Source organism: Haloplanus salinarum, assembly GCF_024498175.1.
Taxonomy (GTDB): domain Archaea; phylum Halobacteriota; class Halobacteria; order Halobacteriales; family Haloferacaceae; genus Haloplanus; species Haloplanus salinarum.
The window spans coordinates 3297651-3352636 of sequence record NZ_CP101823.1; the positions used below are offsets into that span (position 1 = coordinate 3297651).

Below are 54986 nucleotides of genomic sequence, written 5' to 3' on the forward strand. Positions count from 1 at the left end.
CGTTACGCGGGCGACGGCACCGGATGTACTTCCCAGCAGTCCGGACACTCCGCGTGCGTCGGCCGTTCGTCCTCCGAGCTGACGATCCGACGACGTGGGATCTTCGTCCCGCAGTTCGGACACCGTGACATAGGGGGGTGGGGAGCGTGTGACACGGTCCCCACACGCGGGTACGGACTCCCTAGCGCATAGTTAATCGGTCCTTACCGGATTTCAGGCCGTGACCGAACGGGCCTCAGAGCAGCACCCCGCCGATGACGAGCAGGCCGACGCCCGCGACGGCCGCTGCGGTGAGAAACGGCGTCGCCGCCCGCGCCGGCTCCCGGACCTTCCGCTCGTCGAGTCCGTCGACGAGCCGTCCCGAGCCGACTTCGATCAGGCCGGTCATGACGAACCAGAGCACCACCATCGTGACGACGAGGTAGCCACGCGAGGTGCCGAGCAGGCTCTCGGCCGTGTACTGGGTCCCCGCGAGGTGGCCGCCGGTCAGAAAGAGCGCCAGCGACGAGACGCGCGACCACGTCCGGAACCGACCGATCAGCGACCGGAGCGGCGCCGCGTCGATGTCACCGTCCCGCGCCGCGGGCAACAGCCCCCGCGCGACGAAGAGCACGCTTCCAGCCCACAGTCCGGCGAACAAGAGGTGTGTCGCGTTTATCGCCGTGTCGATGGTCGCCATGCCCGTCGCTGGGAACGCGGCCGACTTGAATCCGGGGAATCCCGCGAGCCGCCGTCGGCGACGCCACGGACCGTCGGGATCGACCGCCCGCGGTGAATCGAAACCGATTAAACGCCCGCTCCCCCATCATCGGACGAGCCGAGGTAGCCTAGCCCGGCCAAGGCGGTTGCTTCGAGAGCAACTGTCCGTTCAGGACACATGAGTTCAAATCTCATCCTCGGCGCTTCTCTCGAACGTCCACTCGGTAGTCACGTCCGGCGACTCGACGAGCGTCCGGTAGACGACGCAGTACCGCTCGGTCGCGTCCCGAATCGACGCCGCCGTCTCCGGGTTCAGATCCCCCTGTAGCGTCACGTCCATCCGGATCGCCTGGAACCCCACGGGCACGTCGGCGACGCCCATCGTGCCCCGGAGGTCCAGGTCGCCGGCCACCTCGACCGACACGTCGGCCTCGACGCCGAAGTTCTCGATCACCGCCTGTGCGGTCAACTGCGAACAGGCCGCGAGCGCGCCGAGCAACAGGTCCCCCGAACACGCCGCCGTGCCCGATCCGCCCGCGCCCTCGTGGAGCTGTGCCTCGTAGACGGCCTCGCCCACCTCGACGCTACAGCTCGTCGCGTCCGCCCGTTCGCCCGTCGCCGTCAGCGTCACCTGCGCCGCCTCGGGGTCCGACTCGTAGGTTTCCTTCAACGGCTCCTGTGTCTCGCGGAGGTCCTCCGTCATACGTTGACGTGGGTCACGAGGCGTGAAAAGCGTTCCCGGCTACGGCGTTGCGGGCCCTCACGCCTCGTGGATGGCCTCCCCGCGGTCGAGGCGTTCCGCGATCCGGAAGGTCTGTTCGCCCTCCCGCCGCGTCGGCGTGTGGGCGGCGAGGTAGCGGGCCGTCGCGACGAGGTGGAGCCGTGCGGCCGCCGGGTCGTCGTCGACGACCGCGCCGTGGCGGGTAAACGCCGCCTCGACGTTCTGTCGGGGGTGGAAACCGGCGTCCTCGCGGAGCAGAACCTCCCCGAGCGCGCGTTTCAGCCGGGCGGCGTCGCCCCCCGACGCCAGGAACTCGGCGGTCAGGCGCCCGGCGCGGCCGACGGTGTCGTCGGCCTCGACCTCGAAGGTCTCCAGCAGGTCCGTCAGCGTCGCGTCCGGGTCACGGTCGCCGTCCGGATCCGGAAGCGGGACCGGCGGCGTGTTGAGAAAGCGGTCGAGGTAGACGCTCACGGCGCCGTCGAAGACGGCCCGGTACGTCTCGGGGGCGTCCGTCCGTGCCGCCAGCCCGCAGACCGCGTTGGCGTAGGTGTAGGTGTGGTGGACGGTGTTCCAGTCGCGGAACTCGTTGGCCGTGCCGAACTGCGCGACGCGGCGGGCGGCCGCGCGGGCGACCGTCCGCGCGAGTGCGTCGGCGCTCGCCCCCGCCGCGACGGCGTCGGTCAACGCCGACAGCGCCGCGTGCGGGTCGTCGTCGAGGAGTCGCTCGACGAAGTCCTCGGGTTCGGTCCAGGTCCGCCCCGCCCCGGCCGCGACCAGGTCCGGCAGGTCGGCGGCGGCGTCCGTGACGAGCCCCGCCACGTCGATCGGTTGGCGCCACGACGACCGCTCCTCGGCCCGGTCGGCGTCGGCCAGCGCCGGCACGAGCGTCGGGAGGACCCTGTCGGCGTGTTCCCAGCCGATTCGGTCCAGCAACTCGAAGGCCTTGTTCACGAAATCGAGGCGGTGTCCGGAGTCGAGATACCGGTGGTCGGTCGCCGCGGCGACGAACATCGCCGCGAGCGTCGACCGGTCGCACTCGGCGACGGCCGTCCGCACCACCCGCTCGGCCCCGTCGGCGTCGCGCAGGTCGATCGTCTCCCGGAACCACTCGATCAGGCGGTCGGGCGGGACCCGGTCGGTCGCCAGCCGGTCCTGCGCGAAGAACGGCGGTTCGTCCGCGCAGTCGTCCGCGACCGCCCCGAGGCCGACGTAGCGCGCCCGGCGACGGTCGGCGGGCCGCAGGTCCTCGGCCAGGTTCCCCATCGCGGCGAGGGTCGTCAGCCCGCTTCCCCATCCGTCCCGCCGGTAGTCGGCCCCGAAGGTCGTCCCGACCGTCAACGGGACGGTCGGCGGCACGTCCGCGCCGTCGAGGCCGAGGGTCGCCTTGGCGATCACGAGGTCCAGGGCCTCCCGGAGGCCATGTTCGAGGCGTTCCTTCCAGCGGTCGGCCGGCGGCGTCTCGGGATCCGGGTCCGGGTCGACGTACACCTCGCCGTCCCGCACCTCGACGGGGAAAGTGGGGACGTCGTCGGCGAAGGGGTCGAAGGTGTCGCCACAGGAGAGTTCGAACCGCGCGTGGTGCCACGGGCAGGTGAGGACGCCCGCGTCGACGGAGCCCTCGCTGAGCGGGAACCCCATGTGCGGACAGCGGTTGTCGACCGCGTGGAACGACCCCTCGTGGTGGAACAGGCCGACCGTCCGCCCGCCGACGCTGACGACCTGCGGACTCGACTCGCGGACCGCGTCGGCGGCCGCCACCCGCTCGAAACCGGTCATGGGCAGTGGTAACACACCGAGGGTCATAAGCCTCCGCTCCCGCTCACTCCCCTCATTTATGCCGTCCCCGCACCCACACGCCGGTATGACCCTCGGACGTGGCGTCGTCGTCCCGGACGGGCCGGTGTCCGACGCCCGCGAGTTCGCCGTTCGGTGTGAATCGCTCGGCTACGACGCCTGCTGGACCGGCGAACTCTGGGGACGGGACGCCTTCGTCACGCTCACGGCCGTCGCCGACGCCGTCGACGACCTCGTCCTCGGCACCGCCATCGTCAACGTCTTCTCCCGGTCGCCGGCGACGCTCGCGGCCGCCGCCGCCTCGCTCGCGTCCGTGGCGCCGGCGGGCGTCCGCCTCGGCCTCGGGCCCAGTACGCGGACGGCGGTCGAGGGTCTCCACGGCCGCGACTACGACCGCCCGGTACGGCGTCTCCACGAGACGGCCGAACTCGTCGCCGCCCTCGCCGGCGGCACGGGCCGTGTCGACTACGACGGCGAGACCGTCTCCGTCGCCGACGTGCCGGCGCTCGACGCCGACGTGCCGGTCTACACCGCGGCCCTCGGCCCCGCGGCCCGCCGGGCGACCGGCCGCGTCGCCGACGGCTGGCTCCCCCACAACGTCCCCTTCCCGGAACTGTCCGACGCCTTCGAGACGGTCGCCGCGACGGCCCGCGAGGCCGGCCGCGACCCCGACGCCGTCGCCGTCGCTCCCTACGTCCCCGCGGCGGTCGACGCGGACCCCGAGGCGGCCCGCGGCGCGATCCGCGACCACCTCGCCTACTACGTCGGGAGTGGCGAGGGGTACCGCCGCGCCGTGGCGACGGCGTTCCCCGACGAGGCCGAGCGGATCGCCGCGGCGTGGGGGGAGGGAGCGCGCGACGCCGCCCGGGCGGCCGTCACCGCCGAGATGGTCGACGCGCTAGGGGTCGCCGGTCGCCCCGAGACGGCGCGGGAGCGGTTCGAGGCGGTCGCTAACCTCGACGTGGTGGATCACCCCATCGTGGTCGTCCCGGACGGTGTCGACGACGCGACGGCCGAGCGCACCGTCGCGGCGCTTGCCCCCTAGGCGGGGTTCTTCCGCGAGAGGTCGCTCCCGCAGATCGGACAACGGTCGCGGTGCTCGTCGAACTCGCGCCCACAGCCCTGACACTGGAACCGCCACTCGCGCTGTTCGGAGATGCCCTCGCGGGCGATGACCTCGACGACGACGCCCAGGTGTTCCGCGACGTTCTGCATCGCGTAGTCGTCGGTGACGAGCGTGCCGTCGAGTTCGAAGGCGGCGGCGATCAGGCGCACGTCGGTGTCCGAGAGTTCCTCCGCGTCGCCCGTCTCGGCGGCCGCGCGCTCGATGGTCTCGACGGTGTTGTCCGCCGGGATGTGGATGTGCATCCCCGCGCCCTCCATCGCGTCGTAGCGGTAGGCGCTCTCGTCTTCGAGTTCCTCCTCGACGGCGGGGATCGAAGCCATCTCCTCGGCGGTGTGATACTCGTGGATGAACGCAGAAGAGTCGAGGACGTGCATCTACCGGTCGATGACGATGTAGTCTTTCACGGCCTGCACGCGTGAGACGGGGACGTGGAGCCGTCCCTCCTCGTCCTGCTGGAACCGGGAGTCCGCGGCCGGGAACTCCTCGTTCGGGGAGACGAGGAGGTCGTTCAGGGCTCCCGTCTTCAGGTTCATGGTGATGTTGTACAGCATACCGAGTTCCGTCCCGTCGGAGCCCATCACGGACTTCCCCGAGAGGTTTTCGGCGAGTACGTCGGACATGAAAGGGACATTCGCGGGGATGACCTTAAACGCCACGGGGTCGTCGGCCACCCACCGAACGCTGGACCTGCCGTCGGTATGTTGAAAGACTTAACTTCGGTCCACGGCTCTTCGGGGACAAGGAACGTTCTGCCGGGGGATATCATGTCAGATTCGGACACACGCGACCGACCCGACGCGCTTCGCACCCCCATTGTCGCCGTGCTCGGGCACGTCGACCACGGGAAGACCAGCCTGCTCGATAAGATTCGCGGCTCGGCCGTCAGCGAGGGGGAGGCCGGCGCGATCACCCAGCACATCGGTGCCACCGCGGTTCCGCTCGACACCATCTCTAGCATCGCCGGCAGCCTCGTCGACCCCGACGACTTCGACCTGCCCGGCCTGCTTTTCATCGACACGCCCGGTCACCACTCCTTCTCGACGCTTCGCTCACGGGGCGGCGCCCTCGCCGACATCGCCGTCCTCGTCGTCGACGTGAACGACGGCTTCCAGCCCCAGACCGAGGAGGCCATCGACATCCTCAAGCGAACGGGAACGCCCTTCGTCGTCGCCGCGAACAAGATCGACACCACGCCCGGCTGGAATCCACAGGAGGGCGAACCGATCCAGGTCTCCTACGAGGCCCAGAGCGACCGCGCCAGTTCCCGCCTCGACGAGAACCTCTACGAGATCATCGGTCAGCTCTCGGATTCCGGCTTCTCGGCCGACCTCTACTGGCGCGTCCAGGACTTCCAGGGCAACGTCGGCGTCGTCCCCGTCTCCGCCGTCACCGGCGAGGGGGTCCCCGACCTCCTGACCGTCCTCATGGGCCTCTCCCAGCGGTACATGAAAGATCAGATGGCCATCGACGTCGAGGGGCCCGGCGCGGGCACCGTCCTCGAAGTCAAGGAGGAGAAGGGCTTCGGGACCACCCTCGACGTCGTGATGTACGACGGGACGATCCGCGAGGGCGACGAGATCGTCGTCGGCGGGATGGGCGATCCGATCGTCACCGAGGTGCGGGCGCTGCTCCAACCGAAACCGCTCGCGGAGATCCGGACCGAGAAGCGGTTCGACCGGGTCGACTCCGTCGCCGCGGCGGCCGGGGTGAAGATCGCCGCGCCCGATCTGGACGACGCCATGGCCGGCGCCCCCGTCCGCGTCGTCCGTGACCGTGACCGCGAACTCGTCGTCGCCGACGTCGAGTCCGAACTCGCCGAGATCGAGGTCGAGACCGAGGAGGAGGGCGTCGTCGTGAAAGCCGACACCCTCGGCAGTCTGGAGGCGATGGCCAACGCCCTCGTCGAGGCCGAGGTCCCCATCCTCCGTGCCGAGGTCGGCGACGTGGCGCCCCGCGACGTTGCCGTCGCCAGCACCGCTGCCGAGGCCGAACACCAGGTCATCCTCGGGTTCAACGTCGACATCCTCTCGAACGCCGCGGACGAACTCGAGGAGAGCGACGTCCGCCTGTTCCACGACGACGTGATCTACCAGCTGGTCGAGGATTACGAGACGTTCGTCGAGGAGCGCCAGCGCGCCCAACAGGAGACCGTCCTCGACAAGATCATCCGCCCCGCGCGCTTCCGGATCCTCCCCGATCACGTCTTCCGGCAGAACGACCCCGCCGTCGTCGGCGTCGAGGTGCTGTCGGGGACGCTGAAGAACAACACCCACGTCGGCCGGTTCGACGGCAACGAGTTCGAGCGGCTCGGCCAACTCAGCGGCATCCAGAAGGAAGGCGAGGACGTCTCCGAGGCGCGGGCGGGCGAACGCGTCAGCGTCGCCATCGACGGCCCCACCGTCGGCCGGGGGATCGACGAGGGCGACGAACTCTGGGTCGACCTCCCCGAGAAACACGCCAAGATCCTGGAACAGGAACTCACCGACGAGATTCCCGCCGACGAACTGGAGGCCCTCCAGGGCTTCCTCGACAACCACCGCCGGCGGGACCCCTTCTGGGGCAAGTAACCCCCCACCCGGCGCCCTCGTTTCACCCCGCCGTCCATCGATATCGTATTCATATTATTTACAGAGGTTCCGACGTTGTTGGCTCAAGGTTCTCCAGTGGTTCTGCGGACGTTCGTTCGACTCTTTCGGTACACTCGGGGAAACTTTTTAGTCAGAAGAACGACGAGTACGAAACGAGGTGAGTACCGATGAGCGTTCGAACCACCCCGAGCGAGGGTACCGCCGTGACGACCACGCCGACGCGGTACGATCTGTTACTGGTACTGTTGCCGCTCCCCTTGCTCCTCGGGGCGGCGCTCTCGGCGGTCACGTCGGTACCGTTAGAACTGGGTATCGGCGTCGGGAGCCTGCCGTCGGCGCTGGTGTTCGGTTACGCCATCTGGGTCGCGGCGCCGACCCGTCCGGACCTCAACGGGCGGTCGGCGTGATGCCGTCGCCGACGGCATCCATCACCTGCAGGGCGGCGCTGGCGGCCAGCCCGCGGGCGACTTCGTCGCGTTCGTCGGTGCCGATTCCGGCTTCGAGGTCGTCGATGTCGGGCGTGAAGCCGGCGCTGACCGGGTGGCCGGCCGGCGGGCGGACGGCGACGGTCGCCGTCGGCCCGTTCGAGCCGTAGGACAGTTCCGAGCCCACGGTGTAACTGTTGGGCAGGTAGGAGCGGGTCTGCGAGACGATCCCCGCGACGGCCCGCTGGAGGGACTGCCGTTGGTCCTGTGTCAGTTCGACGTCCGTCGACGGCTTGCCGGCGTCGGCGACTCCGGGTGCGCCTCCGTACGGCGTGTTTCCGTTCATCCGAGTCGGTGAGGGTACGCGGAGCCCGTGTAAAAAGCCGTCGGAGCGTGTGATCCGGTGACAGGCGGCGTCAGTACTGGTAGTCGGTGAAGGCCATGACCGGTCCCGAGTCCTCGTTCTCCTCGATTTTCGCCTTGGCGTCGAGGAAGTCGGTCATCCGGACCTCGGTACGGTCGTCACGGATGGCGAACATCCCCGCCTCGGTGGCGAGCGAGGCGAGGTCGGCGCCGCTGTAGCCGTCGAGGTCGTCGGCCAGCTCCGCGAAGGCGACGTCGTCGGCGACGTTCATATCGCGGGTGTGGATGCGGAGGATCTGTGCCCGTCCCTCGGCGTTGGGCTTCGGCACCTCGATGAGGCGATCGAACCGGCCGGGCCGGAGGATGGCCTCGTCGAGCATGTCGAAGCGGTTCGTCGCGGCCATGATCCGGATCTCGCCCCGGTCGTCGAAGCCGTCCATCTCCGAGAGCAGTTGCATCATCGTCCGCTGGACCTCGGCGTCGCCGGAGGTCTTCGAGTCCGTCCGCTTGGCGGCGACGGCGTCGATCTCGTCGATGAAGATGACCGCCGGCTGGCGCTCCGCGGCGAGTTCGAACAGGTCGCGGACGAGCCGCGATCCCTCGCCGATGAACTTCCGGACCAGCTCCGAACCGGCCATCTTGATGAACGTCGCGTCGGTCTCGTTCGCGACGGCCTTCGCGAGCATCGTCTTCCCGGTGCCCGGCGGCCCGTGGAGCAGGACGCCCGAGGGCGGATCGACGCCGACCTCCTCGAACAGCTCCGGCGTCAACAGCGGGTCCTCGACGGCCTCGCGCACCTCGCGCACCTGGTCGTCGATGCCGCCGATGTCGTCGTAGGTGACCGTCGGCGACTCCTCGACCTCCATCGCCTGGGCGCGGGAGTCCGTCTCGTCGTCGAGGACCGTCTGGACGCTGAAGGAGTCGTTGACGGCGACGCGGTCGCCAGCCGCGAGTTCCTTGCGGATGCGCGGCGAGGGCTCCGTGAGCACCTCCTGGTTGTTGCCGTGCTGTTTGATGATCGTCCCCTCGTCGCTCACCTCCTCGACGGTGGCGACGTACAGCGAGGAGGTCTTCAGGACCTCGTTGCGCCGCTTGAGGTGGTCGACCTCCTCCATGAGTTCCTCGCGCCGGTCGTCGGTCTCGTCGAGTCGCTCCGAGAGTTCCTCGTTGACGCGGACCATGCGTTCGTAATGCTGGCGGATGGCGTCGAGACGCTCCGCGTCTGACATCTCCGGATCGAGGTCGAGCCGCGGCCGATCCGGCAGCGACGGACTCCGTGACATTGGTTGTGCCCCCTAAGAAGCGGGTGTAAATGTGCCTTTGGGTCGCGGGTCCTCCCGGACGTCCGCCCCTTCGGGCGGAACGCCCATCGCCGCCGCCGGATCCGCCCCGGCGTCAGCGCTCGTGGATCAGCCGCTCCATCTCGTCCAGCCGCTCGCCGTAAGTCGACAGCGCCGTCTCGATGTATGCGGCGTCGGTCGTGTCGACGCCGGCCCGTTCCAGCACCTCGGCCGGATACGCGGACCCACCCATCCGCAGGGCCTCGCGGTAGTCCGCCGCGGCGTCCTCGCCCTCGGTCCGGATCCGGTCGACGATGGCCGTCGCCGCGCTGATGCCCGTGCTGTACTGGTAGACGTAGTAACCGTAGTAGAAGTGGGGAATCCGCATCCACTCGCGGGCGATGCGGTCGTCGACGACCGCCGGCTCGTAGAAGTCCGCCTTCAGGTCGCGGTAGAGTTCGTCGAAGCGGTCGGGGGTGAGTGCCCCGCCCTCCTCGATCACCTCGTGGATGCGGAGTTCGAACTCCGCGAACATGGTCTGTCGGAACAGCGTCGACCGGAAGCGCTCCAGGTACTCGTCGAGGACGTGTCGGCGCACCCGTTCGTCGTCGACGGTCTCCAGCAGGTGGTGTGTCAGGAGCGTCTCGTTGACCGTACTCGCCACCTCGGCGACGAAGATATCGTAGTCGCTGTACTGCCAGGGCTGGCTTTCGTTCGTCAGCTCCGAGTGCATCGAGTGGCCGAGTTCGTGGGCCAGCGTGAACATCGAGGCCACGTCGTCCTGGTAGTTCATCAGGATGAACGGCTGGGTGTCGTAGGTCCCCGCCGAGAACGCACCCGAGCGTTTGCCCCGGTTCTCGTAGACGTCGACCCACCGCGAGTCGAGCCCCTCGGCCATCCGCTCCTGGTACGCGTCGCCGAGCGGCGCCACCGCGTCGACGACGTGGCCGACCGCCTCCTCGTAGGAAATCTCCGGGGGGTCGCCGGCGGCCATCGGCGCGTAGAGGTCCCACATCCGCAGGTCGTCGACGTCGAGCGCCTCGGCTTTCAGGTCCGCGTGCCGGTGGAGGTAGTCGAGGTTCGCCCGCACCGTCTCGACCAGGGTGTCGTACGCGTCGACGGGGACGTTCGGACCGTCGAGAGCCGCCTCGCGGGCCGTCTCGTAGTTGCGTGCGCGGGCGAGTTTCACGTCCTTGATCACGCTCTTTTTCAGCGCCGTCCCCACGCCGTTTCGCACCTCCGTCCACCGGTCGTAGAAGGCCTCGTGGACCTCGCGCCGGAACTCGCGGTTCGGCCGCTTCTGGAGTTTCGTGAAGTTGCCGAGCGATATCTCCACGTCCTCGCCGTCCGGGTCCTCGACCGTCGGGAACTCCATGTCGGCGTTCGAGAGCATGGAGTACACCTCGCTCGCCGCGTCGGTCACGTCCGAGAGGTCGGCGAGCAGCTCCTCCACCTCCTTCGACCGGGTGTGAGGTTTCCCCCGCAACACGTCGTCGAAGTAATGCTCGTACTCGGCCAGCGCGGGTTCGGCCTCGACGAACGCCTCGAGGTCGGACTCGTCGAGTTCCTGCAGTTCGGGTTCGACGAAGCTCGCGGCGCTCCGGGCGTCGGCCGCCAGCGACTCCGCGCGGGCCGACATGGCCTGATACTCGCTCTCGCGGGTGTCCTCGCTGCTCCGGAGGTTGGCGTAGGTCGACACCGTCGCAACGTCCCGGAGGAGGTCCTCGCGCAGTTCGAGCAGTTCGCGGAGCGTCTCGGGGCTCTCGGTGACCCGGCCCTCGTAGGCCGCGAGGTCGTCGATCCGGTCGCGGACGTCCTCGAAGGCCGCCTCCCAGTCCGCGTCGGTCGCGAAGATACTCTCCAGCGCCCACTTGTCCTTGGCGTCGATCTCGCCGCGTTCGGGAACCGAACTCATCGCCGCCCCGTACGGCGGCGCCCGCCGTAAGGGTTCGTACTCCGGCCGGGGTCGAGGTTCGGCGCGTGCCTCCGTGTACCCAACGTTTACTATACGGGGCGGAGTTCTCGGCATACGATGGTAGACCACGCCAGTCTCCGCGACCCGAACGCGGAGTATACGATGCGCGACCTCTCGGCGCCGACGATGGGTCTCACCGCGGACCGTGGCCCTCGCGACGTCGAGATCACCGACGTACAGACGACGATGGTCGACGGCAACTACCCGTGGATCCTCGTCCGCGTCTACACGGACGCGGGCGTCGTCGGCACCGGCGAGTCCTACTGGGGTGGCGGCGAGACGGAGATCATCGACCGGATGAAACCCTTCGTCGTCGGCGAGAACCCCCTCGACATCGACCGCCTCTACGAGCACCTCGTCCAGAAGATGAGCGGCGAGGGATCGATCGCCGGCAAGGTCATCTCGGCCATCTCCGGGATCGAAATCGCCCTCCACGACGTCGCCGGCAAGATCCTCGACGTACCGGCCTACCAGCTCGTCGGCGGCAAGTACCGCGACGAGGTCCGCGTCTACTGTGACTGTCACGCCGGCGACGAGTCCGAGCCCGCGTCGAACGCCGCCGAGGCCGAACGCGTCGTCTCGGAGCTCGGCTACGACGCTATCAAGTTCGACCTCGACGTCCCCTCGGGCCACGAGAAGGACCGCGCCAACCGCCACCTCCGCGGCCCGGAGGTCGAGCACAAGGTCGACATCGTCCGGGAGGTCTGTGAGACCGTCGGCGACCGCGCCGACGTCGCCTTCGACTGCCACTGGGCCTTCACCGCCAACTCCGCCCAGCGCCTCGCCGAGGCCATCGAACCCTACGACGTCTGGTGGCTCGAAGACCCCGTCCCCCCGGAGAACCACGAGGTTCAGGAGACGGTCACGAAGTCGACGTCGACGCCCATCGCCGTCGGGGAGAACGTCTACCGCAAGTTCGGCCAGCGGACCCTCATCGAACCGCAGGCCGTCGACATCGTCGCCCCCGACCTCCCCCGTGTCGGCGGGATGCGCGAGACCCGAAAGATCGCCGACCTGGCCGACATGTACTACGTGCCCGTCGCGATGCACAACGTCTCCTCGCCCATCGGCACCATGGCTTCGGCCCACGTCGCCGCCGCCATCCCCAACTCCCTCGCGCTGGAGTTCCACTCCTACCAGCTCGGCTGGTGGGAGGACCTCGTCGAGGAGGACGACCTCATCGAGGGCGGTCGCATGGCCGTCCCCGAGAAGCCCGGTCTCGGCCTGACGCTCGACCTCGACGCCGTGTCGGAACACATGGTCGAGGGCGAGACGCTGTTCGACGAAGCGTAGCGCCGTCGAGCAAGGGAATCTCCGATTGGCGTCGTTCGACGAAGCGTAGCGCCGTCGAGCAAGGGAATCTCCGATTGGCGTCGTTCGACGAAGCGTAGCGCCGTCGAGCAAGGGAATCTCCGATTGGCGTCGTTCGACGAAGCGTAGCGCCGTCGAGCAAGGGAACGGCGTTCCGATCCGCGTTGTCGACCGCCACCGGTGGGAAGCTTTTCCAGGCTCCCGCGCCCACGGACGAGTATGCCCTCGCTCGACGATCGGACGATCGCCCGACTGCGGGCGGTCGTCGTCGCCCTGTTGGTGTCGGGGATCGGCCTCGGTGTCGGCATCGGTCTCGTCCTCGCCCTCTCCCTGCTAACGGTCGGCCTCGGCGTGGAGCCCTCTCCTTTCGTCCTCCTCGTGATCTCGCTGATCTCGATCCAGGGGATCGCCTTCGGCGGCGTCGCCGTGGGCTATCTCCTCGTCCGTGGGTGGACCCCCGACGACCTCGGGGTTCGACTCCCCTCGGTTCGCGACCTCCTGTTCGTCGTCGGGGGGTACGTGACGGCACTCGTGGCCGCCATCTCCGGGGCCCTCCTCGTCAGCGTGACCGGCGCCCCTGCCGGTGAGAACCAGGTCACCGAGTTCGCCAGCGCCGATCCGAGCGTCCTCCTGTGGCTCGTCCCCGCCTCCTTCCTGCTCATCGGTCCCGGCGAGGAACTGCTCTTCCGGGGCATCGTCCAGGGCCGTCTCCGCGAGACGTTCGACCCGATTCCGGGTGTCGCCATCGCCAGCGCCCTCTTCGCCGCGATCCACTTCCTCGCCCTGACCGGCGGGACCGGCGGCCGTCTGGTGACGGTGACCATCCTGTTTTTCCCCGCGCTGGTCTTCGGGACCGTCTACGAACTCACCGACAACATCGTCGTGCCGGCGCTGGTCCACGGTGCCTACAACGCGACGCTGTTCTCGCTCGCGTACCTGGCCATCCGGCTCTCGGAGTCCGGGGGGCTCCAGGAGCCGGGGTCGGGAACGGGGACGGCGGCGGCCGTCCTCGTCGACGGCCTGACCGCGTTGCCGGTGTAGGCTGCCGGAACGGAACCCTTACCGCGCCGGCCCGAACAGTGGCGGTATGCGCGACTGCTTCGAGACCCGCGACGGCGACGCGCTCGGTCGGATCGGGGAGTTGACGGTCCCCCGCGCCGGCCGGACCGTCGAGACGCCGGCCCTGTTGCCCGTCATCAACCCCAACATCCGGACGGTGTCGCCGGCCCGCCTCGAAGCCGAGTTCGGTGCCGACGCCCTCATCACCAACGCCTACATCATCCGCGGGACCGACGACCTCCGCGAGCGAGCCCTCGATCGGGGGCTCCACGACATGCTCGAGTTCTCGGGCGCCATCGTCACCGACTCCGGCTCCTTCCAGCTGGCCGAGTACGGCGACATCGACGTGACGACCCGCGAGATACTGGAGTTTCAGCGGGAGATCGGTTCGGACGTCGCCACCCCGGTCGACGTGCCGACACCGCCCGACGCCGCCCGTGAGACCGCCGAGGCGGACCTGGAGACGACCGAGCGGGCACTCGCCGACGCCCAGGCCGTCGACACCGGCGAGATGCTGGTCAACGCCCCAGTCCAGGGATCGACCTACCTCGACCTCCGCGAGGCCGCCGCCCGCCACGCCGACGGCACCGACCTCGACGTGTTTCCCGTCGGCGCCGTCGTTCCCCTCATGAACGACTACCGGTACGCGGACGTGGTCGACGTGCTCGCGGCCGCCAAGCGCGGCCTCGGTGCCGACCGCCCCGTCCATCTCTTCGGCGCCGGCCACCCCATGATGTTCGCGCTCGCGGCCGCGATGGGCGCCGACCTCTTCGACTCCGCTGCCTACGCCATCTACGCCCGCGACGACCGCTATCTCACCGTCCGCGGCACGCGCCACCTCGACGACCTCACGTATCTCCCCTGCGAGTGTCCGATCTGTACCGCCCACACCCCGGACGACATCCGGGCCGCGGACGACGACGAGCGCGAACGGCTCCTCGCCGAACACAACCTCCACGTCTCCTTCGGCGAACTGCGCCGCATCAAGACGGCCATCCGCGAGGGGAACCTCCTCGAACTCGTCGAGACGCGCGCCCGCGCCCACCCCGCGATGCTCGACGGCTACCGCGCGCTGCTCGATCACGCCGCCCAACTGGAGCGCCACGACCCCGCCTCCAAGGGCTCTTTCTTCTACTGCTCGGCCGAGAGCGCCCGCCGCCCCGAGGTCGTCCGCCACCACGACCGCCTCGACCGACTCGACGCGCCCGACCGGCTACTGGTAACCGAGGGGAACGCGCCCTCTGGCGACCGATTCGACGCCGCCTGGCGACTCCTGCCGCCGTTCGGACCCGTCCCCCGGGCGCTCTCCGAGACCTACCCCTTCACGGCCGAACTCCCCGACCGGACCGACCGGACCGCCCAGGAGGCCGCGGCGCGCGGGGTCGCCCGCCTCGTCGACGCCAACCCCGAGACGGACGTGACGGTCGCCCACGACGACTGGGCGGACACGGCGCTCGACCGCCTCCCGGCGTCGGTCCGGGTCGAACTCCTCGGCGCGCGCCCGGATCGAAACGCCTGACCCCCGTTCGCGCCGCCCACACACGCACCGACGATTGATATGATAGCGGAACGTCAGTTACGCCCGACCGATGATCGATCAGCCGCGTTCCGACGGGGCGACCGACCGCGAGTCAGGCACACCCTCCGCCGACGGGGCGGCCGACGAACACCGACTCCCGTCGGGGGTCGCCGGGAGCCTCCGATCGCTCGCCGACCGGATCGACGGGTTCGCCGATGCGCTCCCGATCGGTCCCGCACGCCACCACGCCCGGCGGGCCGCCACGGCCGCCCGCACCGCCGCCGACGACGACGCCGACTTGGTCGCCCGGCGCGTCGCGCTCGGCGAACTCGTCACGGCACTCCGCCACGCCGCCGACGAGGCCGAAGCCAGCCGCTCCCAGTACCGGCTCCTCGAACTCCTGTACGAGGAGGCACTGCCCGTGACCCGCGAGGCGAGCGACGTCATCTACGGCTGATCCGTACGGTCACGGATCGAGCCGACGAAAGCCGCTCCGCAGGGGTCGCCCGGCGGCGGGTGACGCGCATCCGTCGGGCCCGCCGCGACCCCCCCCTACTCCGACGGGTCACCCGACGCCGCGTCGCGCATCCGGTCGGTGAAGTCCCACGAGTAGACGCGCTCGGGGTCGATCCGGATCGCCACCTCGTCGCGGTCCGGGTCGAGCAGCTGCCGGGCCAGCGCCGAGTCGGTGCCTCCGAGGTAGCGTTCGAGCAACCCCCGCAGCGTCGACTTGTCGTCGTCGGGGACGACGGTCGTCGAGCCACGGCCCCGGACCCCCCGATACGGCGGCTCGTTGGTCGACACCTCGAAGGCGACGCCGTCGTCGTGTCCGAGATACGCGACGACGTCCGCGTCCGCCGACGTGGCACAGACGAACCGGCCGGCGTCGGGGTCGAAGTCGTACCACAGCGAGAGCATCCAGAGGTCACCACCGGGCGTCCGGCAGGCCACCCGGATGGGCACCCGCGCGTCGGCCAGGAACGCCGCGACCGCCGCCCGGTCCCACTCGCCGGTGTACTCGGTCATGGCCCGCGTTGGAACGCGGGCGGCTAAAGGCCGTGGGTGGCCCGCCCGTTCCGGGCGGGAAACGACTTTGTCGCCCGGCGTTCGATACCCGGTCGTGTTCCCCGCACTCCAGTTCGGCGTTCCGGGTGGTCCGGAACTCCTGATCGTCCTGTTCATGCTGGTGTTCTCGTTCGCCGTCCCGCTCGTCGTCTCCGTGCTGATCTACCGGGACGCGAAGGGTCGGAACAGCCGCCACGCGCTCGCCTGGGCCCTCGGTGCCTTCTTCGGCAGCCTCGTGGTCTGGGTGCTCTACTACGTCGTCCGCGACGAGGTCGGTCCGTAGGCCCGCCGCGGACGCCCGCTGGCCGCGAGGACCCGCGCACCGAGCGGCGCCCGGGAACGAAACGTAGTTCCGCGCCCCCCTCCACCATCGCCCATGACCGAGTACTTCGAGGTCCACGCGCGGGACGGGGCCGCCCGTCTTGGCGAACTCCGCCTGCGCGACCCCGTGGCCACGCCCGCCCTCGCCGACGACGTCGTCGTCGACGGCGGGAGCCTCTGGGGGGCCGACCGTGACCATCCCGAGGGGAGCGAGGCCGAACTCACGGTCCTCCCACACCGGGCGTTCCCGGCCGGCACCGACCCGACCGTCCAGGACTCCTTCGCCGTCGACTACCCGGACGTGGACTACCCGAGCGTCGGCGTCGTCACCGCCGAGACGGCCGCCGACTACGGCTGTGACGCCTACGTGCTCTCGAACGCTCCGGGCGTCGTGGGCCACGGCGCCTCCTTCCGCGACGAACTGATCGCCGTTCGGGAGTCGATCCCCGCCGACACCGCGCTCTACCTCGCCGGCGTCGCCACGCCCCGCAACGTCGCGACGCTCGTCGCCGCGGGCGTCGACCTCGTCGACACCAAACTCGCCCGGGTGAAGGGTCGACAGGGTCGCTACCTCACCCCCGAGGGCGAGTACCACCTCGACGAACTCGACGAACTCCCCGGCGCCCACCCGAACGATCCGCCGCTCGCGGCGTTCACCCGCGAGGACTGTGTCGCCCACAACGTCGCCGCCCTCGAGGCCGAACTCCGCACGGTCCGCACCCGGATCCGACGGGGGCGGCTCCGCGACTACCTCGAGGGGCAGGCCCGCCACGAGAACTGGCTAACCGCCTCGTTCCGCGAGTTCGATCAGCAGTACCGCTACCTGGAGCGGCGGACGCCGGTGATCCGCGATACGGAACTCAGCGCGGCGAGCGAAGATACACTCAACCGTGTGGAGATCCAGCGGTTCGCCGACCGGGTGACGACCCGCTATCGCAACCGGTTTGCGAACCCGCTCGTGCTCGTGCCGTGTTCGGCGCGCAAGCCCTACAGCGACTCCCAGAGCCACGCCCAGTTCCACCGCGCCATCGGCTACCGCGGCCACGTCGCCTCGATGACCTCGCCCATCGGCGTCGTCCCCCAGGAACTGGAGTGTACGTATCCCGCCCAGCACTACGACGCGGTGGTCACCGGCGACTGGACCGACGGCGAGAAGGCCTTCGTCGCCGCGGTACTGGAGCGCTACCTGGAGCGCAACGACTACCCGCGGGTGATCGCCCACGTGCCCGGCGAGGGCTACCGCGACATCTGCGAGCGGGTGGCCGACCGGGTGGACGTCCCCTTCGAGTTCACCGTCGCGGACCACCCCACCACCTCCGAGTCGTTGTCGAACCTCGACGCGGCGCTCGCCGGCGAGCTCAAATACTCGAAGCGTGAGCGCCAGCACAACACGATCCGGGCCATCGCGGACTACCAGTTCGGCGCCGACGCGGGCGACGACCTCTTCCCGGACCTGCAAACGACGAGCCGGCACCCAAAACTCCAGGTACGCGACGGCGACGGCGTCCAGCTCGCGGCGCAGGTGCCCCAGTACGGCGTCCTCGCCTTCACCCTCGCGGGTGCCCGCCACTGGGTCGAGAGCGACGCGCCGACCAAACGGGTCGACATCGACGGCTTCGTCCCCCACGGGAGCGTCCTCGCGCCCGGCGTGACCGACGCCGACGCCGACGTCCGCGTCGGCGACGAGGTGGTCGTCGAGGGGCCGGCCGCCTTCGGTATCGGCCGCGCGACGATGCACGGCGACGAGATGCGGGAGAGCACCCGCGGCGTCGCCGTCGAGATGCGCCACGTCGAGGCGACCGAGGACAACGCTTAACACCGTCTCCCGACTACGTGTGGCGATGTCACCGCCCGTTCGACGCGACGTGTTGCGGGTCGACCTCTCCGCCGGGACCGTCTCCCGCGAACGGGTCCCCGACGGCTGGCGACGCGACTTCCTGGGCGGCAAGGGCCTCGGCGCCCGCTACCTCTACGACGAACTCGACGCCGGCACCGATCCGCTGGGGCCGGACAATCGGCTCTGTCTCCTCCTCGGCCCGCTCTCGGGCTACCTCCCCGGCGAGTCGCGCTACGCGGCGGTCACCAAGTCGCCCCTGACCGGCGCCTTCCTCGACTCCTACAGCGGCGGGTCCTTCGCCGACGCCCTCGCCGGCGCCCTCCCCGAGGCCTTCGGCCTGGTGATCGAGGGCGTCGCCGACGATCCGACGGTCCTCACCGTCCGTGACGGCGAGGCGAAACTGGCCGGCGCGGGCGACCTGTGGGGGGCCGACACCGTCGAGACGGACGCCGCCCTCGACGGCGCCGTGGCCTGTATCGGCCCGGCGGGCGAACGCCGGGTCGCCTACGCGACGGTCGCGTGTGACGCCGGCGACCACCACGCCGGCCGCGGCGGCGCCGGCGCCGTCATGGGCGCGAAACGGCTCAAGGCGGTCGCGGTCCACGGCGACCCGCCCGACCCGCCGCCGGCGCTCGCCAACCTCCGCGAGCGCTACGGCGCCGCCTACCGCGACGACGACACCGGCCGCTGGCAGGCCGCCGGCGAGACGGTCGAGAGCGTCGACTTCGCCAACGAGGTGGGCGTCCTCTCGACCCGGGGCTGGCAGGGCGGCCGCTTCGAGGACGCCGGCGATATCGGCATCGAGGCGGTCCGCGAGGCGGCCACCGGCCGCGAGAACGCGGACGACGCGGTGCCCGGCGGCTTCCGCGTCGACGTCGAGGACGGCCAATCCGTCCCCCGCGGCGGGGCGCTCATGTCCCTCGGCGCCGGCCTCGGGGTCGACGACTTCGACGCCGTGGCCCGCCTCGGCGCCGCCTGTGACCGTCTCGGGATGGACGCCATCAGCGCGGGCAACGCCGTCGCCTGGGCCACCCGCGCCGCCGACGACGGGGCCATCGACCCCGACGTCGACCCGGACCTCGCGTTCGGGGACGCCGACGCGGCCGAGCGACTGTTGTCGGCCATCGCCACCCGATCGACCGACTTGGGCGACACCCTCGCCGACGGCGTCCACGACGCCCGCGAGCGGTACGGGGCCGGCGCCGTGCCGACGGTGAAGTCGATGGCACTCCCGGCCTACGACCCACGGGGTGCCGCGGGGATGGCACTCGCCTACGCCACCAGCGACCGCGGCGGCTGTCACCGCCGTGCCCGCCCGGTCGAACGCGAGGCCTTCGCCCGCGACGCGTGGACGACCGCAGACCGCGTCAGGACCGTCGTCGGCGCCCAGAACGTCCGCTCGACGCTCTGGAGCCTCGTCGTCGACGACTTCGCGGGCGAGACCATGTGGGAGGACCTCGGCGCCGAGTGGCTGACGGCCGTCGGCCTCGAGTACGACCGCGACTCGCTGGCGCGGGTCGGCGAACGCGTCTGGACGCTCGTCCGCCTGTTCAACGTCCGCGAGGGCTTCGACCGCGAGGACGACACCCTACCCGCCCTGTTCGAGGACCCGCTTCCCGACGGGCCCGCGGCGGGCCGCACCGTCGACCGCGGGGCGTTCGAGGACATGCTCGACGCCTACTACGCGGCCCGCGGGTGGTCGGTCGACGGCCGCCCGACCGACGCGCTCGTCGACCGACTGGACCTCGCCGCCGTCGTCGACGCCGAGACGCCGCTCGGAAACGCCGCCGACGGGGCGGTCGTCGACGCCGGATCCGGGGACGGGGTCGGCGGACGCGACCGCCACCCCCGCAGTCGGGAGCCGTGACCGGGTCGAACCCAGCCCGGCCACACGACTGTCATCGCTGTGGCGAGACCATCGAACCGGGGGACATCTACGGTGCGCTCGACCTCCTCGACGCCGACGGCGAACTGCGGGTGTTGCTCTGTCGCTCCTGTTCGGCGGCGCTGCGCGACTTCCTCGAATGAGCGCCGACCCGGCCGGAGACGGCGACCCTGTCGAGCCGCTGTCGGGAGCCTTTTACCCCTCGCGGGCCACCCGACCGTATGGACGAATTCGACCTCGGCGTTCCCCGACAGATCCTCGACTCGCTTCCCGACGACGACGACGCGGCCCGAGAGGACATGCAGCGGGCCGTCGTCGGCCTCGAAGGCCGACTCAACGAGGCCGTCGAATCCGCCGACGACGAACGCGAGGCCGCACAGAACGTCGTCGGTGCCCTCGAACGCCTGGAGGAACAGCTCGAACAGTACGACGAGTTCGTCCCCGAACTCCGCGCGTGGGGGCAGTCGCCCATCTACGCCATCGCGTGGCGCAACCTGCAGGCGGACCTCATCATGCAGATTCAGGAGGTCGGCTGGGTCGCCGAGCGCATCGACCGTGAGCGCAACTACCGAACCGTCGAGGACGGCATCCGCCTGAGCGATCGGTAGGGCGCCGGCGGCACACCGTGTCACGTCACTTTTTACGACCGAGCCCCCAACGGATGACATGGATCTGGAACTGCGGTTTTTCGCCACGTTCCGCGAGGCAGTCGGTCAGAAGACTCTGGAACACGAGTTCGAGGACGGCGCCACCGTCGGCGAGGTTCTCCTGACTCTCGAATCGGCGTACGACGGCCTGGAAGGCAAGCTGATCGACGATCAGGGTGACCTCCAGCCGAACTTGAACATCCTGAAAAACGGTCGGGAGGTGCTACATATGGAGGGCACCGAGACGGTGATGGAGGACGGCGACACGCTGTCGGTGTTCCCGCCGGTGGCGGGCGGGGCATGAACGACGAGTGGGTTCGTCGGGAGCGCTCCTTCCGCGGCATCTCGAAGCGGCTGGCGATCCAGTATCTCGAAACCCTCGGCGCCGAGCAGGTGAGCGAGGGCCGCGTCGAGGCCGACGACTGGGCGGCCGACCTCTCGGCACAGACGGTCGGCGTCGGTCCGTCGGTGTCGCTGACACAGATCGACTTCGTCTTCGAGGGCGACCCGGACGTCCTCGACCCGCTCATCGAACGGTTCGCACAGAAGGCGATGCGCGCGGGTGGCTGACGTGTCCGGCCCGGAAGACTCCCCCGTCGACGGCCAGGTGTTCATGCTCGCGGCCGCCAAGGCGAGCGTCGGCCCCGGACGGCTGTCGGAGCTGCTGACATGCGTCCAGCGCGACCTCGACGACCGCTTCGACACCTACCGCCGCGAGTTCGAACGCGTCGTCGACGGCGAGGACCGCGAGGTGTTCCTCGTCCCCATGGACCACTGGGAGACGGTCGGCGACCGCCTCGGTCTCGACCGCCGGGAGATCGAAGCCGTCGCCCGCACCCACGCCGAACAGCTCCGGCGGATCGGCTCCGAGACCGACCGCCGCGAGGAGTTCGAGACGGCCCTCGAGATCCGCGAGGCGGTCGTCGTCGGTCGGTGATCGCCGTCCGGAACCGAAAGACGGTTGCCGAACCCGGGTCCACGGGCTGACATGCCCACCGTTCCCGACGGTTTCCTCGACGGCGTGCGGGCGACGCTCCCCCTCCTCCTCGGGTTGATCCCCTTCGGCCTCGTCGCCGGCGTCGCCGCGGTCGACGCCGGCCTCTCGCCCGCCCAGGCGGTCGGCCTGTCGGCGGTGGTCTTCGCCGGCGCCTCACAGCTCGCGACCGTCGACCTCCTCGCGCAGGACGCCTCCCTCGCGGTGGTCGTCCTCACCGCGGTCGTCATCAACCTCCGGATGAGCATGTACTCGGCATCGATCGCGCCCTACTTCGAGGCGCTCCGCCGGCGCTGGTCGGCGGCGTACGCCTTCCTCCTGACGGACATGTCCTACGCACTCGCCATCGCCGAGTTCACCGACGGGGACGGCGACGCCGACTCCACCACCGCCCCGAACGGCGGCTCCACGGGCGAGGACGGGGCGGTCCGCGACCGGTGGTACTACTTCGGCGCCGCGGCGTTCATGTGGCTCGTCTGGCAGCTCGCGACCGTCGTCGGCGTCGTCCTCGGGGCCAGCATCCCCGAGAGTTGGGGGGTCTCCTTCGCGGTGCCGCTGGTCTTCCTCTCCCTGCTCGTCCCCGAACTGTCGGACCGTCCACGGATCGTCGCGGCGCTGGTCGGCGGGAGCGTCGCCGTCGCCGGCGCCGGGTGGCCGCTGAACCTCGGACTGCTCGGCGGGGCGCTCGCCGGCGTCGTCGCGGGCGTCGTCGTCGAGGGGAGGGCCGCGGCGTGACGACCACGCACGGCCCGCTCGCCGTCTGGGCGGTCGTCCTCGTCGTCGGCGCGCTGACCTTCGCCATCCGGTACTCCTTCATCTACCTGCTGGGCCGCGTCTCGGGGGTGCCCCCGCGGCTCGAACGGGCGCTCCGCTACGTCCCCGCGGCAGTGCTCGCGGCGCTCGTCGCCCCGTCCTTCGTCGACCCCGGCCCGACCGTCGCCGCGACGTTCCTCGACGGCCGCCTGCTCGCCGGCGTCGTCGCCGCCGGCGTGGCCTGGACGACGGAAAACATGTTCGCGACGCTCGTGGCCGGGATGCTCACGCTCTGGACGGTGGGGTTCGTCCTGTGAGGCGGCGACCCCGACTCAGTCGTCGTTCGCCGACGGCTCGGGCGCCTCCCCGTCCCCGCTCGAGATGGGGTCGCTCTCCGTCTCGGTGAACCCCTCCGAGGATTCCATCCGGCGCTTGGCTTCGGGGTCGAACTGCGCCTCGATGTCCTGGTACTTGCTCACGAAGGAGAGTTCGTGGTGGCTCTCCGTGGGGTGACCCAGATAACGCTCCTCCAGGTCGAACTGCGCCGCCTCGTCCGCGTCGGCGAGGCGCTGGAAATCCTCGTAGACGGCGTGGGCGCCCGAGTGCAGGCCGAACAGGGTGATGAAGATGTACTTGTAGCCCAGATCGCCGAGTTCGGCGAACGTCAGCGGATCCGCCTCCTCGGACCACGCGAACGACGAGGAGTAGTTGAAGGCGAGGTCCAGGTCGGGGTGGGTCTCGTGGATCGTCTCCGCGTACTCGACGGCGTCCTCGCGGGAGGGGTCGGGCATCTCGGGCCAGACGAGGTCGACGCCGGCGTCGGCGTAGATCCGTCCGCGTTCGAGGTGTTCCTCCCAGTCGCCGTTCGCGGAGCCGTAGGCGTCGGTGCGGGCGATGATCACGGTGTCCTCGCACTGCTTGGCGTCGACGGCCGCCCGGAAGCGGGCCTCGGCGTCTTCGCGGGAGACGATCCGCTTGCCCGCGATGTGCCCACACCGCTTGGGCGTCGTCTGGTCCTCGATGTGAACCGCCGCGACGCCTGCCTTCTCGTACTCCCGGACCGCCCGGCGGACGTTGTGGATTCCGCCGTAGCCCGTATCGCAGTCGGCGATCACGGGGAGCGTCGTCGCCTCGGCGATCCGTTTCGCGTTCTCGACCATCTCGGTCATCGTCACCATCTCCAGGTCGGGGAAGCCGAACTGGCCGAGGACCGTCGAGTAGCCGCTCATGTAGACGGCGTCGTGGCCCGTCATCTCGGCCAGTCGGGCGTCGAGCGCGTGATAGAGTCCCGGTGCGAACACGAACTGCTGGTCGGCGAGTCGCTCGCGGAACTCCACGGCCGCCGGGTTGTCGATGTCCCGCGTGACGGTGTCGGTGTCGAGTTCCTCCGGCGTCATCGGCGGTCCTCCGTCGGCCGCCGGGTGGGTCGTCCCAGGTCGGGGACCAGCGGCGCCTCCTGAGCCAGTTCGTCGTCCGCCCGCCGCCGCGTGGCGTCGGTCCTGGGGGGCTGCCTCGTCGCCCGTCGCGTCGTCTCGCCGTCCGCCGTCCGACCGCCGTCCGTCCGGGTGTCGGCGTGGCCGATGTCGGGGACGAGCGGGGCGCGCTGTGCTAGCTCCTCGTCGGGTCGCTGGATCGTGGGGTCCATGTGTGTGGGGTGTCGGTCGTCGGTCCTCCGCCGATTCGCCTCGCGTCGGTGACGTGGTCGCGTACGTGCATCGCATCCGACCGGTGCACCGGCGGGCCAATAAACTTAATGATTGATAATGATAATATTCGTTAATGACTTTAATTGTCGGGTGGTACCAGTACCCACACCCACTTCACGGGGCTTAATTCCGTCCAGCGCGGTGGTTTCGGTAGATGGTAGCCGCCATAGAGATCGACGACCTCCGGAAGCGATACGGCGACGTGACGGCGCTGGACGGCGTCTCGCTGTCGGTGCCCGAGGGGAGCTTCTTCGGTCTCCTCGGGCCGAACGGCGCGGGCAAGACCACGTTCATCAACATTCTCGTCGGCCTCGTGCGGAAAAGCGGCGGCGAGGCGCGGGTCTTCGGGCACGACGTGGAGACGGAGTACCGCGAGGCACGGGACCGGATCGGCCTCGCGCCCCAGGAGTTCAACGTCGACCGCTTTTTCCCGATCCGCGAGGTACTGGAGCACAAGGCGGGCTACCACGGCATCCCCGCGGACGAGGCCCGCGAGCGGGCCGACGAGGCCCTGAAACAGGTCGGCATCTACGAGAAACGCGACACGCGCTTCGACTGGCTCTCCGGCGGGATGAAGCGGCGCTTTCTCATCGCGCGGGCGCTGGTCACCGATCCCGACCTGCTGATCCTCGACGAACCCACCGCCGGCGTCGACGTTCAACTCCGCCACGACCTCTGGGAGCTGATCACCGACCTGAACGAGGGCGGGACGACGATCCTGCTCACCACCCACTACATCGAGGAGGCCGAACGCCTCTGTGACGAGGTGGCGATCCTCGACCAGGGGCGGGTCGCCACGGTGAGCACGCCGGACGAACTCATGGACCGCGGCACCGACCGCATCACGGTCACCTTCCGGGAGCCGATTCGGTCGCCGCCCGACATCGCCACCAACGGGACGGTCGACAGCGTCGGCGTCGAGGACGGCCGTCTCGTCATCTCGGCGTCACGTGGCGGCCTCGTCGCGCCCGACCTCGTCCGCGAACTCGACGCCGCGGGCTACGAGATCGTCGACCTCGACGTCTCCCGGACTTCGCTGGAGGAGGTGTTCGTCGAGATGACACGGAACGGGTCGTCGGTCGCCGACGGAGGGGAAGCGTGAGCCGGAGCACCGTCCAGTTGAAGACGCTGGTCCAGCGGGAGATCCTCCGGTTCGTCCGACGGCCGTACAACACGTTCCTGCCGCCGATCATCACGAACACCCTGTATTTCGCGGTGTTCGGTGTGATCCTCGGGAGCCGGATCGGCGCCATCGCCGGCGTGAGCTACATCCAGTTCGTCCTCCCCGGGCTGGTCGTCCTCGGGGCCATCTCCGACGCCTTCGAGAACGCCTCCTTTTCGATCTTCCACGGCCGGTGGAACAACTACATCGACGCCGTCATCGTCACGCCCATGTCGAATTTCAATATGGTCGCGTCCTACGTGATCGCGAGCGCGACCCGGGGGATCCTCACCGCCGTCCTGATCGTGGCCGTCGGCCTGATCTTCACCGCGGTTCCGCTCTCGCACCCGCTGTATCTGATCGCCTTCGTCGTCGTTATCACCACGCTGTTCGGCGGGCTCGGCATCGTCGGCGGGCTGTGGGCCGACGACTTCGACTACCTCACCGTCATGAACCAGTTCATCCTCCGGCCGCTGGTCTTCTTCGGGGCGGTGTTTTACTCCCTCGAGGTCCTGCCCCCGCTCTGGCGGGACGTCTCCCTGCTGAACCCGATGGTGTACATGGTCAACGGCGTCCGGTACGGAATGATCGGCGTCACCGAGATCGATCCGAACGTCTCGCTGCTCGTCCTCACCGCCGCGACGCTTGCCGTCCTGCTCGTCGATTTCCTCCTGTTCAAGCGGGGCTACGGCCTGACCGAGTGACGATCTGCCAAGGTACAATCCGCGTTTTCGTCAAGCGAGCTTATTACCCGACGGAGTGGTCAGTGGGGAGTGCATCATGTCGAACAGTCCCGATGGCGGCTCACTGACCAAGGCCCAGTCGTACGCCTTGGTCGTGGTCGCCGCCGTCCTGTTGAGCGCGATCCTCGCGCCGGTCGCCTACGACCGGGCGACCCAACCCGACGGGACCGTCGCCGTCATCACTATCGAGGGGCCGATCACCTCGAACTCGGCGACGGCCGTCCAGGAGGACCTCCGCGAGGCCCGCGAGAACGAATCGATCGACGCGGTCGTACTGAACGTCGACAGCCCCGGCGGTGGCGCGGCCGCGAGCGAACAGCTCTACCTGTCTGTCCAGCGCACCGCGGCGGAGATGCCCGTGGTCGCGAGCGTCAAATCGACCGGCGCGTCCGGCGCCTACTACGCGATGCTCCCGACCAGCGATATCTACGTCACGCCCGCCTCCATCGTCGGCAGCGTCGGCGTCCGCGCCGCGTCCCCCGGACCCTCGCTCCCCGGCGAGGTCAAGAGCGGTCCGGACAAGGCCAGCGCGACCGCCGACCAACGACGCGCGCAGGTCGAGACGCTCCAGCGTGCGTTCGTCGGCAGCGTCATGAAACACCGGAGCGACGACCTCGAACTCTCCCGCACCGAGGTCGCCCATGCGAAGGTGTACACCGGCGCCCGCGCCGTCGACAACGGGATGGCCGACGAGATTGGCTCCACCCAGGACGCCATCCGTCAGGCCGCGAACGCGGCCGACCTCGACGACTACGAGGTGTACCGCAAGGAGCCGCCACAGACCGGCGGCCTCTTCCTGCTCAGCGCCGACGACGGCGGGGCGGTGGTCGTCGAGCGTAGCCCCGTCGGCTACGAAACCGTCGACACCCCGACGCTGTTGATGGTGTACGGAACCGTGCAGACCGAAAGCGAGGTGATCGGTAATGTCAGCGCCTAAGTCCAGACTCGTCGCCGTGTTCGTGATCGTCGTCGCCGTCCTCGTCGGCGCCGCGGCCGTCGCGCCGTACGCCCTCGGTACCGGCGGCGACGCCGGCGACGCGGCGTCCCCCGAGAACCAGCAGTTCCAGCCCGACACCGTCCTCCCCGACGAGGAACCCGAGGACGGCGAGATCAGCATGGCGAGCGCCGAGCGCGGCAAGACCGTCCTCGTGGACGTGGGACACAGCAACGACGTCTCGGAGACCGATCTCGAACCCTTGCTCTCGACGCTCGTCGAGAACGGACACGAGGTCCGGTTCTACCGCGGGCAGCGACAGGACCTCAACGAATCGCTCCGCTCGGCCGACGCCTTCGTCGTCGCCAACCCACGGGAGCGGTTCACGAACGACGAACTCGCGGGCGTCGAGGCCTTCACCGACGCCGGCGGGCGCATGCTCGTGATGGGAGGGCCGCCCTCCATTCAGGCCTCCGGCGGCCTGCTGTTCGGCCTCGGTGGGTTCGAACCCACGGCCTCCCGGACGACCGACCTCGCCTCGACCTACGGCATCGCCTACGGATCGGGCTACCTCTACAACATGGAGGAGAACGACAACAACTACAAGAGCATCTACGCCGAACCGGCGTCGAGCGGCGGCCTCGCCGACGGCGTCGAGCGCGTCGTGGTCCGGGACGCGGTGCCGATCCGGACCGACGGCGGCACACAGGTCCTCGTCGGGACCGAGGGCACCACCCTGTCGACGACCCGCGACACCGGCGAGTACGCCGTCCTCGCGCGGAGCCAGGGCGGGAACGTCACCGCGGTCGGTGACACCTCCTTCCTCTCCCGCGAGAACGCGTACGACGCCGACAACGAGGTGCTGATCGGCAACCTCGCCGACTTCCTCGTGACCGGCGACAAGGCAGAGGGCGCCCCCAAACCACCCGGCGCCGACGCGCCGAACGGTGGCACCGGTCCCGCCCCCGGTTCCGGCCCGACGGAGCCGCCGCGGGAACCCACGCCCGCCCCCGCCTGACCGACCGGCTGCGACGGTACCGACCGGTCGTCCGGCGTCCCGCTGACCGTAGCCTATTTCCTCGTCGCCCGTCGGTGATACAGTATGCTACCGGCCACCACATCGCGCCGCCGACTGCTCCGTCTGGTCGGGGCCACGGGTGTCGCCGGTGTCGCCGGCTGTGCGGGCGGGTCCGGCGGGTCGAGCGGCCCGGAACTCGTCGCCACTCTCGGCGCCGACGTGAAGAACTACGATCCGACGCTGGCGAACGACACCACCTCACGGAAGCTCATCGGCCTCGTCTACGAACCGCTCCTCTCCGTCGACTTCGAGGGGCAGGTCCGGCCGAGGCTCGCCACCGACGCCGAACGGCTCGACGATCGAACCTGGCGACTCTCGCTTCGCGAGGGTGTCACCTTCCACGACGGGAGCGACTTTACCGCCGCCGACGTGGTCGCCACCTTCGACCGCTACGAGGGGACGCCCCGCGAGTCCGACGTGTTCCTCTGGTACGACGACGCGACGGTCGTCGACGAGCACACCCTCGACGTGAGCCTCAGCGATCAGTATGCCCCCTTCGAGACGTCGCTCGGGGGCGTCCCCATCGTCCCGGAGGCGGCCGCAGCGGGCGACATCGACCTCTCGGAGCGACCGGTCGGGACCGGCCCCTATGCCTTCGAGACGCACGAACCCGACCGCCTCTTCCGACTCACCCGCTCCGACGACCACTGGTACGACGGGTCGGGCGAGGCACCCGCCACCCCACCAATCGAGACGCTCACCTTCCGTATCATCGTCGAGGGATCGTCGCAGGTTGCCGCCCTCCGGGCGGGCGACGTCGACCTCGCGAACAACCCCCCGGCGGACTCGATCTCCGACCTCCGGGACGACGACGAGATCACCGTCACCGAGCGCCTCGCCGGCGGTTTCGAGATGCTCGTCTTCCCCCTCGACTCGGACCCGTTCTCGAACCGCGAGGTGCGACGAGGGATCGCCCGGCTGATCCCCCGCGAGGAGATCCTCGATTCGGTGTTTGCGGGGGTCGGCCGCCCCGCGTACGCCCCCATCTCGCCGCTCCTCGACGACTACTCCTCCGAGTCGTTCCAGGCGGAGATGCGCGAGAAGTACCAGGGCTACGATCCGGAGCGGGCCCGCGAACTGCTCGCCGACGGTTTCGACGCCCTCGGCATCTCGCCGCCCTACGAGACGAGCATCGTCACCAACGAGACGCCGGAGCGGGTGCGGTGGGCCCAGCTCGTCCGCGACGAACTCGACGCCACCGACTTCTTCGACGTCACCCTCGACCAGTTCGAGTGGAACACCTACACCTCCCGGGTACTCGCCGGCGACTCCCACCGCTCGGACTCGATGATGGCACTCGGCTGGACCGGCGGCTGGGACCCCGACACCTTCCTGCGCAACCTCTTTTACAGCGGGCAGGCCACGCCCGCCTGCTGTAACGCCGCCCACTACGCGGACGACGACGTCGACCGCCTGCTCGACGAGGCGCTCGCCACCTACGACGCCGCCGAGCGACGCGCGCTCTACGAGGACGCCCAGCGACGGATCGCCGCGGACGCCCCCGTCGCGTTCGTCCGGTTCAGCAAGCGCCTCGACGCCCACCGGTCCGAGCGGGTCGAGGGCTTTCGCACCTACCCGCTCGACACCGGCGAGTTCACCGCCATCTACGCCCCCTGGGCCGACGCCTACACCACCGTCGGGGGTGGGTGATCGACCGGCCGATGTCGCTCCGACGGTACGTCGTTCGGCGGGCACTGCTCACGCTCCCCGTGCTCTTCGGCGTCTCCGTGCTCACCTTCGCCCTCGTGAAGCTCCTGCCCGGCACGCCCGTCGACTACGTCCTCCAGTTTCAGGAGGCGACGCCCGAACTCCGGGCGTCGCTTCGCGCCCAGTATCACCTCGACGAGCCCCTCCACCGGCAGTACGCACTTTGGCTGTGGGACGTCCTCCACCTCGATTTCGGCGAGCGGGTCGTCTCCGACCGGAGCGTCCGCGCCGCCATCGCGGCCCGCCTGCCCGAGACGCTCGCCCTCGGCGTCGCCGCCCTCCTCGTTGCCCTCCTCGTCGGCGTGCCGACCGGCGTCCTCGCCGCGGTGAACCGGGGCGGACCGATCGACGAGGGCAGTCGGGTCGTCGCGCTCGCCGGCATCGCCACCCCGAACTTCTGGCTCGGCCTCCTCCTGATCCTCCTGTTCGGCGTCCACCTGAACCTCGTGCCCGTGATCCCCCCCGTCGCGCCGCTTCTCGCCCCCGAATCGCTCGCCTTCCTCGCCCTGCCGGCGATCACCCTGGGCACCGCCTCCGCCGCCCTGTTCACCCGCCTCACCCGCTCGGCCGTCGGCGAAGAACTCCGGAAGGAGTACGTCCGCACCGCCCGCGCGAAGGGACTCGACGAGCGGACCGTCATCGTCAAACACGTCCTGCGCAACTCCCTGATATCGGTCGTCACCGTCGCCGCCGTCCAGGTTGCCGTCCTCCTCGACGGCGCCGTCGTCATCGAGCGGGTGTTCTCCTGGCCCGGCCTCGGTCGCCTGCTCGTCCGCGCCATCCTCCAGCGGGACTTCCCCGTCGTGCAGGCCGTCGTGTTGCTGGTCGCCGTCGCCGTCGTCCTCGCCAACCTGCTCGCGGACGTGGTGTACGCCTGGCTCGATCCGCGGATTCGCTACTGACTATGCCTGGACACACACCCCTCTCCGACCCGTCCACCCCGGACACCCGACGTACGCGAGGTGTCCGCCCGTGAGCGGCCCGCTCGACGACCGCGGCCGACTGCGCGTTCGGGGCTTCGACCCGACGGACGCGGCCGCCGCCCGCGACACCGAGGGCGACGGCGACACCGAGACCACGCCCGCCACCTCGACCGACCGCTGGCGACGCGCCTGGGACCGGTTCCGCCGCGACCGGGTCGCCGTCGCCGGCCTCGCCGTCATCGGCGTCCTGGCGCTCCTGGCCGTCCTCGCTCGCCCAGTCGAGGTCGGCGGCGTCGTCGTCCAGCCCGTCGCGCTGGCGCCCTACGACCCCGCCGCGTCCGGGGTCGCCGAGTCCTACCTCCCGCCCTCCCCGACCCACCCCTTCGGTACCGACTGGGCCGGGCGCGACGTGTTCTCCCGCGTCCTCTACGGCGGCCGGTACAGCCTCTCCATCGGCGGCATCGCCGTCGCCCTCGCGCTCGCCGTCGGCGTGCCCCTCGGGGCGCTCGCCGGCTACGTCGGCGGCTGGGTCGACGAGGCGATCATGCGGCTGGTCGACGTGCTCTATGCCTTCCCCTTTCTCGTCCTCGCCATCGCCTTGGTCGCGACCTTCGGCCAAGGATTCTGGAAGCTCGTCGGGGCGCTCGTCGCCGTCGGCTGGATCGGCTACGCCCGCCTGCTCCGGGGCGAGGTGCTGAGCGTCGTCGAACGCGAGTACGTCCTCGCGGCGCGGGCGCTCGGCGTCACCGACCGTCGGATCCTCGTCCGCCACGTCGTGCCCAACGCCGTCGCGCCGGTCGTCGTCCAGGCGACGCTCAACGTCGGGACCGTCGTCCTCTCGGCCGCGGCGCTCGGCTTCCTCGGTCTCGGCCTCCCGCCCGGCACCGCCGAGTGGGGGAGCATGCTCTCGGCCGGCCGCGACACCCTCGTCGGCGGCGAGTGGTGGGTCACCGTCTTCCCCGGCCTCGCCATCTTCCTGTTCGTGCTCTCGATCAACCTCGTCGGCGACGGCGTCCGGCTGGCGCTCGATCCCGACGCCGGCGCCGACACCTACCGCGGGCGCGGCGGCGCCCGTCGCGACGACCGGGAGGCCGAACGCTGATGGCGCTGCTCGAAGTCGAGGATCTCGCCGTCCGCTTCTACACCGAGGCCGGCGTCGTCCGGGCCGTCGACGGCCTCTCGTACACCCTCGACCGCGGCGAGCGATTGGGCGTCGTCGGCGAGAGCGGCGCCGGCAAGACCGTCGCCGCACTCGCCGTCCTCGGCCTGCTCGACGACCCGGCGCGGGTCGAGGGCGACGTTCGGTTCGACGGCGAGTCGCTCCGGGCGGCCGACGACGACCGACTGCGGGCGATCCGGGGCGGTCGGATCGGCATGGTGTTCCAGGATCCCGAAGCGGCGCTCAACCCCGTCTACACCGTCGGCGAACAGGTTGCCGAGGCGGTGCGTGCCCACACCGACCGCGACGGCGCGGCCGCGCGCGACCGCGCCGTTGCCCTCCTCGATCGGGTCGGCATCCCCGATCCGGCGACGCGGGCCGACCAGTATCCCCACGAGTTCTCCGGCGGCATGGCCCAGCGCGCCCTCGTGGCGATGGCGCTCGCGGGCGAGCCCGACCTGCTGATCGCCGACGAGCCGACGACGGGCCTCGACGTGACCGTCCAGGCCCAGCTGCTCGAACTGCTCGACGACCTCGCGACCGACGACCTCGCGGTCCAGCTCGTCTCCCACGACCTCGGCGTCGTCGCCGAGTTCTGTGACCGCGTGCTGGTGATGTACGCCGGCGAGGCCGTCGAACGCGCGACCGTGGACGACCTCTTCTACGAGCCGAAACACCCCTACACCGCGGGGCTGCTGTCCGCCGTCCCCCGGATCGGCGCCGACCGCGACCGCCTCTCGTCGCTGTCGGGGACGACGCCAGACCTCTCCGCCCCGCCCCCGGGCTGTCGCTTCCACCCCCGCTGTCCCTACGCCGAGGACGTCTGCACGAAACGCGACCCGCCGCTCGTTTCGACCGACGACGGCGACGGCGAGCCCCACCACGCCGCCTGCTTCGCCTACACCGGCGACCTGGACGGCGACCTGTCGTTCTCGGTCGACGTGGTGGACGACACGGACGACGGAGGTGCCGACCGGTGACCGACCCCCTGCTCCGCGCCGAGGGGCTCGTCAAGGAGTATCCCACCTCCGAGCGCTTCCTCGACCGCCTGCTCGGGAACCGTCGGTGGGTGCAGGCGCTCCAGGGCGTCGACCTGACCGTCCGCGCCGGCGAGACGCTGGCGCTCGTCGGCGAGTCCGGCTGTGGCAAGAGTACGCTCGGCCGCACCCTCGTCCACCTCGAGGAACCGACCGCCGGGACGGTCACCCACCGCGGCGACGACCTCGGATCCCTGTCGGCCTCGGCGCTCCGGGCGCGGCGCCGCGACCTCCAGTACGTCTTCCAGAACCCCACCGCCAGCCTCGATCCCCGCCTCACCGTCGGCGACGCGGTCGGGGAGGCGCTCGACGCCCACGACCTCGTTCCGGACGACCGCACTCGTGCCCGGCGGATCGCCGAACTGCTGGAGACGGTCGGCCTCCGCCCCGCGCACGCCACGCGCTACCCCCGGGAACTCTCCGGCGGCCAGCGCCAGCGGGTCGGCATCGCCCGCGCGCTCGCCGTCGACCCCGAGTTCGTCGTCTGCGACGAACCCGTCAGCGCCCTCGACGTCTCGGTGCAAGCCGGGATCCTCGACCTGCTCGCCGACTTACAGGCCGAACGTGACATCGCCTTCCTCCTCGTCGCCCACGACCTCTCGGTGGTCGAACACCTCGCCGACCGGGTGGCGGTGATGTACCTCGGCCACGTCGTCGAACGCGGCACCGTCGACGAGGTGTTCTCGCCGCCGTATCACCCCTACACCTACTCGCTCCTCTCTGCGATCCCGGAACCCGATCCGCGGTGGGACGGCGACCGGGTCGTCCTCGACGGGACCGTCCCCTCCGCGACCGACCCACCGGACGGCTGTGCGTTCCACACCCGCTGTCCGATCGCACAGTCGGACTGCGGGGCGTGGGACGCCCACCCCGACCTCGAACCGGTCGACGGCGACGGCGGCCACGAGATCGCCTGCCCCTATCACGACCTGCTGGAGGAATACGAATGACCCGCCCGCCCCGTCGCGTCGAACGGACCGACGCGCTCCGGCGTGACGACGACCCCTCGTCGCCCGCTCCCGCCCCGAAGGCGACCCGCTCCATCGACGCCGCCAGCGCGAGTCACGCCCTCCTCCCGCGGGCGCTTCGCCGTCGCGCTCTCACCGTCGCGTGCGCGACCGACCGCGAGCGCTACGCCCCCGACGACCCCGTCGACCTCCGCGTCACCGTCCGCAACCGGTTGCCGATCCCCCTCAGACTGCGGACGACCGCGCCGACCCCGTGGACCTGGGCCGTCGACGGCGTGGACCGCGCGTCGACCGCCGACGACCTGCCCCGGGAGACCGGCGCCGTCGCGTTCGCCGCTCGCGAGCGGAAGACGTTCCACACGCGGTGGTACCAGCGGTTTCGCGTCGCCGACGACGAGTGGGTCGCCGCCGACCCCGGCGACCACACCCTGACCGCGCGCCTCCTCGTCGACGACCCCCGACTCGCCGCGTCGACGACCGTCCGGATCGAATGAGTAGAGCCAAGACGGTCGGTCCCCCACGCCCGCCATGCGCCAGTTCGTCGTCGTGGGACACGACGCCCCCACGACCCCCGAGTTCGCACTCGACGACCTCGCCGGCGCGGCCGGTCGCCTCGACGTCCTCTGTCGGTGTGTCACGTCCGCCTTCTTCCTCTCGCATGCCATCCGCGAGGACGTCCGCGTCCACCTCGTCCTCGACGACACGTTCACCGTCACCTTCGAGGGGGACGACCTCCGCCGGCTCAACCCCGACGAGCGGAGCACGGCCGCGCTGATCCGGGGCGCCCTGGAGCGCCGCGAGGACGCCATCGGCCACCAGCCCGTCGAGTCGAGCCCCGGCGTCGCCATCCGCCGCCGCGGCTTCGCGGCGACCCTCGACGCCGCCGTCGACGAGCGCCGCGCCGGGGACGCCACGCTCGTCCAGCTCCACGAGGCCGGGACCCCCGTCGTCGACTACGACCCGCCGGCAGACCCCGTGTTCGTCCTCTCCGACCACCACGATTTCACCGGTGCCGAGGCGGACCTGCTGGCCGAGCGCGCGGACGCCCGCGTCCGCCTCGGACCGCGAGCGCTCCACGCCGACCACGCCGTCACCGTCGCGCACAACTTCCTCGACACCGATGGCTTTCGATCGTACTGACGCCGGGAATCACAACTGTTAAACTCGCCGCCGGCGTTCGTCCGACCGCGGGCCGGTGGGGTAGCTTGGTATCCTTCGGCCTTCGGGTGGCCGTAACCGCGATTCGAATTCGCGCCGGCCCACTTCTCCCGCGTTCTCACACACCTAGCAACGGCCTTCGGGTGGCCGTAACCGCGTTCTCGTGAGCGAAGCGAACGAGAGCGAGCGAGACGAGCGGAGCGAGTCTCGCGTGATTCGAATTCGCGCCGGTCCACTTCTCCCGCGTTCTCACACACCTAGCAACGGCCTTCGGGTGGCCGTAACCGCGTTCTCGTGAGCGAAGCGAACGAGAGCGAGCGAGACGAGCGGAGCGAGTCTCGCGTGATTCGAATTCGCGCCGGCCCACTTCTCCCGCGTTCTCACGCTCGGAGCGACGGCCGTCGCGCGCCCACGACCGACGCCCGCGTTCCAAGGTGATTTATCCGTCCGTTCCCCTACCCCGAACGTGGACGCTCCGTTCGAGGTTCTGGGGGTCGATCCGGACGCCGACGAGTCGGAGATAGACCGCGCGTACCGCCGGCGCGTGATGGAGACGCATCCGGACCAGGGGGGCTCCGCCCGCGCGTTCCAACGCGTCAAGGCGGCCTACGAGGCGATCATGGAGGGCCGGCTCCACGACGGCGACGGCGACGGCGACGGCGACCGCCGCGAGCCGTCGCGACCGGAGGGCTCCCGGGTCGAGTATCTCAACTACGCGGTGATCGAGGACCACGGGTGGAGCCTCGACGACGACGACCTGTTCGAGAAGGCGGCCGCGGCCGACCTCGATCCGACGGACTACGGCGAGTTCCTGGCCGAGCCGAGCGAGACGCTCCTGCAGGCCGCCGAGAACCGCGGGTTCGCGTGGCCCTACGCCTGCCGGGGCGGCGCGTGTGCGAACTGCGCCGTCGCCGTCGTCGAGGGCGAGATGACGGTGCCCATCGATCACGTCCTCTCGACTGAGATGCTCGAACGCGGCATTCAGCTCTCCTGTATCGGCGCCCCGACGACGGCCGAGTTGAAGGTCGTCTACAACGTCAAGCAGATGCCCGACCTCGACGACCTCATCCTCCCGCCCTACCGGTTCGAGCGGACCCAGTCGGTCGACTGATCCCCGGACGGCCGGTCAGCGCCGAACGAGGCCGACGGCGAGCAGCGCGAGCAGGGCCGCGACCGGGCCGAACCCGTCGCCGGCGGCGGGCGTCGTGGGCGTGGCGGTGGGCGTGGCCGTCGGCGTGGCGGTGGGCGTGGCCGTCGGGGTCGGCGCCGCGGTGGGTGTCGGCGCCGCGGTGGGTGTCGGCGTCGCGGTGGGTGTCGGGGTCGACGTGGCGGTGGCGGTGGGCGTGGCCGTCGGCGTCGCGGTGGGCGTCGGCGTCGCGCCGGCGACCCGGATCGTCGCCGTCCGGTTGCCGTCCGTGAGTTCGCTGCCCGCGACGGTGACGGTGTATCTCCCCGGCGTGGGCTCCCCGAGTTCGACTGTCGTCCGCTCGCCGCTGGTCGCGATGGAGCCGTTCCCGACCTCGTTCCCGGCCGGTCCCACGACCGAGACGTCCAGTCGGTCGGCGTCGTCGAAGTTGAACCTCGCCCGGACGTACACCCGTCGGAGGTCCTCGGGGTCGACCGGGTCGTCGGTGACGGCCTGTTGATCCTCGCCGCGGAGTTCGAGCCGTTCGATCCGGGGCCGGACGACCTGTAGGTCGGCCCGAATATCGGTGTCGTTTCTGGCGTAGTAGGCGCCGACCGGGACCCCGGTGAAGTTCGCGTCCGTCGGATCGACGGTGAACGAGGGGCCGCCGCCGACGGCGACGAAGGTCGTTTCGTTGGTGCCGACCGTTCCGTCGCCGGTGAGCCCCGCCGACGAGATGTCGAGCGTCTCGCCCGCGTACACCCGAACCGGCGGGCGCGTGTCCGCGGGTTCGTCCCGTGGCTCGCTCAGGGCGACGGCCGTTGGCGCCGTCGCGACGACGAGCACCGCGAGCGCGACAGCGACGGCCGTGAACCGTCCGACGTCGCGGGTCATCGTTCGGGTGTTGGGAAACCGAACGGATAAACCTATACCCGGGTGACCGCCCCTCAGCGACCCTGGACACCGGGGGGGAGGCTGGGGGAAGGCTAAATACGTGGGGCGGAAACCCGATTGTATGGACTGTCCGCAGTGTGACGGGACGCTCGCCACGTACGCCCTGGGCGGACAGGAGGCGTCCGTCTGCGAGGACTGCGGCTACGTCGGTATCCCCGCCGAACACCGTGGCGAACCCCGCCGGATCGAATCGTGGGACGACGCACTCCGCCGGTTCTACCGTGCCCAGGGCGCCGACGCGGAACCCGGCGTCGAACTCCGACCGCCGCTCTCCCGTCCCTCCGAGGGGTCGAGCGACGAATCGTGGGACGACGCCCTCCGCCGGTTCCACGAGCGACGGACGAGCGACGACGAGAGCGACGCGACCGGTTCGGAGGAGGGAGTCGACGAAGGCGAGAGCGACGCGACCGGTTCGGAGGAGGGAGTCGACGAAGGCGAGAGCGACGCGACCGGTTCGGAGGAGGGAGTCGACGAAGGCGAGAGCGACGCGACCGGTTCGGACGATTCGGACCGCGCCGGCGACGCGTCGGCGGAGACGTCGGCTGCGGGGACCGACGGGGACGGCGACGGCGCGGCGACGCGGACTCAGTCCTCGGCGGGCGACTCCTGAGCCTGCCGTTCGTCGCCGTCCTCCTGTTCCTCGTCGGAGCGCGCGGCGACGAGCGCGCCGCGGGCGACGCTGTAGAGCGGTTCGTCGACGCTCTGGACCTCGCTGATCGAGAACGGGATCGAGGCGTCACGCAGGTGATCCTCGAACAGCTTCTCGAAGCCGCGGGGACTGGACGTGCCGCCGGTGACGACGACCGGGACGTCCAAGTCCTCCTCGACGTCCTCCTCGTCCACCTCGCGGGCGATGTTCTCGATGACGTAGTCGAGCAGGTTCTCGTAGTAGATGGCGAGCGCGCCCTCGACGCCGCCCACGTCGGTGCGGAAGTCGAGTTCGAAGTCGTCCTCCTTGATGGAGGTGACCTTGTCGACGGGCGTGCCCGTCGCCTGAGCGGCCTGCTCGTCGATCCAGTCGCCCCCGCGGGCGATGGAGAACTTCATGACCGGGACGGCGTAGTAGGACAGACAGACGTTGGTCATGCCGGCGCCGAAGGAGACGCCGAGGCCGGTGAAGTTGTGGTTGGCGAGTTCGGAGTAGATGACTGCCATCCCCTCGTTGATCGGTTCGGTCTCGTAACCCATGTCGCCGAGCATCGACTCCAGGGTCTTCTCGTGATAGAGGGTCGAGAGGTCGGAGTCGATGGGGTCCGCGGGCGAGGAGAAGTAGAGACGCTCGCCGGGGTGGTTGGGCTGGCCGACCACCTGCTCGGTGATGAGCTTGATCATCGGAATCGCCGACGACTCCTCGGAGGAGAGGATGCCGTGTTGCATCGGGCGGCGGGTCTCCTCGTTGAAGATGTTCGCGAAGTTGAGGGCGTCGTCGCCGACGACGTACACCTTGTCGTCCTTCCGGATGTGGAGGACGTCGCTCCGCGAGAGCATCTGCTCTGCCATGTCGGAGTACTCGATTTCGACGAAGGAGTTCCGCTGCTGGACGAAGACCGTCTCCGTCCCCTCCTGCTGTGCCGAGATGAGATTCATGGTGCCGACGTCTAGGCCTTTAGCCATACGCGTGTGATACCCCGTCGCCATCATAAACGTTCGCCCAAGTGTCCGACCGCTTACCTAGGTCTGACGGGCGTCAGACGGCCGAAATCGTCACGTTGGTGGCGATCCGCCTCCCCCGAACGCCGGACGGGCCGACGGTCGGACGACCTACCGCGAGAACAGCCCCTTCGCCCGGTCGACGATACTCCCCTCGTCCTCGGTCGCTACCTCCTCGGCCTGCTGTTGCTGTTTGAGTTCGGTCAGCGCGGCCGTCTGGTCGTCGACGCCCGTCGAGGAGTCCGTCTTCTGCTCGCGACCCTGGAGCTTTCGCAGGTTCGAGAGCGCGTCGTCGACGCCGTCCCCCGAGGACCGCACCGTCGTCGCCTCGGCGTTCTCGAACGCCTCGCGGTCGACCTCCACGTCGGTGTCGGTGTCGAACTCCAGGCGCTTGGTCTCCTTCCGGCTGACGCCCCCCCACGACAGGTCGGCGTCGGCCATCGCCTCGTCGATGTCGCGTCGCACCTGCTCGTCGGACACCGTCTCCCCCCCAGCCTCCGCGTCCGCGTCGCCCGCCCCGCCCTCCGTCGCGGTGCGCACCTCGGCGGCGCGCTCGCCAGGCGACGCGCGCTGGACCTGGTGGCCGACCAGCGCCGCGCCCGTCGCCCCGACCACGGCGACGAGGCCGACGGCGTAGACGGCGATGATCTGTGCGCTGTAGTCCGGCGACCGCGTGACGTTCCAGTTCATCGGGTACACCGAGACGAACGCCGCGACGGCCGCGAGACAGACGACGAGGCCGCCGACCGCGGCGTACCGCATCCGCTCGTCGCCCGGCAGGAGGACGACGATGCCGAGCAACAGCACCGGGAACCCGCCGGCCGAGGCGACGACCGCCACCTCCCGGAGCGCGAACGCCGTGTTCCCCGGGTCGCTGGCGAACGCCGAGAGGAAGAACACCGCGATGCCGACGGCGCCGAGCGCGATGCCGCCGAAGAAGAGCGCGAACCCGAGGTAGACGTCCGTCTCCGTCTCGGGGTCGCCGATGTATCGACCGTACCACTCGAAGAGTACGTTGTCGGGGGGGTCGTCCGTGCTCATTGGTGACCGTTACAGGCTCAACCCATTTGACTGTTGGCGCCCCGTCTGACGCGGGTCTGACGCCGTATCCGAAGGCTTATGCGCGAACTTGCCGACGCCGAACGTAGAGCAGATGCCCTCCCGGTTCGACCCCGACATCGAGTTCGATATCGGCCTCGGCCGCGGCGACGCTCTCGTCGTCCTCGGCTGTCTGTGCCTGCTCGCCACGGCCGCCTTGGGGGCCGCCCTCGGCCCCTCCGGCACGGCGGGTCCCGATCCGACCGCCGCCCCGCCGGCCGGCGCCGACGGCGAGCGTACGACCGTCGTCGGCGTCCAGGGCGTCGGGAGCTACGTCGACGGCGGTTCCGTCCGGATGCTCTCGGGATCCGAAGAGCGGTGGCGGGAGTCCTCGGCCGACGTCTACTTCGACGTGACGCGACTCGACAACGGATCGGTGCTCGCGGGCTACCTGTCGGGCGGCTACGAGGACTGTGGCCCCTACGAGGCCCCCTGTCACCGCACCGGCTACCGGGTCATCGACCCCGAGCCCACGCCCGAGGTGGTCGCCGAGTGGTCCTACCCGGTGCGCAACCGGGTCGCCAGCGAAGTCCACGACGTCGAACCCCTGCCGGACGGTGGGTTCGTCCTCGCGGACATGGAACACGAACGGATCGTGATCGTCGAGGGCGGCGAGGTGACCTGGGAGTGGGAGGCGAGTTCCCGCTACGAGGCCCCCGACGATCCGACGCGGACCGATTGGCTCCACATCAACGACGTGGACCGCATCGGCGAGGGCCGGTTCCTCGTCTCCGTCCGCAACGCCAACCAGCTGCTCGTCCTCGAACGCGGCGAGGGGGTCGTCGAGGTGATCAACGCGGACCACGACGACGCCACCGACGACGACGGGCTCGTCGGCGATCCGACCGTCATCCACCAGCAACACAACCCGCAGTGGCTCGGCGACGGTGCCGTCCTCGTGGCGGACAGCGAGAACCACCGCGTGGTCGAACTCCACCGCACCGAGGACGGCGACTGGGAGCCGGCCTGGGTCCTCGAAGGCGCCGCCGGACAACGGTTCGACTGGCCGCGGGACGCCGACCGACTCCCCGACGGCACCACGCTGATCACCGACACGCGCAACGCCCGCCTCGTCCAGGTCAACGAGTCCGGGCGCGTCGTCTGGGAGCACCAGCTCGACTACCGCGCCCTGCCCTACGAGGCCGACCGCCTGCCCTCCGGCGAACCCGTCGGCGGGCCGACCTACGGCGACGCCGACACGGCCGCCGCGTCCGGCGGGAGCGTCCCCGTCCTCACCCCTCTGCTTCGCCTCGTCAGCGCCGCCGTCCGCCTCCCCCGCTGGGTCGGCGAGGTCCACCTCCTCTCGACGCTGCTCTCGCTCGGCCTGATCGGCGTCGGTCTGGTCGTCCGGTGGCGGGACTAGGCCCCGAACTTTTGCACCGCCCGGTCGACACACCCCACATGGACGATCTGACGTGGGAGACGACCGACTCGGCCGTCGACTACACCTGCCCGGGCTTCGACGTGCGCCGCGACGAGGTCCGCCTGCCCGACGGCACCGAGACCGACTTCCACTACGTCGACGAGCCCGCGGCGGTCGTGGTCCTGCCGTTCACGCCCGACGGCGACGTCGTGGTCATCGACGAGTGGCGCCAGGCGGTCGGGCGGGTGAACCGCGGGCTCCCGGCGGGGTCCGTCGAGGCCGCCGACGCCACTCTGGCAGCGGCCGCCCGCCGGGAACTCCGCGAGGAGACGGGCTACGAGGCCGACACGACGACACACCTGTTCTCCGCCGAGCCGACGAACGGCATCGCCAACTCCGTCCACCACTACTTCGTCGCCCGTGACTGCGTCCCCGCCGGCGAGCGCGACCTCGATTTCAACGAGAGCATCCGCGTCTCGACGACCGACTACGAGGACCTGCTGGCGGCCGTCCTCGACGGCGGGGACGCGGATCCGCGGACGGACCGCGCCGGCGGCGTGCGCGACGGCCGTACGGTCGCCGCCGTCACCGGCTACGAACTCCGCCACGGCGCCGGTCGCGCACCGTCACCGTAGGCGTCGCTACGCGACGTGAAAAACGGAGAAGTCGTCGGGTCCTCAGTCGTCCGCCGGAGCCTGACCGCTGGAGCCGGAGACGCCCGTGCCGGGGCCGACGTCGATGTCGAGACGTTCGAGCGTCTCGTCGGTGACGACGCCGTCCTCCCAGCCGCGGTGGCTGTAGTACTCCGCCTTCATCGAGGCGAGGTCGCAGAGTTCGCCCTCGGAGCCACCCTGACCGGGGATGGCCTCGTCGTCGCCCTCGACGAACCGACCCGGCAGCGAGTCGTCGGCGCCGTCGAAGCCGGCGAGGTTGTTGAAGTAGCGTTCGAGGTTGTACACGCGCTCGCCGGCCGTCATGAGCTCCTCCTCGGAGAGGTCACGACCGGTCATGCCGTTGTACTGTTTGACGTACTCCTCGATGCCCTCCGCGAAGGCGTTGAACTTGCAGATGTCGAAGGAGTCCGAGATGGCGTGGAGGTCCTGGAAGGTGGCGCACAGCTCGCCCTTGCCTTCCTCCTCGTACGGGTCGACCTTCTCCGGGATGCCGAGAATCTCGGCGGCCGGCGTGTAGCCGCGCAGGTGGCAGGCGCCACGGTTCGAGGTGGCGTAGCCGATGCCCATGCCCTTCATACAGCGCGGGTCGTAGGCGGCGATGGTCTGACCCTTGACGTCGAGGCGGCACTCGTGGCCGTCGACCTCTTCGGCGGCGCGCTCCGGGCCCTTCGCGAGGAAGTCGCCCAGGTCGCTGTTGCGGTGGCCGACCTCCTCGATGAGGTCGATCATGTGCTCCTCGTCGCCCCAGTCGATCTGGTCGTCGAGGTCGTCGAGGTAACCCTCGTCGCTCATCTCCATCGCCATGGCGAACATGTTGCCCATGTCGATGGTGTCGACCCCCATGTCGTTACAGCGGTCGATCATGATCGCGATGGAGTCACGGTCGTCGTTGGCGGAGTTGGTGCCCAGGGCCCAAGCACTCTCGTACTCGTAGGACTCCATCTGGACGTTCATGTCCTGGCCCTTGTGCTTGTAGTTGACCTCGACCTCCTTCTTACAGGCGACCGGACAGGAGTGACAGGTCGGCTCGTCCACGAGGATGTTCTCGCGGACGTTCTCGCCGCTGATGCGTTCGGCGACGAGGTCGGAGCCTTCCTCCTCGTTCATCGCGAACCCGGAGGTGTACTGGCCGTTCTTCGTCGGGTGGCCGTCCATCTCCTCCGTGATGTTCATCAGGACGTTCGTCCCGTACATCGAGAGCGCGCCCTCGTTGGGCGCGGTGACGTCGGACTCCTGGATGACCTGCATCGCCTGCCGGGCACCCTCGCCGAACGTATCGGAGTCGGCGGGCTTGGGCATGTCCGTCCCCGCTTTCACGACGACGGCCTTGACGCCCTTGTTGCCCATCACGGCACCGGTGCCACCGCGGCCCGAGGCGCGGTCGTCCTCGTTGACGATACAGGAGTAACGAACCTCGTTCTCGCCGGCCGGACCGATGGCCATACAGGAGAGGTTCTTGCCGTAGGACCCCTCGACTTCCTCCTCGATGATCTCTCGGGTCTCGTGGATGCCCTTGCCCCAGAGGTGGGAGGCATCACGGAGTTCGAGTTCGCCGTCCTCGACGACGGCGTAGACGGGGTCGTCCGCCTGGCCGTCGAAGAGGATGCCGTCGAAGCCGGACCACTTGAGTCGGGCGCCGGACCAGCCACCGTGGTGGGAGTCCGTCACCGTCCCCGTGAGCGGGGACTTCGTACAGATCGCGATCCGACCGCTCATGACCGCCTGCGAGCCCGTGAGTGGCCCGGTCATGAACGCGAGCCGGTTGTCCGGGCCGAGCGGTTCGACGTCCGGACCGGCGTCGAAGACGTACTTCACGCCCAGTCCGCGGCCACCGATGTACTTTTTCGCGTCCTCGTCGTCGATGCTCCGATACGAGACATCGCTAGCGCCGAGGTCCACGTGCGCTACGTGATCGTTGAATCCGCCTAATTCTGTCATGGTAACGTACGTTAGTTCATAACACCTCCAAGCTGTTAGTCGTTGCTTCGGGAGTGTAACTGCGATCGGTTACGCCGATTCTTTATGTCGCCGGAATGTGCCGAAAACGTGTCACGAACCTCCCGAACGTCCATCACGGTCGCCGTCGCGCTCGCGATCCTCGGCGCCTCGGTGCTGAACCCCCGGTGGATCGGCGCGTCGGGTGCCGACGCGGTTCTCGGGCTCACCGCGTGGTTCCATCTCGTCGGTTACGCCGCCCTCGGCGCCGCCCTCCGCCCCCGCTTCCGTCCGGGGTGGCGCGGCGCGGCCGTCGCCGTCGCGCTCGCGACCGGGTACGGCGCCGGCATCGAATGTCTGCAGTCCGCCCTCGCCTTTCGCACTGCCAGCCTCGTCGACGCCGCGATCAACGGGACCGGCGCGCTCCTCGGCGTCGCGGTCCGGGACGGCGTCGAACGCCGCCCCGGGGCCGGGCGGACGAAGCGCTGAGCGGGCGGTCCACCCCGAAGCCGCTTTACGCGTCGGTCGGCTACCGGTCGGTAATGAGTCAGCCGAGCCCCGAGGTCTACGAACGGGGGCGGGGAATGGACGCCCACAACCAGGTGATGCGGGAGATCCGCTCCCGGAAGGACGAGACGTACGACCCACACGAGCCCACCCGCGTGTGGCTCGACGAGGACAACACGCCCGGTGGTGTGTACCGCTCGCTGACGATCATCCTCAACACCGGCGGCTGTCGCTGGGCGCGGGCCGGCGGCTGTACCATGTGTGGCTACGTCGCCGAGAGCGTCGAGGGCGGCTCGGTCCCCCACGACGCGCTGATGGATCAGATCCAGGTCTGTCTCGAGCACGAACGCGAGAACGCCGACGAGCCGGCCGACCTGATCAAGATCTACACCTCCGGCTCGTTCCTCGACGAGCGCGAGGTCGGCGCCGAGACCCGCCGGGCCATCGCCGACACCTTCGCCGACCGCGAGCGGATCGTCGTGGAGTCGCTCCCCGACTTCGTCGACCGGGAGAAGCTCGCCGATTTCACCGACAACGACCTCGCCACCGACGTCGCGGTGGGCCTGGAGACGGCCACCGACCGCGTCCGCCACGACTGCGTGAACAAGTACTTCGACTTCGCGGACTTCGTGGCGGCGACCGAGGAGGCCGACGCCGCCGGCGCCGGCGTGAAAGCCTATCTCCTCATGAAGCCGCCCTTCCTCACCGAGCGCGAGGCGGTCGAGGACATGGTCGAGTCGGTGCGCCGGTGTGCGGAGTACTGCCACACCGTCTCGATGAACCCCTGCAACGTCCAGAGCTACACCATGGTCGACGACCTCTACTTCGAGGGGGGCTACCGGCCGCCGTGGCTCTGGTCGGTCGCCGACGTCCTCGAACGGACGGCCGACGCCGACGCCATCGTCGTCTCCGACCCCGTCGGCGCGGGGAGCGACCGCGGGCCGCACAACTGCGGCGACTGCGACGACCGGGTCCAGCGGTCGATCAAGGACTTCGACCTCCGGCAGGATCCCGCGGTGTTCGACCAGGTGTCCTGTGACTGCGAGGCGACCTGGGAGACGGTGCTCGACGCGGAGACGAGCTTCGCGATGCCGCTGACGCGGTAGCGCCACAAGAGCTTTCGGCGGCCGTCCGCCAGGTGGCGGTATGTCCCTCTTCCCACCGTCGATCGCGGCGCCGCCGGTCACGACGCCGGGTGAGTCCGATGGACGACGGTGACCCAACCGGTCTCCGCCGCCGGGCTCTCCTCGGCACCCTCGCCGGCGCGGGCACCGCGTCGCTGGCCGGCTGTCCCGCGCCCGGCGACGGCGGCGACGGCGGCACCGACACCGACACCGGGACGGCGACCGCGACACCCGACCCGGAGACGGCCCGCCGCTTCGCCGAGCGGTTCGCGCCCACTTTCGGCTTCGACGCCGCCGAACAGTGGTTTCCGACCGATCCGCGGCCGTACACGGCCGAGCAGGACGACGAGACGGTCGTCGACGGGTTCGCCGCCCTCGACGGCTACACCCGCGCTGCCGCCGAGGCGGACGCGCCCCCGGATCCCACCGTCTTCTACCACGTCGTCGAGTACGAGGCGTCGCCGCTCACGGTCGTCCAGTACTGGTACTACTCGGCGTTCGACCAGTTCACGACCAACTTCCACTGGCACGACTGGGAGGTGCTGCACGTCTTCGTCGACACCGACGCCGACGAGCCACAGCTGTTCGTCGCGAGCTCTCACTCGTCGCGGGTGCCGAACAACGAGTTCCTCGACCCCCCGCCGGACCGGGTGCCACGGATCCTCTCGGAGCTCGGTTCGCACTCCAGTGCGCTGTCGCTGAACGACCGCCGAAACAGCTTTCAGCGGCTCCCGCTCGACGACCTGACGGCCGACATCACGAACCGCGCGGTCGGGCTCGCCGAGCAGCTCGCGGAGCTCCCGGCGGCCTACGGCCTCCCGCGCGACGAGGGGCTGCGGCTCCCCTACGTCGTCCCCGAACTCGACGGATCGCCGATCTACGACCACGAACGCCTCCCGGCCGTCGACCGCGACGCCCTCGTCGACGAGACGCTGACGATCCGGTCGTTCGACGCGCTGTCGAATCCCCCGTCGGACCTCCCGGCCCGCGAGACGGACGTCGTCTTCGGCCCCGCCGCCGACGCGACACCCGACGGCGACGCCGACGTCACCTACGACCTCGTCTCGACGACCGAACTCGAGGACATCGCGGCCTTCACCGGCCCGCAGTTAAGCTTCGAGTTCGTCATCCCCGAGTTCGCCGAGGACGCCGTCGCGGGCCACATCACGACGGCCGGGACGCCGTGGCAGCAGGACCGCTACGACGACCCCGTCGCGGACATCACCGAGCCGGTCCACCGGGCGGCGCTCGCCGACCGGTACGACGCCGTCTCCCCGCCCGCCCCGGTCAACGACATCGTGGCGACGGTCACCGAAGTCGTGCAGTCGCCGGACGCCCCCGACAGCGCCGGGGTCACGACGGCCGAGACGACCCTGGAGGCCATCGCCCTCCTCCGGAGCGACCCCGTCGCCGCCCCGACCTTCCGCGGCGTGGCGATGCTCCGCGGCGTCGAGACCAGGTCCCACCGGCTGACGATCAACGGCGCCGGCCTCGCCCCTCACGAGGAACCGGTCGAGGTGGGCAGCGACGGGGACACGCCCGACGACGTGACCACGAGCGGGGGTCCGACGCCGACCGTCACCGGCACCGACGACGTCGCCCGGACCGCCACCCTCGCCGGCGTCGACGGCGAGATTCCGCTCGTCCCCCGCGGCGAGGCGACCAAAGTCGAGGTCGACACCGAGGGCGCCGACACCGAACTGACGGCCCTCGCCGTCGACGACGACTTCGGCGGCCGGCTCTACGAGGCGTCGCTGTCGGGCCCCGACGCCGTCTACGTCCACCGGAGTGGTGCCTACACGGCCGAGGTCCGGGACGCCGACGACGCCGTCGGCGCCTTCCGCGTCAACCCCGACGCCGCCGACCCGGCTCCGGTCCGGATCGACCGCCCGCGCACCGGGAAGGCGTCGCTCGCGTCGTTCGTCGCCGCGATCACCGACGAGACGGCCGAGGGGCTGGCGTCGGTCGGCGACACCGACGACGACGACGGCTCGCCGTCCGACGACGACGCCTCCTCGGAGCGTGGGGACGGCGGCGGCAGCGAGACCAGTACGCTCGGCGGACTACTGCGGGCGATGGAGGCGGTCAGCGGGGCCGCGTCGCGGGCCGCCGAGCGGGCCGAACGGGGTGACCGCGGCGGCACTGATCGGGCACTCGACGCCCTGGCCGCCAACCTCCAGCGTGCGGTCGAGCGCTTCGACGGCCTCCGGGAGACGCTCCCCGAACCCGCCGCCGAAGCGGCCGACCGCCGGCTCCGACAGGCCCAGCGGCGCACCGAACAGGCCGCCGCGGCCGAGAAGCTCTAAACGGTCGCCGCCGGCCGCTCGAAGCCGCGGAGCAGCCCCGCGCCGTCCGTACCGCCGAGGTCCGGGAGCGTCGCCCGCTCCGGGTGGGGCATCATCACGGCCACGGTCTCCCGGTCGCCGATGACGCCGGCCACGTTCCCCCGCGAGCCGTTGGGGTTGGCGGCGTCGGTGACCGCGCCGTCGGCGTCGCAGTACCGCAGGAAGATCCGGTCCTCCTCGACCAGTCGGTCGTAGGTCTCGTCGTCGGCCTCGAATCGCCCCTCGCCGTGGGCGATGGGGAGTTCGAGCACCGCGCCCTCGTCGTAGGCGGCGGTCCACGGCGTATCGGCGTTCTCGACGCGAACGTGGACGCGCTCACACTGGAAGCGCGCGCTCCGGTTGATCGTGAACGCGCCGGGGGTCAACCCCGCCTCGCAGCCGATCTGGGCGCCGTTGCAGACGCCGAGGACCGGCACCCCCTCGCTCGCGGCCTCGCGGATCGACTCGACGATCGGTGTGCGGGCGGCCATCACGCCGGCTCGGAGGTAGTCGCCGTAGGAGAAGCCACCGGGGAGCATGACGCCCGTCGCGTCGGCGGGGAGGCCGTCCTCGTACCAGACGCGTTCGGCGTCGATGTCGAGATGCGAGAGGGCGCGCACCGAGTCCCGGTCGCAGTTGCTCCCGCCGAACTGGATCACCGCGACCGTCATCGGTCCTCGACCGCGACCTCGTAGTCGTGGATGGTCGGGTTCGCGAGCAGTCGTTCGGCCATCTCGTCGGCGCGGTCGGCCGCCTCCTCGGCCGACGCCGCGTCGAGGTCGATCTCGAACCGGTCGGCCGACCGGAGGTCGTCGAGTTCGAACCCGAGTCGTTCGAGCGCGCGCTGGGTCGTCTCCGCCTCGGGATCGAGGACGCCCCGCTTGAGTCGGACCGTGACCGTGGCGGTGTACTCCGTCATCGGTCGACCCTGCGCGGCCGCGGGGGAAAGCCGTTTTGGAGTCGCCGCCGTGCTCGGCCGGTTGCTATACGTGCCTGCCGCCGCTACGGTCGGTATGTCCGTCCACGGGATCGACTGGTTCCACCACCTCTTTCTCGTGGTCCTCTCGGCGCTCGCCGCGCTCGTGCTCTACCGGTTCGTGACGCTCCTGATCGCCGGCCTTCCGTGGCCCGCCACGCTCCCCTAGAGGTCGCGCACGGCGTCGACGGCACCGCCGATGTCCGGCGCGTCGAACCACGCCTCGCCGGTGTAGGCGTTCGCCCCCGCGGTGTACATCTCGGCGACCGTCTCGACGACGCCGTCGGGGAGCGGCTCCGGATCGACGTCACAGAGCGGCCGCCAGTCGGCCACGCCCCGCTCGTCGGCCGCGGCCTTCGCCGCGCTCACCGCGTCGACCCACTCCGGGTGGTAGCGCTTGTAATACTGGCGCACCACCTCCTTGGACACCTCCTGTCCGCCGTACGCGAAGCGGTTCTCGTCGAACGTCCCGACCACGTCGGCCACCTTCACCGTCCCGTCGACGTAGCAACACTCGATCTTGCCGTCCTCGTGGACGAAGCCCGCCGCTTCGGCCCGTTCGGTGACGATCCGGTTCACCTCCCGGGCCAGGTCCGCCAGGGCGTCCACGTCGGCGGCGCCGGCGATCCGGTCCGCTTCCGTGCGGTCGAGGTAGCGGTCCTGCTCCTCGTACTTCGTCGAGAACTCGACGACCGGCTTCGGGAGGTCGACCGGTTCCCCCGGCCACGTGTCCATCTCCAGCCCGTAGTCGCGTGGCTCCCCTCGCGTCCGCAGGCTCGATCCCACGGGCACCGTGTTCCGGAAGACGATCTCCAGGGGGATCAGGTAGTTCTCGCCCGCCGCCCCGTGGAAGGCGTCGTAGTCGTAGCGCCCGTCCCGGAAGGGCAGGTCCGGCACCCGCACGAGTTCGATGGCGAGTTCGCGCGGCGGGTCGTCGAGGTCGGCCAGCGGGACGGCGTCCGGGCCGACGCCGCGGTAGTGGGTGGCGACGCCCGCCGACTCCAGCAACTCGAAGTTGAACGCCCCCATCGTACAGAGGCTCCGGCCCTTCTCCGGGATCGCGTCGGGCATCGGCCCCCAGTCGAACACGGAGTAGTCGTCGGTGAAGGCGAAGCGTCCCCGGCCCGTCGCCGTCGCCGTCGGTTCGCGCTCGACGCGGAACTCCTTGACGCTCGTCATGGCGGGAGTGGCGCGCGCCGCGGGCAAGAACCTTTTCGAAGCCGCCCGGACGCCGTCGAATCCCCACCGTTATGTCGATCGAATCCCAACCCGGGTTTAAATGGGCCTCCTCGAAGACAAGTCCCGGGCGCGGCTGTTCTACAAGTACCTCTCGACGGTGTACGACCGCGTCAACCCGTTCATCTGGAACGAGGAGATGCGCGCCGAGGCGCTCGAACTCCTCGATCTCGACCCCGACGACCGGGTGCTGGACGTGGGCTGTGGCACGGGCTTCGGCACCGAGGGACTGCTCCAGTACACCGACGACGTCCACGGGCTGGACCAGAGCATCCACCAGATGGAGAAGGCCTTCGAGAAGTTCGGGCGCACCGACGAGGTGAACTTCTACCGCGGCGACGCCGAACGGCTCCCCTTCGCGGACGACAGCTTCGACGCCGTCTGGTCCTCGGGCTCGATCGAGTACTGGCCCAACCCGGTGGACGCCCTCGCGGAGTTTCGGCGGGTCGTCAGGCCCGGCGGGCCGGTGCTGGTCGTCGGCCCCAACTACCCCAGTAGCACGGTCTTCCAGCGTCTCGCCGACGCAATCATGCTCTTCTACGACGAGGCGGAGGCCGACCGGATGTTCGCCGAGGCCGGCTTCCCCGACGTCGAACACGTGACGATGGGACCGACGTACAACCCCGAAATCGCGATCACGACGCTCGCGCGCGCCCCCGAGTAATCAGGCGGTCGCGGACAGGACGACGAGTCGCCGTCCCTCGCGTCGCAGTTCGACGGTCACGCGGTCCCCGGCGTCGATCGACGGCCGGTTCGTCGACGCGACGCGGAACGACGCCCGCTCGCCGGACCCCCAGGTCGGATCGGCGCCGGCGTTGAACGGCCCGGTCGGGCCGGGGCGGAACCCCCGTGCCGAAAAGAAGGGTATCGGCGGCTGGTGGGCGAGTGGCGTCCCGTCGACGCGGACGCGAACCGTCAGGCGACGCACGTCGACCGCGGCGCCACGGTTGGTGAGGGTGATCCGATCCCCCTCGACCGCGAGGGTCGGGGCGACGGTCGTCGAGTCGGCGGGGAGCGTCCCGAGCGAGACGCCGACGACGGCGAGGGCGAGGACGACGGCGACGGGAAGCCCCACCGCGGTCCGGACGGCCATGGGCCGACTGCCCCCGTCATCGGGTATGAAGGTCCGCGACGGACGTCGTCGCGGTACTCGTCGGCGTCCCGTTGACGCCGTCCCCGGACCGATCGCGCGGCACCACTCGCGGGGGCTCGCCCGGCGCCACGACGGTGCTGACGTTCTCCCCGCGGGCCTCGACGGTGACGGTGTACTGCCGGTTGGGCGAGAGCGTCCAGAGCGTGCCGTCGCTGCCGGTCGTGCCGATCCGCTCGGGCGGGGTCGGTCCCGCCTTGACCCGGACGGTCGCGTCCACGGGGTCGCCGGTCGTCGGATCGCTGGCCTGCACCTGCACCGGCCCGCCGGGGTAGGTGTGGTTGACGACGAGCCTGACGCCGTCGCCGGTCGCTTCGAGGCGCCGGTCCGCGACGACCGCCTCCAGCGGGTGTCGCTGGTGTTCGGCGTAGACGAGCCGGGCGTCGCTGTCGACGAAGGCCGTCAGGTCGCCACGGCTGTGGCCGATCCTGACGGGGTAGGTCTCGCCGCCGCCGAACACCTGCGTCTGCTCGCGTGTCGTGTTCCAGATCACGGGATAGCCGTCGGCGACGATGTCGAGGGCGACTTCGAGTTCGATGGCGTCGCCGGCGCCGTTCCGGAGGTCGCCGCGGTACGCCTCCCGGACGTACGCGTCGTCGACGACGGTCGAGACGACGACGCTCGCGGACCCGGTCGCGACGTAGAACCGGTGCGGGGCGGCTTCCCCGTCGAGGACCGCCCGAGCGTGTGCCCGGACCGGCCCGTCGAACGCCGAGAGGCGATTGCCGATCGAGGCGAGTCGACCGCGGTCGACGTCGAACCCGCGGGTGTCCGCGACCAACGCCTCCAGTCGCGCCCGTCGTTCGCCGAGTTCCTCGCCGACGATGCTGATCCGGACCAGGACGACCAGCAGTTCCCGGGCGGTCAACTCGCCTTGCCCGTACGCCTCGACCGCGGCGGTCTGTCTGTCGTCGAGGTCGTCGACCGCCGTCTCGAGGTCGCGAAGCGCCGTCCGCAGGCGCTCGCGCCGCAGTTCCGTCGTCTCGGCGCGCTGGACGCGCTCGACCATCGCGAGCGTCCGGAAGCGCTCGGTCGTCGCGTTGGCCGAGAGGCCGACCGAGGGCCCGAGGTCGACGTAGTGTTCGTCGACCCCCGACCGCTCGACCGATCCGGCCGGGACGTCGAGAACGTTGATTTGCCCGGGGGACGATCCGTTGTCGTCGGTCTGGGCGACGGTCGGATCGTCGAGCGCCGGCGGTGCGGTTCCGGTCCGGTCGGGTGACCGCTCGACGGCGGCGGTCTCCCCGAGACCGCCCGCGGCCCCGACCGCGGCGGAGAGGAGGAGGGCAACCACGAGAACGGGGAGGGCTCTCATCGGCCGTCGGTACAGTCGCCTGCTACTAAAACCCCGCCTTCCGTCTCACGTCTGACGCCCGCTATCTCGCCGACAGGGCCTCTCTGACGATGGAAAGCGTTTTCCCGTCTCATCGAGACGCACGAAGTAATGCGGATCGCCGCGTCCCTCCTCGCCCTCCTGATCCTCCTGTCCGGGGCGTTCCCCGCGGTCGCAGTCGACGGGACCGACGCCCCCGCCGCACCGGGACAGGCGGGTGCCGCCACGCCGTCGCCCGCCGACCGTCCGGCGCTCGCCGGCCCCGCCCATGCCCGCATCGACAACCCGACCGTCACCGAAATCTACCTCGCCCCCGACCCCGGGGGCGACGCCCGCTGGACCGTCTCGCTCCGGTACAACCTCTCCTCGGAGGCCGATCGGGCGGCGTTCGACCGCTACGGTCGGGCCTTCGAGGCCGGCGACGCCGGCGTCGGCCTCGACGTCGACTTCTTCCGGACGCTCGCGGACGAGGCGAGTCGAGCCACCGACCGGGAGATGTCGATCCGGAACCCCACCCGGAACGCCACCGTCGACAACGGCACCGGCGTGCTCAGCCTCTCGTTCACTTGGACGAACTTCGTCACCGACACCGAGGACGGCTTCGTCATCGAGGACGCGGTGTTGATGCCCGGCGACCGGACCTGGCTCGCCTCCATCGAACCCTCGCAGCGACTGGTCGTCGAGACACCCACGGAGTATCAGGTCACTGACACGCGGTTCGGCCTCGACAACGGCTCGGTCGTCGTCGAGGGGCCCCACACCTTCGAGGAACCGCTGACCATCTCCTACCAGCGGACCGCTCCCGAGGAACCGAACGGTCAGTCGCCGCCGTGGTCGCTGATCGGTGGCGCGCTCCTGGTCGGCCTGGGTCTCGCCGTCGCCGTCTACGTCCGCCGTCGGCGTGACGGGACGTCGCCCCCGACGGCCGACCGCGGGACCGACGGGGCCGCGGCCGGCGACGACGCCGAGGTCAGCGCCGCCGACACCGAGGCGCCGGCCGAGGACGTGGCCGCGGAGGCCGATACCGACGCCGACACCGCGGACGACGACACGGAGGCGTCGGCGGGCGACGAAACGGCCGTCGATCCCTCCCTGCTCTCCGACGAGGAGCGCGTCGAACGCCTCCTGACCGAGAACGGGGGGCGGATGAAACAGGCCCGGATCGTCCGCGAGACGGGGTGGTCGGACGCCAAGGTCTCCCAACTGCTCTCGACGATGGCAGACGACGGCCGGATCGAGAAGCTCAGACTCGGCCGCGAGAACCTCATCTCGCTGCCGGACGATGACACGGAGACGTAACTTCGGAAAACGTTTACACTCCGCCCCGGAACGGATCGATCATGAAGGTTCTCGTGACCGTCAAGGAGGTCGCCGAAGTCGCCGACGACTTCGAGATCGAGGGGCTGACCATCCCGGAGAAGTTCCTCGAGTACGACCTCAACGAGTGGGACGACTACGCCGTCGAGGCCGCGGTCCGGATCGCGGAGGACCGCGACGAGGACGTGGAGGTCGTCGCCGTCACGGTCGGCCCCGAGCGCAGCGAGGAGACGATCCGCATGGCCCTGGCGAAGGGGGTCGACCGCGCGGTCCGGATCTGGGACGATTCGCTGGCCGAGGCGGGGCTGGTCGCTCCGACCGCCACCGCCCGCGTCCTCGCGGCGGTCGCCGAGGACGAGGACCCGGACCTCGTCCTGTCGGGCGTGCAGGCCGCCGACGACGGCTTCGGCGCGACGGGCGTCGCCCTCGCGGAACACCTCGACTACGCGTGGGCCGCGGTCGTCAACGCGTTGGAACTCGACGACGGGACGGCGTCGGTGCGACGGGAACTCGAGGGTGGTGTCGAGGAACTCACCACCGTCCCCCTGCCCGCGGTCCTCACGATCCAGACGGGGATCAACGACCCGCGGTACGCGAGTCTGCGGGGGATCAGACAGGCCCAGCGGAAGGAACTCGACGTCCGGACGCTCGCCGACCTCGGCCTCGATCCGTCGGTCCTCGACGGCGACCTGACGCTCGCCGGGATGGCGAAACCCGAGAGCGAGTCGGACGTCACGCTGTTCGAGGGGAGCGCGGCGGAGGCGGCGGCCGACCTCGAGACGGTCCTGCGGGACGCGGGGGTGGGCGCGGAATGAGCGACGGCGACGTGCTCGCCGTCGTCGAACACCGGCGCGGCTCACTCCGCCCGGTGAGCTACGAACTGATCGCGGCCGGGAGCGACCTGGCGGCCGACCTGGGCGGCGACCTGCACGTGGCCGTGATCGGCGGCGACGTCGAGGGCTTCGCCGAGCGGGTGAACCGCGCGGGCGTCGACACCATCCACGTCGTCGACGAGGGTGAGGAGTTCAACCACGACGTCTACGCGGCGACGACGACGGCGCTGTTCGAGGCCGTCGAGCCGAGCGTCCTCCTCATGCCGAACAGCGTGAACGGCCTCGACTACGCGCCCGCGGTGGCGACGCGGCTGTCGGTCCCGCTGGTCAGCGACGCGGTCGACCTGTCGGTCGACAACGGCCTCGTCGTCACCCGGGAGACCTACGGCTCGAAGGTGGAGACGGACGTCGAGACGACCACGCCGGTCGCCGTGACGATCCGGGGCGGC

Annotated in this window: 59 protein-coding genes, 2 tRNA genes and 1 pseudogene (1 of these 62 only partly in view); 42 read left to right on the plus strand and 20 right to left on the minus strand. The window is 70.2% G+C overall.

All coding sequences use genetic code 11. The annotated features are described in order from the left end of the window. Positions 1-235: 235 nt before the first annotated feature. On the minus strand, positions 236-679 hold the full coding sequence (locus tag NO364_RS17260) for a CopD family protein (RefSeq protein ID WP_157689713.1): 444 nt from the start codon (positions 677-679) through the stop codon (positions 236-238). A 137-nt stretch (positions 680-816) separates the two neighbouring features. On the opposite strand from NO364_RS17260, the gene NO364_RS17265 reads away from it, so the two are divergent. Beyond that, positions 817-902 (plus strand) — tRNA-Ser (locus tag NO364_RS17265). Here NO364_RS17265 and NO364_RS17270 read toward each other — a convergent pair. Together NO364_RS17270 and NO364_RS17275 are read right to left on the minus strand one after the other, a co-directional pair. Continuing rightward, entirely contained in the window at positions 884-1402 is a 519-nt protein-coding gene (locus NO364_RS17270; protein ID WP_157689712.1) for an OsmC family protein, read from the minus strand. The genes NO364_RS17265 and NO364_RS17270 overlap by 19 nt on opposite strands. 57 nt (positions 1403-1459) lie before the next feature. Continuing rightward, complete coding sequence (locus NO364_RS17275) at positions 1460-3196, minus strand: Rieske 2Fe-2S domain-containing protein (protein WP_257628133.1); 1737 nt, start codon at positions 3194-3196, stop codon at positions 1460-1462. A gap of 85 nt (positions 3197-3281) precedes the next feature. On the opposite strand from NO364_RS17275, the gene NO364_RS17280 reads away from it, so the two are divergent. Further along, on the plus strand, positions 3282-4259 hold the full coding sequence (locus NO364_RS17280; protein WP_257628134.1) for an LLM class flavin-dependent oxidoreductase: 978 nt from the start codon (positions 3282-3284) through the stop codon (positions 4257-4259). Here NO364_RS17280 and NO364_RS17285 read toward each other — a convergent pair. Both NO364_RS17285 and NO364_RS17290 read right to left on the minus strand, forming a co-directional pair. Next, the gene (locus tag NO364_RS17285; RefSeq protein WP_257628135.1) at positions 4256-4714 is read right to left on the minus strand and encodes an NOB1 family endonuclease; all 459 of its coding nucleotides are present in this window, start codon (positions 4712-4714) and stop codon (positions 4256-4258) included. The genes NO364_RS17280 and NO364_RS17285 overlap by 4 nt on opposite strands. Beyond that, positions 4715-4960: a PRC-barrel domain-containing protein gene (locus NO364_RS17290; protein ID WP_157689708.1), complete on the minus strand. Its 246-nt coding sequence runs from the start codon at positions 4958-4960 to the stop codon at positions 4715-4717. It lies immediately after the preceding gene. Between the two features lie 144 nt (positions 4961-5104). On the opposite strand from NO364_RS17290, the gene infB reads away from it, so the two are divergent. After that, on the plus strand, positions 5105-6907 hold the full coding sequence (gene infB, locus NO364_RS17295; protein WP_257628136.1) for a translation initiation factor IF-2: 1803 nt from the start codon (positions 5105-5107) through the stop codon (positions 6905-6907). Between the two features lie 188 nt (positions 6908-7095). Next, on the plus strand, positions 7096-7335 hold the full coding sequence (locus tag NO364_RS17300; protein ID WP_257628137.1) for a DUF8015 family protein: 240 nt from the start codon (positions 7096-7098) through the stop codon (positions 7333-7335). Here the strand turns inward: NO364_RS17300 and NO364_RS17305 are convergent. The 3 genes from NO364_RS17305 to pepF all read right to left on the minus strand — a co-directional run bounded on the left by NO364_RS17305 (position 7316) and on the right by pepF (position 10911). Continuing rightward, positions 7316-7699 (minus strand): DUF5811 family protein, encoded by a 384-nt coding sequence (locus NO364_RS17305; RefSeq protein WP_157689705.1) that lies wholly within the window; start codon positions 7697-7699, stop codon positions 7316-7318. The genes NO364_RS17300 and NO364_RS17305 overlap by 20 nt on opposite strands. Positions 7700-7769: 70 nt before the next feature. Continuing rightward, entirely contained in the window at positions 7770-8999 is a 1230-nt protein-coding gene (gene pan2 / locus NO364_RS17310) for a proteasome-activating nucleotidase Pan2 (protein ID WP_157689704.1), read from the minus strand. 112 nt (positions 9000-9111) lie between these two features. Then, complete coding sequence (gene pepF / locus NO364_RS17315) at positions 9112-10911, minus strand: oligoendopeptidase F (RefSeq protein WP_257628138.1); 1800 nt, start codon at positions 10909-10911, stop codon at positions 9112-9114. A gap of 117 nt (positions 10912-11028) precedes the next feature. Between pepF and NO364_RS17320 the strand changes: the two genes are divergently transcribed. The 4 genes from NO364_RS17320 to NO364_RS17335 all read left to right on the plus strand — a co-directional run bounded on the left by NO364_RS17320 (position 11029) and on the right by NO364_RS17335 (position 15317). Then, positions 11029-12264 (plus strand): mandelate racemase/muconate lactonizing enzyme family protein, encoded by a 1236-nt coding sequence (locus NO364_RS17320; protein WP_257628139.1) that lies wholly within the window; start codon positions 11029-11031, stop codon positions 12262-12264. 237 nt (positions 12265-12501) lie between these two features. Continuing rightward, positions 12502-13323 carry a CPBP family intramembrane glutamic endopeptidase gene (locus NO364_RS17325; RefSeq protein ID WP_157689701.1) on the plus strand — a complete coding sequence of 274 codons (822 nt, stop codon included), beginning with the start codon at positions 12502-12504 and terminating at the stop codon, positions 13321-13323. A 46-nt stretch (positions 13324-13369) separates the two neighbouring features. After that, the gene (gene tgtA / locus NO364_RS17330; protein ID WP_257628140.1) at positions 13370-14860 is read left to right on the plus strand and encodes a tRNA guanosine(15) transglycosylase TgtA; all 1491 of its coding nucleotides are present in this window, start codon (positions 13370-13372) and stop codon (positions 14858-14860) included. A gap of 70 nt (positions 14861-14930) precedes the next feature. Beyond that, positions 14931-15317 (plus strand): hypothetical protein, encoded by a 387-nt coding sequence (locus NO364_RS17335; protein ID WP_257628141.1) that lies wholly within the window; start codon positions 14931-14933, stop codon positions 15315-15317. A 95-nt stretch (positions 15318-15412) separates the two neighbouring features. On the opposite strand, the gene NO364_RS17340 is transcribed toward NO364_RS17335, so the two are convergent. After that, positions 15413-15886, minus strand: a complete 474-nt coding sequence (locus NO364_RS17340; RefSeq protein ID WP_157689698.1) for a pyridoxamine 5'-phosphate oxidase family protein — start codon at positions 15884-15886, stop codon at positions 15413-15415. A gap of 94 nt (positions 15887-15980) precedes the next feature. On the opposite strand from NO364_RS17340, the gene NO364_RS17345 reads away from it, so the two are divergent. From NO364_RS17345 to NO364_RS17390, 10 genes are all read left to right on the plus strand, one after another. Continuing rightward, the gene (locus NO364_RS17345) at positions 15981-16208 is read left to right on the plus strand and encodes a hypothetical protein (protein WP_157689697.1); all 228 of its coding nucleotides are present in this window, start codon (positions 15981-15983) and stop codon (positions 16206-16208) included. Between the two features lie 93 nt (positions 16209-16301). Beyond that, entirely contained in the window at positions 16302-18062 is a 1761-nt protein-coding gene (gene arcS / locus NO364_RS17350; RefSeq protein WP_257628142.1) for an archaeosine synthase subunit alpha, read from the plus strand. Between the two features lie 25 nt (positions 18063-18087). Then, positions 18088-19950, plus strand: coding sequence for an aldehyde ferredoxin oxidoreductase family protein (locus NO364_RS17355; RefSeq protein ID WP_257628143.1), 1863 nt, complete (start codon positions 18088-18090; stop codon positions 19948-19950). Then, entirely contained in the window at positions 19947-20111 is a 165-nt protein-coding gene (locus NO364_RS17360) for a hypothetical protein (RefSeq protein WP_157689694.1), read from the plus strand. The genes NO364_RS17355 and NO364_RS17360 overlap by 4 nt, the downstream gene beginning before the upstream one ends. Before the next feature lie 78 nt (positions 20112-20189). Continuing rightward, positions 20190-20576, plus strand: a complete 387-nt coding sequence (locus NO364_RS17365) for a DUF7971 family protein (RefSeq protein WP_157689693.1) — start codon at positions 20190-20192, stop codon at positions 20574-20576. Positions 20577-20634: 58 nt separating this feature from the next. Beyond that, positions 20635-20919 (plus strand): ubiquitin-like small modifier protein 1, encoded by a 285-nt coding sequence (locus NO364_RS17370; protein WP_157689692.1) that lies wholly within the window; start codon positions 20635-20637, stop codon positions 20917-20919. Further along, positions 20916-21185 carry a MoaD-like domain-containing protein gene (locus tag NO364_RS17375; RefSeq protein WP_157689691.1) on the plus strand — a complete coding sequence of 90 codons (270 nt, stop codon included), beginning with the start codon at positions 20916-20918 and terminating at the stop codon, positions 21183-21185. The genes NO364_RS17370 and NO364_RS17375 overlap by 4 nt, the downstream gene beginning before the upstream one ends. Position 21186: 1 nt before the next feature. Then, a complete protein-coding gene (locus tag NO364_RS17380) occupies positions 21187-21552 on the plus strand; it encodes a DUF8048 family protein (RefSeq protein ID WP_257628144.1) in 366 nt (121 codons plus the stop codon). A gap of 51 nt (positions 21553-21603) precedes the next feature. Beyond that, positions 21604-22344, plus strand: a complete 741-nt coding sequence (locus NO364_RS17385; protein WP_157689690.1) for an AzlC family ABC transporter permease — start codon at positions 21604-21606, stop codon at positions 22342-22344. Then, positions 22341-22679, plus strand: a complete 339-nt coding sequence (locus NO364_RS17390; RefSeq protein ID WP_157689689.1) for an AzlD domain-containing protein — start codon at positions 22341-22343, stop codon at positions 22677-22679. The genes NO364_RS17385 and NO364_RS17390 overlap by 4 nt, the downstream gene beginning before the upstream one ends. A 15-nt stretch (positions 22680-22694) precedes the next feature. Here NO364_RS17390 and aceA read toward each other — a convergent pair whose 3' ends face one another. Continuing rightward, positions 22695-23759 (minus strand): isocitrate lyase, encoded by a 1065-nt coding sequence (gene aceA / locus NO364_RS17395; protein ID WP_157689688.1) that lies wholly within the window; start codon positions 23757-23759, stop codon positions 22695-22697. Continuing rightward, positions 23756-24007 (minus strand): hypothetical protein, encoded by a 252-nt coding sequence (locus NO364_RS17400; protein WP_157689687.1) that lies wholly within the window; start codon positions 24005-24007, stop codon positions 23756-23758. Before NO364_RS17400 ends, aceA begins: the two co-directional genes overlap by 4 nt. 215 nt (positions 24008-24222) lie before the next feature. Between NO364_RS17400 and NO364_RS17405 the strand changes: the two genes are divergently transcribed. The 13 genes and pseudogenes from NO364_RS17405 (at position 24223) to fer (ending at position 36048) form a co-directional block, all read left to right on the plus strand. Beyond that, positions 24223-25170 (plus strand): ABC transporter ATP-binding protein, encoded by a 948-nt coding sequence (locus NO364_RS17405; protein WP_257628145.1) that lies wholly within the window; start codon positions 24223-24225, stop codon positions 25168-25170. Continuing rightward, complete coding sequence (locus tag NO364_RS17410) at positions 25167-25934, plus strand: ABC transporter permease (RefSeq protein WP_157689685.1); 768 nt, start codon at positions 25167-25169, stop codon at positions 25932-25934. Before NO364_RS17405 ends, NO364_RS17410 begins: the two co-directional genes overlap by 4 nt. A 76-nt stretch (positions 25935-26010) precedes the next feature. Next, positions 26011-26910, plus strand: a complete 900-nt coding sequence (locus tag NO364_RS17415; protein WP_157689684.1) for a S49 family peptidase — start codon at positions 26011-26013, stop codon at positions 26908-26910. Next, positions 26897-27925, plus strand: a complete 1029-nt coding sequence (locus NO364_RS17420) for a DUF4350 domain-containing protein (protein WP_257628146.1) — start codon at positions 26897-26899, stop codon at positions 27923-27925. The genes NO364_RS17415 and NO364_RS17420 overlap by 14 nt, the downstream gene beginning before the upstream one ends. 84 nt (positions 27926-28009) lie before the next feature. After that, positions 28010-29635, plus strand: coding sequence for an ABC transporter substrate-binding protein (locus tag NO364_RS17425; RefSeq protein WP_157689682.1), 1626 nt, complete (start codon positions 28010-28012; stop codon positions 29633-29635). 11 nt (positions 29636-29646) lie between these two features. Next, entirely contained in the window at positions 29647-30594 is a 948-nt protein-coding gene (locus NO364_RS17430) for an ABC transporter permease (RefSeq protein WP_157689681.1), read from the plus strand. A gap of 70 nt (positions 30595-30664) precedes the next feature. After that, the gene (locus NO364_RS17435; protein ID WP_199243595.1) at positions 30665-31717 is read left to right on the plus strand and encodes an ABC transporter permease; all 1053 of its coding nucleotides are present in this window, start codon (positions 30665-30667) and stop codon (positions 31715-31717) included. After that, a complete protein-coding gene (locus NO364_RS17440) occupies positions 31717-32754 on the plus strand; it encodes an ABC transporter ATP-binding protein (RefSeq protein ID WP_257628147.1) in 1038 nt (345 codons plus the stop codon). The genes NO364_RS17435 and NO364_RS17440 overlap by 1 nt, the downstream gene beginning before the upstream one ends. After that, positions 32751-33689: pseudogene (locus tag NO364_RS17445) on the plus strand (ABC transporter ATP-binding protein); the annotation flags it as partial. The gene NO364_RS17440 and the pseudogene NO364_RS17445, both read left to right, overlap by 4 nt. Before the next feature lie 68 nt (positions 33690-33757). Beyond that, complete coding sequence (locus NO364_RS17450; protein WP_157689678.1) at positions 33758-34273, plus strand: DUF7974 family protein; 516 nt, start codon at positions 33758-33760, stop codon at positions 34271-34273. A gap of 34 nt (positions 34274-34307) precedes the next feature. Further along, complete coding sequence (trmY, locus tag NO364_RS17455) at positions 34308-34919, plus strand: tRNA (pseudouridine(54)-N(1))-methyltransferase TrmY (protein ID WP_257628149.1); 612 nt, start codon at positions 34308-34310, stop codon at positions 34917-34919. 49 nt (positions 34920-34968) lie between these two features. Then, positions 34969-35041, plus strand: a tRNA-Pro gene (locus NO364_RS17460). 362 nt (positions 35042-35403) lie between these two features. Further along, a complete protein-coding gene (gene fer, locus NO364_RS17465; protein ID WP_257628150.1) occupies positions 35404-36048 on the plus strand; it encodes a ferredoxin Fer in 645 nt (214 codons plus the stop codon). A gap of 15 nt (positions 36049-36063) precedes the next feature. On the opposite strand, the gene NO364_RS17470 is transcribed toward fer, so the two are convergent. Then, complete coding sequence (locus tag NO364_RS17470; protein WP_257628151.1) at positions 36064-36957, minus strand: hypothetical protein; 894 nt, start codon at positions 36955-36957, stop codon at positions 36064-36066. A 121-nt stretch (positions 36958-37078) separates the two neighbouring features. Between NO364_RS17470 and NO364_RS17475 the strand changes: the two genes are divergently transcribed. Further along, on the plus strand, positions 37079-37627 hold the full coding sequence (locus NO364_RS17475) for a TFIIB-type zinc ribbon-containing protein (RefSeq protein ID WP_157689674.1): 549 nt from the start codon (positions 37079-37081) through the stop codon (positions 37625-37627). Here the strand turns inward: NO364_RS17475 and NO364_RS17480 are convergent. Continuing rightward, on the minus strand, positions 37603-38631 hold the full coding sequence (locus NO364_RS17480; protein ID WP_157689673.1) for a disk-shape morphogenesis protein volactin: 1029 nt from the start codon (positions 38629-38631) through the stop codon (positions 37603-37605). The genes NO364_RS17475 and NO364_RS17480 overlap by 25 nt on opposite strands. 147 nt (positions 38632-38778) lie before the next feature. Continuing rightward, positions 38779-39708, minus strand: a complete 930-nt coding sequence (locus NO364_RS17485; RefSeq protein ID WP_157689672.1) for a cell division protein CdpA domain-containing protein — start codon at positions 39706-39708, stop codon at positions 38779-38781. Positions 39709-39820: 112 nt separating this feature from the next. Between NO364_RS17485 and NO364_RS17490 the strand changes: the two genes are divergently transcribed. Together NO364_RS17490 and NO364_RS17495 are read left to right on the plus strand one after the other, a co-directional pair. Then, entirely contained in the window at positions 39821-41128 is a 1308-nt protein-coding gene (locus NO364_RS17490; protein WP_199243811.1) for a hypothetical protein, read from the plus strand. 38 nt (positions 41129-41166) lie between these two features. Then, positions 41167-41763 (plus strand): NUDIX hydrolase, encoded by a 597-nt coding sequence (locus tag NO364_RS17495; protein ID WP_157689670.1) that lies wholly within the window; start codon positions 41167-41169, stop codon positions 41761-41763. A 42-nt stretch (positions 41764-41805) separates the two neighbouring features. Here the strand turns inward: NO364_RS17495 and NO364_RS17500 are convergent, their stop codons facing one another. Beyond that, positions 41806-43740 (minus strand): aldehyde ferredoxin oxidoreductase family protein, encoded by a 1935-nt coding sequence (locus NO364_RS17500; RefSeq protein ID WP_157689669.1) that lies wholly within the window; start codon positions 43738-43740, stop codon positions 41806-41808. 108 nt (positions 43741-43848) lie between these two features. On the opposite strand from NO364_RS17500, the gene NO364_RS17505 reads away from it, so the two are divergent. The 3 genes from NO364_RS17505 to NO364_RS17515 all read left to right on the plus strand — a co-directional run bounded on the left by NO364_RS17505 (position 43849) and on the right by NO364_RS17515 (position 47674). Next, on the plus strand, positions 43849-44226 hold the full coding sequence (locus NO364_RS17505) for a VanZ family protein (RefSeq protein ID WP_157689668.1): 378 nt from the start codon (positions 43849-43851) through the stop codon (positions 44224-44226). A gap of 53 nt (positions 44227-44279) precedes the next feature. Then, a complete protein-coding gene (locus tag NO364_RS17510) occupies positions 44280-45350 on the plus strand; it encodes an archaeosine biosynthesis radical SAM protein RaSEA (protein WP_157689667.1) in 1071 nt (356 codons plus the stop codon). A gap of 98 nt (positions 45351-45448) precedes the next feature. Then, entirely contained in the window at positions 45449-47674 is a 2226-nt protein-coding gene (locus NO364_RS17515) for a hypothetical protein (RefSeq protein ID WP_257628152.1), read from the plus strand. On the opposite strand, the gene purQ is transcribed toward NO364_RS17515, so the two are convergent. Beyond that, positions 47671-48363, minus strand: coding sequence for a phosphoribosylformylglycinamidine synthase I (gene purQ / locus NO364_RS17520; protein WP_157689665.1), 693 nt, complete (start codon positions 48361-48363; stop codon positions 47671-47673). The two genes, NO364_RS17515 and purQ, sit on opposite strands and share 4 nt — an antisense overlap. Next, entirely contained in the window at positions 48360-48611 is a 252-nt protein-coding gene (purS, locus tag NO364_RS17525; protein WP_157689664.1) for a phosphoribosylformylglycinamidine synthase subunit PurS, read from the minus strand. Before purS ends, purQ begins: the two co-directional genes overlap by 4 nt. Before the next feature lie 94 nt (positions 48612-48705). On the opposite strand from purS, the gene NO364_RS17530 reads away from it, so the two are divergent. Next, a complete protein-coding gene (locus tag NO364_RS17530; protein WP_257628153.1) occupies positions 48706-48837 on the plus strand; it encodes a hypothetical protein in 132 nt (43 codons plus the stop codon). Here NO364_RS17530 and NO364_RS17535 read toward each other — a convergent pair. Next, positions 48834-49847 carry a phosphoribosylaminoimidazolesuccinocarboxamide synthase gene (locus tag NO364_RS17535; RefSeq protein ID WP_157689663.1) on the minus strand — a complete coding sequence of 338 codons (1014 nt, stop codon included), beginning with the start codon at positions 49845-49847 and terminating at the stop codon, positions 48834-48836. The genes NO364_RS17530 and NO364_RS17535 overlap by 4 nt on opposite strands. Positions 49848-49947: 100 nt before the next feature. On the opposite strand from NO364_RS17535, the gene NO364_RS17540 reads away from it, so the two are divergent. Next, positions 49948-50568: a methyltransferase domain-containing protein gene (locus tag NO364_RS17540; RefSeq protein ID WP_157689662.1), complete on the plus strand. Its 621-nt coding sequence runs from the start codon at positions 49948-49950 to the stop codon at positions 50566-50568. On the opposite strand, the gene NO364_RS17545 is transcribed toward NO364_RS17540, so the two are convergent. Together NO364_RS17545 and NO364_RS17550 are read right to left on the minus strand one after the other, a co-directional pair. Continuing rightward, positions 50569-50997, minus strand: a complete 429-nt coding sequence (locus NO364_RS17545; RefSeq protein ID WP_257628154.1) for a type IV pilin — start codon at positions 50995-50997, stop codon at positions 50569-50571. A gap of 16 nt (positions 50998-51013) precedes the next feature. Continuing rightward, the gene (locus NO364_RS17550) at positions 51014-52369 is read right to left on the minus strand and encodes a DUF7096 domain-containing protein (RefSeq protein ID WP_257628155.1); all 1356 of its coding nucleotides are present in this window, start codon (positions 52367-52369) and stop codon (positions 51014-51016) included. A 129-nt stretch (positions 52370-52498) separates the two neighbouring features. Between NO364_RS17550 and NO364_RS17555 the strand changes: the two genes are divergently transcribed. The 3 genes in view from NO364_RS17555 to NO364_RS17565 are tightly spaced (at most 41 nt apart) and all read left to right on the plus strand, a layout consistent with a single transcriptional unit that may run on beyond the window. After that, a complete protein-coding gene (locus NO364_RS17555) occupies positions 52499-53686 on the plus strand; it encodes a helix-turn-helix transcriptional regulator (RefSeq protein WP_157689659.1) in 1188 nt (395 codons plus the stop codon). Between the two features lie 41 nt (positions 53687-53727). Then, positions 53728-54519: an electron transfer flavoprotein subunit beta/FixA family protein gene (locus NO364_RS17560; RefSeq protein WP_257628156.1), complete on the plus strand. Its 792-nt coding sequence runs from the start codon at positions 53728-53730 to the stop codon at positions 54517-54519. After that, positions 54516-54986, plus strand: partial view of an electron transfer flavoprotein subunit alpha/FixB family protein gene (locus tag NO364_RS17565; protein ID WP_257628157.1) — the beginning only. It continues 489 nt past the right edge of the window; only the first 471 of its 960 coding nucleotides appear in the window; the start codon lies at positions 54516-54518; its stop codon lies beyond the right edge, outside the window. Before NO364_RS17560 ends, NO364_RS17565 begins: the two co-directional genes overlap by 4 nt.

Bases quoted from the DNA above. Each gene is read 5' to 3' on its own strand.
- NO364_RS17260 (WP_157689713.1), bottom strand. From the start codon at position 679: ATGGCGACCATCGACACGGCGATAAACGCGACACACCTCTTGTTCGCC.
- NO364_RS17270 (WP_157689712.1), bottom strand. From the start codon at position 1,402: ATGACGGAGGACCTCCGCGAGACACAGGAGCCGTTGAAGGAAACCTAC.
- NO364_RS17275 (WP_257628133.1), bottom strand. From the start codon at position 3,196: ATGACCGGTTTCGAGCGGGTGGCGGCCGCCGACGCGGTCCGCGAGTCG.
- NO364_RS17280 (WP_257628134.1), top strand. From the start codon at position 3,282: ATGACCCTCGGACGTGGCGTCGTCGTCCCGGACGGGCCGGTGTCCGAC.
- NO364_RS17285 (WP_257628135.1), bottom strand. From the start codon at position 4,714: ATGCACGTCCTCGACTCTTCTGCGTTCATCCACGAGTATCACACCGCC.
- NO364_RS17290 (WP_157689708.1), bottom strand. From the start codon at position 4,960: ATGTCCGACGTACTCGCCGAAAACCTCTCGGGGAAGTCCGTGATGGGC.
- infB (WP_257628136.1), top strand. From the start codon at position 5,105: ATGTCAGATTCGGACACACGCGACCGACCCGACGCGCTTCGCACCCCC.
- NO364_RS17300 (WP_257628137.1), top strand. From the start codon at position 7,096: ATGAGCGTTCGAACCACCCCGAGCGAGGGTACCGCCGTGACGACCACG.
- NO364_RS17305 (WP_157689705.1), bottom strand. From the start codon at position 7,699: ATGAACGGAAACACGCCGTACGGAGGCGCACCCGGAGTCGCCGACGCC.
- pan2 (WP_157689704.1), bottom strand. From the start codon at position 8,999: ATGTCACGGAGTCCGTCGCTGCCGGATCGGCCGCGGCTCGACCTCGAT.
- pepF (WP_257628138.1), bottom strand. From the start codon at position 10,911: ATGAGTTCGGTTCCCGAACGCGGCGAGATCGACGCCAAGGACAAGTGG.
- NO364_RS17320 (WP_257628139.1), top strand. From the start codon at position 11,029: ATGGTAGACCACGCCAGTCTCCGCGACCCGAACGCGGAGTATACGATG.
- NO364_RS17325 (WP_157689701.1), top strand. From the start codon at position 12,502: ATGCCCTCGCTCGACGATCGGACGATCGCCCGACTGCGGGCGGTCGTC.
- tgtA (WP_257628140.1), top strand. From the start codon at position 13,370: ATGCGCGACTGCTTCGAGACCCGCGACGGCGACGCGCTCGGTCGGATC.
- NO364_RS17335 (WP_257628141.1), top strand. From the start codon at position 14,931: ATGATCGATCAGCCGCGTTCCGACGGGGCGACCGACCGCGAGTCAGGC.
- NO364_RS17340 (WP_157689698.1), bottom strand. From the start codon at position 15,886: ATGACCGAGTACACCGGCGAGTGGGACCGGGCGGCGGTCGCGGCGTTC.
- arcS (WP_257628142.1), top strand. From the start codon at position 16,302: ATGACCGAGTACTTCGAGGTCCACGCGCGGGACGGGGCCGCCCGTCTT.
- NO364_RS17355 (WP_257628143.1), top strand. From the start codon at position 18,088: ATGTCACCGCCCGTTCGACGCGACGTGTTGCGGGTCGACCTCTCCGCC.
- NO364_RS17365 (WP_157689693.1), top strand. From the start codon at position 20,190: ATGGACGAATTCGACCTCGGCGTTCCCCGACAGATCCTCGACTCGCTT.
- NO364_RS17370 (WP_157689692.1), top strand. From the start codon at position 20,635: ATGGATCTGGAACTGCGGTTTTTCGCCACGTTCCGCGAGGCAGTCGGT.
- NO364_RS17375 (WP_157689691.1), top strand. From the start codon at position 20,916: ATGAACGACGAGTGGGTTCGTCGGGAGCGCTCCTTCCGCGGCATCTCG.
- NO364_RS17385 (WP_157689690.1), top strand. From the start codon at position 21,604: ATGCCCACCGTTCCCGACGGTTTCCTCGACGGCGTGCGGGCGACGCTC.
- aceA (WP_157689688.1), bottom strand. From the start codon at position 23,759: ATGACGCCGGAGGAACTCGACACCGACACCGTCACGCGGGACATCGAC.
- NO364_RS17400 (WP_157689687.1), bottom strand. From the start codon at position 24,007: ATGGACCCCACGATCCAGCGACCCGACGAGGAGCTAGCACAGCGCGCC.
- NO364_RS17405 (WP_257628145.1), top strand. From the start codon at position 24,223: ATGGTAGCCGCCATAGAGATCGACGACCTCCGGAAGCGATACGGCGAC.
- NO364_RS17415 (WP_157689684.1), top strand. From the start codon at position 26,011: ATGTCGAACAGTCCCGATGGCGGCTCACTGACCAAGGCCCAGTCGTAC.
- NO364_RS17420 (WP_257628146.1), top strand. From the start codon at position 26,897: ATGTCAGCGCCTAAGTCCAGACTCGTCGCCGTGTTCGTGATCGTCGTC.
- NO364_RS17425 (WP_157689682.1), top strand. From the start codon at position 28,010: ATGCTACCGGCCACCACATCGCGCCGCCGACTGCTCCGTCTGGTCGGG.
- NO364_RS17430 (WP_157689681.1), top strand. From the start codon at position 29,647: ATGTCGCTCCGACGGTACGTCGTTCGGCGGGCACTGCTCACGCTCCCC.
- NO364_RS17440 (WP_257628147.1), top strand. From the start codon at position 31,717: ATGGCGCTGCTCGAAGTCGAGGATCTCGCCGTCCGCTTCTACACCGAG.
- NO364_RS17450 (WP_157689678.1), top strand. From the start codon at position 33,758: ATGACCCGCCCGCCCCGTCGCGTCGAACGGACCGACGCGCTCCGGCGT.
- trmY (WP_257628149.1), top strand. From the start codon at position 34,308: ATGCGCCAGTTCGTCGTCGTGGGACACGACGCCCCCACGACCCCCGAG.
- NO364_RS17470 (WP_257628151.1), bottom strand. From the start codon at position 36,957: ATGACCCGCGACGTCGGACGGTTCACGGCCGTCGCTGTCGCGCTCGCG.
- NO364_RS17475 (WP_157689674.1), top strand. From the start codon at position 37,079: ATGGACTGTCCGCAGTGTGACGGGACGCTCGCCACGTACGCCCTGGGC.
- NO364_RS17480 (WP_157689673.1), bottom strand. From the start codon at position 38,631: ATGGCTAAAGGCCTAGACGTCGGCACCATGAATCTCATCTCGGCACAG.
- NO364_RS17485 (WP_157689672.1), bottom strand. From the start codon at position 39,708: ATGAGCACGGACGACCCCCCCGACAACGTACTCTTCGAGTGGTACGGT.
- NO364_RS17490 (WP_199243811.1), top strand. From the start codon at position 39,821: ATGCCCTCCCGGTTCGACCCCGACATCGAGTTCGATATCGGCCTCGGC.
- NO364_RS17495 (WP_157689670.1), top strand. From the start codon at position 41,167: ATGGACGATCTGACGTGGGAGACGACCGACTCGGCCGTCGACTACACC.
- NO364_RS17500 (WP_157689669.1), bottom strand. From the start codon at position 43,740: ATGACAGAATTAGGCGGATTCAACGATCACGTAGCGCACGTGGACCTC.
- NO364_RS17510 (WP_157689667.1), top strand. From the start codon at position 44,280: ATGAGTCAGCCGAGCCCCGAGGTCTACGAACGGGGGCGGGGAATGGAC.
- NO364_RS17515 (WP_257628152.1), top strand. From the start codon at position 45,449: ATGGACGACGGTGACCCAACCGGTCTCCGCCGCCGGGCTCTCCTCGGC.
- purQ (WP_157689665.1), bottom strand. From the start codon at position 48,363: ATGACGGTCGCGGTGATCCAGTTCGGCGGGAGCAACTGCGACCGGGAC.
- purS (WP_157689664.1), bottom strand. From the start codon at position 48,611: ATGACGGAGTACACCGCCACGGTCACGGTCCGACTCAAGCGGGGCGTC.
- NO364_RS17530 (WP_257628153.1), top strand. From the start codon at position 48,706: ATGTCCGTCCACGGGATCGACTGGTTCCACCACCTCTTTCTCGTGGTC.
- NO364_RS17535 (WP_157689663.1), bottom strand. From the start codon at position 49,847: ATGACGAGCGTCAAGGAGTTCCGCGTCGAGCGCGAACCGACGGCGACG.
- NO364_RS17540 (WP_157689662.1), top strand. From the start codon at position 49,948: ATGGGCCTCCTCGAAGACAAGTCCCGGGCGCGGCTGTTCTACAAGTAC.
- NO364_RS17545 (WP_257628154.1), bottom strand. From the start codon at position 50,997: ATGGCCGTCCGGACCGCGGTGGGGCTTCCCGTCGCCGTCGTCCTCGCC.
- NO364_RS17550 (WP_257628155.1), bottom strand. From the start codon at position 52,369: ATGAGAGCCCTCCCCGTTCTCGTGGTTGCCCTCCTCCTCTCCGCCGCG.
- NO364_RS17555 (WP_157689659.1), top strand. From the start codon at position 52,499: ATGCGGATCGCCGCGTCCCTCCTCGCCCTCCTGATCCTCCTGTCCGGG.
- NO364_RS17560 (WP_257628156.1), top strand. From the start codon at position 53,728: ATGAAGGTTCTCGTGACCGTCAAGGAGGTCGCCGAAGTCGCCGACGAC.